The organism is Streptomyces sp. L-9-10, from assembly GCF_004151105.1.
Lineage (GTDB): Bacteria > Actinomycetota > Actinomycetes > Streptomycetales > Streptomycetaceae > Streptomyces.
This window is the reverse complement of the sequence record NZ_PHRF01000034.1, coordinates 1-57,028: the sequence shown is the minus strand read 5'-3', so window position 1 is coordinate 57,028 and position 57,028 is coordinate 1. Positions and strand designations below refer to the sequence as shown.

The window sequence follows — 57,028 nt, the reverse complement described above, 5'->3', positions numbered from 1 at the left end:
GGGCGTCCCGCTGTCATCTGAGGAGCGGACGCCGATGTCTCACCATCCGGTTACCCGCCGTCCGGAGCCCGCTAACCCGCCGCTCGCGGTACGCCGTACCGCCCCCGGCCGCCGCGCCCCCGGCCGCCGCGCCCCCGGCCGCCGCGCTCTCGGTCGATGCGCGGTCAGCCGGTGCGCGGTCAGCCGGTGAGGGAGATGTCCGTCCCGGCGCCGGAGAAGTGCAGACCGTCCTCGGCCGCCGTCACCTGGTCGAGCTTGACGGTCGACGGCAGTCCGTCGATCTTGAGGTCGTAATCGACCACGTCACGCACCTGCTCGTCCATGCCGGGCACGGGCAGCTCGGGAAGGGACGCGGCCTTCAGCCGGACCGTGTCACCGCCGTCCAGCGTCACCGTGCTGTACGCCGTGACGCTCCGGGTGCCCAGCAGGGCCTTGACAGTGTCCGGGATCTCGATGCCCGCGCCCGCCAGCACGTCCGTCAGCGACCCCGAGAGCTTGACCTGCCCCTTCGCCGCCCGCTCGGCCCCGGCATAGCCGACGGTCGCGCCCTTCGGCGCCGACTTGGCGAGGTCCGCGTACGAGATGCGCGCCGAGCCGGTGGCCTGCCCTGCCACGGCCGACGAGAAACTGCTGTCGATCTTGACGTCCTTCAGCTCCGCCTTGACCCGGGTCACCCGGACCGCGTGGCCGTCGGCCGTGGCGTTGACACCGTCGAGGCTGATCTCGACCTCGTCGAGCGAGGTGCCGAGGACCTGGGTCAGGAACGGGAAGCCCTTGATCGAGACATCGGGCTGAGAGCTCAGCCCCGCGCTCGATCTGACGCGGTCCGCGACCTCGCTCTCGGCGAAGTACACCGCCGCCCGGTCCGCGGCGACGAACAGCCCGCCGAAGATCACGACGAATATCAGCAGTATTCGCAGTGCGCGCATGGTTCGGTGACCCCCACCTTGATCGGTTCTGCCCCCTGACGACCGTGAGCGTAACGCCAGTCGGATGGGCCGCTTGTCGGACTGATCGACGTCCGGCGCGGCCGTACAGTTCCCCGCCGTGCCCCGCCCGGCCGTGCGTCACGCGCCACTCGGGCCCCGTCGGGCCCAGGCGGTCAGGCCCCTGAGCGGCCGGGCCCAGGGGCGGGCCGGGCTCAGGCCAGCACGCGGCCCAGCAGGTAGACGGCGGGGGCGGCGGCCGTGAGCGGCAGCGCCACTCCTGCGGTCATGTGCACGAAACGGGACGGGTAGTCGTAGCTCGCCGCGCGCAGCCCGACCAGCGCGCAGACCCCCGCGCCGAGCCCCAGCAGCGCGCCCTGGCTGCCCAGGTCCGTCATCCCGCCCGCCACGATCCCGGCGCCCGCGCCGGCCAGCAGGGCCACCACGACGGAGACGAACCCCGGCAGCGGAAGGGCGCGGGCCACGGTGGCCGCGGCGACCGCGACCCCGCCGACGGCCACCGCGTCCGGCGCGGCCGCCAGGTGGCCGGTGGCGAGGATGGCGAGCGCGGCCGAGGCGACGGTGGCCATCAGGCCCGTCATCCGCTCGTCGGCGCTCGCGCGGCTGCGCAGTTGCAGGACGACGACCAGCAGCACCCACACACCGAGCGTGCCGATGATCGCGGCGGGGGCGTTCTCCCTGCCCGCCACGAGCAGGACGACATCGGAGGTGAGCCCGCCGAGGAAGGCGAGCGCGATGCCCTGCCTGGCCGGCCACATCCCGTTCAGCCGGAACCAGCCGGCCGCCGTGACGGCCTGGAGCAGGACGAGCGGGACGAGCAGCGCGTACGGCCCGATCGCCGCGCCGCCGGCCAGCAGCAGGCCTAGCAGGGCGGTCAGCCCGGCGGGCTGGATGCCCGGCGGGATGATCGGCGAGCGGCCCTCGGCACGGGCGCGCTGGGCGTCGGTGATGCGGGCGTTGCCCATGGTGGTCGGCGCGCTGTAGCCGTCGGCGGAACCGGGAGGCGTGGCCCCGGGAGCGGTGGCGAAGGGACCCTGAGGGGGCGCGTACGGCGCCGAGGCGGGCGATGGAACCCCCGATGGCACGCCCGACGACGCCTCCGACGGCATCTCCGGAGGCAGCGGATAGGCGCCCTGCGGCGGCAGATACGCCGTGTCGGCGGCGGCAGCGGCCTGCTGAGGCTGCTGCTGGTGCTGCTGGTACCCGGGGGCCTGGCCCTGCTGCGAGGGGTGGTACTGGCCCGGTGGCCGGACGTGCGGCTGCTGGCCCTGCGGCTGGACGTGCGGCTGGTACTGGGTGTCCCAGGTCTGGCCCTGCCACGTCTGCGTGGGCGGCTCCTCATGGGCCTGCGGCCGGTACTGGGGCTCGGCCCAGCCCTGCGAGGCGTTCGGGTCCTGGTACGCCCCGTTCGCGCCGTAGGACGGCTGCTGCGGGCGGCCGTACTGGTCGTACTGGACCTGGTCACGGCTCTGGTCCCCGTACGATCCCTGGCCCTGGCCCCGGTCCTGCCCCTGGCCCCGGTCCCCGTACCCACCCTGGCCGTACCGATACTGCTGATCGTCGTCGCTCATGTGCTGCGGTTCACCCTCCTGCGAACGGCGGGAGCACCTCGACCGTGCCGCCCTCGGCAAGCCGTACGGTCTCATGCCCGCGGGTCCCCACGGGGTCACCGTCGACGATGAAGGAACACCTCTGGAGTACGCGGACCAGCTCGCCCGGGTGCCTCACCCGCGCGGCCGCGAGCGCGTCCGCCAGGTTGTCCGCCGCGTACGGCTCCTCCGCGGTGCCCGCCGCGGCCTTGGCCGCGGCCCAGTAGCGGATCGTGCCCGATGCCATGGCGGCGCTCCTCTCGTCGGCTCCCATGATGGCCGACGGCCCTCGCGGGTCCGTCAGCCACTCCCCGAGACGGGCCAGCAGCGCGTCGTCGGCGGCGTTCTCCGCGTGGCCCATGCCCGGCTCCAGCCATAGCTCGGCGGCGCCCGGTGCCGCGGCCCCGGCCAGCGCGCGGGGGTGGTCCAGCGGGAAGTACGGGTCACGGTCGCCGTGGACGACGAGCAGCGGCACCGGCGCGATCAGCGGGACGGACTCGACCGGGGAGAGCGGCACCGGGTCCCACTCCCGGTCATGGATACGTGTATGCAATCCGTAGCGGCCCACCAGCCGCCCCAGGGGCCGCGTCACCACCCAGTGCAGGCGCCGCATCGGGGCCGTACCCCGGTAGTACCAGCGCGCGGGGGCACTCACGGCGGCCACGGCGTCGGTCCGCGCACCTGTGCGCCCCCTGTGCGACGCGGCATGGCGCAGCACCACGGAGCCGCCCATGGAGAAACCGACGGTCGCGACACGCGAATGGCCCAGCGCACGGGCCCATTCCACGGCCGCCGCCAGATCGAGGATCTCGCGGTCGCCGACCGTCGAGCGCCCGCCCGAGCGGCCGTGCCCGCGGAACGAGAAGGTGACGACGGCCGCACGCTGCGCGAACACCCGCGCCGCCCGCCGTACGGCCGGCCTGTCGACCGATCCGGTGAACCCGTGTGCGAGCACGATCGCGGTCCCGCCGTCCGCCCGGAAATCCTGTCCGAAACCCGCCGTACACGGCTCGTACACCGCCTCGATGGGGACCCCGTCCACGGTCCTGAGGACCGTGCGCCGGGTGCTCCGGGCACCCGGGGAATCTGGTGATCTGCGGGATTGACCCTCTGTCGCCGAGCACATGTGGGTTATTCTGCTGCGAAGAGGATCCGGGCAATGTAGCCCCCGGGTCCTTTTGTGTTTCCCGTCCGTTGTTACAGACAGATGACGCAGACGGAAGACACGGACATCACGGCCGCGGCCTCAGGGCGAGGGATCCGCGACCGGCACCACGTAGGACAAGCAGTGCCGCATACGTCCTCGCAGGGACCGAGGAGGAACCGACGTAATGGGCAAGCGAACCGTGTACGACAACAGTCCGGCCGAGGCAGGTGGGCGGCGATGAGTTCTCTGCTGCTTCTGACCAACGCACTCCAGCCCTCGACGGAGGTGCTGCCGGCTCTTGGACTGCTGCTCCACAACGTGCGGGTGGCTCCCGCCGAAGGGCCCGCTCTCGTCGACACCCCTGGTGCCGATGTCATTCTGATCGACGGCCGGCGCGACCTTCCGCAGGTGCGGTCGCTCTGCCAGCTGCTCCGGTCCACCGGACCGGGCTGCCCGCTGATCCTCGTCGTGACGGAGGGCGGCCTCGCCGCCGTCACCGCGGACTGGGGCATCGACGACGTACTGCTCGACACGGCGGGTCCCGCCGAGGTCGAGGCGCGGCTGCGGCTCGCGATGGGCCGGCAGCAGATCTCGACCGACGACTCCCCGATGGAGATCCGCAACGGCGACCTGTCGGTCGACGAGGCGACGTACAGCGCGAAGCTGAAGGGACGGGTCCTGGACCTGACCTTCAAGGAGTTCGAGCTGCTCAAGTACCTCGCGCAACACCCCGGCCGGGTCTTCACCCGGGCCCAGCTGCTCCAGGAGGTCTGGGGCTACGACTACTTCGGCGGTACGCGGACGGTCGACGTCCACGTACGGCGGCTGCGCGCGAAGCTCGGCCCCGAGCACGAGTCGCTGATCGGGACCGTACGGAACGTCGGCTATCGCTTCGTCACCCCGGAGAAGGGCGAGCGCGGTTCGGACAAGGCCGACCGGCCGAACGCCTCCGAGGAGACGACCCGGGCGAACGCCGCCGCGGACGCTTCCCGCAACGGTTCGCACCCCGAGCCGCGGCACGAGAAGGCCGAGGCACCCCGGGACGACGACAGGGCCGCCGAACTGGACGCCACACAAGAAAGTGCCGTGCGACCTGCCAAGCGGTAGGTCACCACGCGTAGACTCCGCGCGTGGCCAAGGTGACGCGGGACGATGTGGCACGACTGGCGGGTACGTCCACCGCCGTCGTCAGCTATGTCATCAACAACGGACCGAGGCCGGTCGCCCCGGCCACGCGCGAGCGGGTGGTCGCCGCGATCAAGGAGCTGGGCTACCGGCCCGACCGGGTCGCCCAGGCGATGGCCTCGCGGCGTACCGACCTCATAGGGGTCGTCGTGCCGGACGCGAGACAGCCCTTCTTCGCGGAGATGGCGCACGCGGTCGAACAGGCCGCGGCCGAGCGCGGGAAAATGGTGCTCGTCGGCAACTCCGACTACCGCAACGAGCGGGAGGTCCACTATCTGCGGGCCTTCCTGGGCATGCGGGTGTCGGGGCTGATCCTGGTCAGCCAGGGCCCGAGCGAGCGCGCGGCGGCCGAGATAGAGGCCTGGGACGCCCGGGTCGTGCTGCTGCACGAGCGGCCCGAGGGCATCGACGACGTGGCGGTCGTCACGGATGACATCGGCGGCGCGCAGCTCGCCACCCGTCATCTGCTGGAGCACGGCCATCCGTACGTGGCCTGCCTCGGCGGGGTCGAGTCCACCCCGGTCGTCGGCGACCCGGTGACCGACCACGTCGAGGGCTGGCGGCGGGCGATGCTGGAGGCGGGGCGGCCGGTGGAGGGACGCCTCTTCCGGGCCCTCTACAACCGGTACGACGCGTACAACGTCGCGCTGGAGCTGCTGTCGGGCCCGGACCGGCCGCCGGCGATCTTCTGCTCCACCGACGACCAGGCGATCGGTGTCCTGCGGGCCGCCCGCGAGCTGCGGATCGATGTCCCCGGCGAGCTGGCGGTGGCGGGCTTCGACGACGTCAAGGAAGCCGGACTCACGGACCCGCCGCTGACGACGATCTCCTCGGACCGGCCCGCGATGGCACGGGCCGCGGTGGATCTCGTACTGGACGACGGGCTGCGGGTGGCGGGGTCGCGGCGGGAACGGGTGAAGCAGTTCCCGTCGGCACTGATCGTGCGCCGCTCCTGCGGCTGCGCGTAAGCGGTCGGCGCCGGGCCGTCGGCCCGGATGTGACGCCTGCGCATGAACGCGTGGGGGCCGCCTCAAGTGTCGTCATCCGATCCTCATCTCGTAACGCAGCCGCTGCCTGTGCGCGGGCATGGTCATCTTGTCGAGCTGGATGGGCCGGTCCTCCCCGTCGAGAGTGACCCGGGTGAGGCACAGCACCGGCTCGCCCGGCTCGACGCGCAGGGCTTCGCGCTCTTCCTCCGCGGGCATCCGGGCGGTCACGTCCTCCCGGACGCGTACACCGACGTACCCCAGCTCGGCGAGGAGAGCGACGGCTCCGCCGCGGATCTTCGCTGTCCCGGCGAGACGCGTGCCGCGTGCGACGGAAGCGGGGTAGTACGTGTCGGTCAGCTCGCAGGGCAGGTCCTCCAGGAACATCATCCGCCTCCGCACAACGACCAGCTCCCCTACGGCGACGCCGAGCAATCCGGCCACCTCGTCCGACGCCTCCACCTCGCCCGCACCGACGATCCGCTGACCACCCGGCCGCCCCCGCGCCGCCAACTCCGCGCCCCACGCCTCGGTTTGCCCCTTACCGGGTGGTGTCAGATACGGCATCGAGGTGCTGACCCATTCGCCGGCGCTCATGACGTCCTCCTGTGCTGCTGACACGACTCCGACCTTGCTGCTCCACACGGTAGGTGAGCACTCGCCACTGAGGCGGAAGCTCTGGTCCGTGAGGGCTGACCGGTCACCGGCCCACCCCGTCCCGGCTCGCCTGGCGCGCGGTCTTTATATGGGGCATACGCGCTTTTGTTGCCCTTCTCAGAACGTCCTCAGCTCGTTCTCATCTACGGCGCGGACAGTCGCTGCCATGACCGACAACTACCGCGGCAGCGGCGACACAGACAGCACGCAGCAGCACCCCACCCAGGGGTTTCCGGGGCAGGGGTACCAGGGGCAGGGGTTCCAGGGCTCGGCGTACCCGCCGCCGCCCTCGTACGGTCCCACCGTTCCCGTCGACGGCACCGCTGCCGCCACCGCCACGCCTCACCGGCGCGCCAGGCGGCCGGTGGCGCTGCTCGCCGCGGTGGCGATCGCCGCGGCGGTCGTCGGCGGCGGTACGGCGGCCCTGGTCGGGAACTACACCGGCGGGGGCACGGACAGCGTCGGCACCACGGTCAGCGGGACGACCGTCTCGCAGAGCAGCGCGGGTACAGTGGCCGGCGTCGCCCAGGCCGTGTCCCCCGCCATCGTGGAGATCAACGCGACCTCCACGAGCGGTGAGGCCACCGGCTCGGGCGTGATCATCACGTCCGACGGCGAGATCGTCACGAACAACCATGTGATCGCCGGCGCCACCTCGATAAAGGTCCAGCTCAGCACGGGGAAGACCTATACCGCCCAGGTCGTGGGCACCGACGCGGACAAGGACCTCGCGCTGATCAAGCTGGAGGGCGCGAGCGGCCTCAAGACGGCCACGCTCGGCAACTCCGACCAGGTGAAGGTCGGCGACCAGGTCGTGGCGATCGGCTCGCCCGAGGGTCTGACCGGCACCGTCACCAGCGGCATCATCTCGGCGCTCAACCGCGATGTGACCGTGGCCAAGGACCAGGACCAGGGTCAGCAGCAGCAACCGCAGCGGGGCGGGGGCAACTGGCCGTTCGAGTTCGGCGGGCAGCAGTTCAACGGGGACACCGGCTCCTCGAAGACCACGTACAAGGCGCTCCAGACGGACGCCTCGCTCAACCCGGGCAACTCGGGCGGCGCGCTGATCAATATGAACGGTGAGATCATCGGGATCAACTCCGCGATGTACGCGCCGAGTTCGGCCTCGGCGACCGGCGGTTCCGATGCCGGGAGCGTGGGGCTGGGCTTCGCCATCCCGGTCAACACCGTCAAGTCGGACCTCTCGGCACTGCGCTCCGGCGGCACGGACTGATCCCCGGGGACGTGGCGCGAGCCACCGTGAGGGAGGCGTGCGACGCTGAGAGCACGGGTCGCACGCCCCGTCGTGCGACCGTTGACCGTGACCGTGCCCGACTCCATGCCCGACGATGCCCGGCCGTCCCGCCGAGCCGACTGATGAGGTAGCAGCGACATGAGTCCCGCCGAAGGCGATCCCCAGCGGATCCTGATCGTCGACGACGAGCCCGCCGTACGCGAGGCCCTCCAGCGGAGCCTCGCCTTCGACGGATACGGGACCGAGGTCGCCGTCGACGGCATCGACGCGCTCGGCAAGGCCGCCGCCTACGATCCGGATCTGATCGTCCTCGACATCCAGATGCCGCGGATGGACGGTCTGACGGCGGCCCGCAGGCTCCGGGCAAGCGGTTCGAAGGTGCCGATCCTGATGCTGACGGCCCGCGACACGGTCGGCGACCGGGTCACGGGGCTGGACGCGGGCGCCGACGACTACCTGGTCAAACCCTTCGAGCTGGACGAACTGTTCGCCCGGATCCGCGCCCTGCTGCGGCGCAGCTCGTACGCGGCGACCACGGCCGGCGACGTGCCCGACGACGATGTGCTGGCCTTCGCGGATCTGCGGATGGACCTGACGACACGCGAAGTGATGCGCGGGAACCGGCGGGTGGAGCTGACCCGTACCGAGTTCACGCTGCTGGAGATGTTCCTCGCGCACCCGAGGCAGGTGCTGACCCGGGAGCAGATCCTCAAGGCGGTGTGGGGCTTCGACTTCGAGCCGAGCTCCAACTCCCTGGACGTGTATGTGATGTATCTGCGCCGGAAGACGGAGAGCGGCGGCGAACCCCGGCTGGTCCACACGGTGCGTGGCGTGGGGTACGCGCTGCGCGCCGACGGCGGAAGCGGCGCGGGCAGCACGGGCGGCGGGGCGGTTCCGGGCGGCGGGGCGCTTCCCGGCTCCGGCACGGGCACAGGCGCCGGGACGGGTACCGGCACCGGGACAGGCGGCCCGGCGTGACCGGTCCGACGGGCCCGCTCCACCGGCTCCGTACGCTGCCCCTCCGCTCCCGGCTCGCGCTGCTGGTCGCCACGGCGGTCGCGGTGGCGGTCGCGGTCGCGGCGGTGGCCTGCTGGCTGCTCACGCGCACGCAGTTGGAGAGCGATCTGGACAACTCGCTCAGGAACACCAGTGCCGGAGAGCCCTCGGTACGGGACGCGCTCAACAACTGCGGCGCCCCGACGCGTCCTGGGAACGGGACCGGCTTCGCCTACGTCCAGGTGGTCCTGAGCGACGGCAGCCGCTGTGTGGCCTCGTTCTCCGAGCCGGTGAAGGTCCAGCCGCAGGACGTGGGGGTCGCCACCGGCACCCTGCGCGAGTCGCTCCACAACAGCGTCACGGACAGCGGTGCCAAGGTGCGGGTCTTCACCAAGGCCACCCCCTACCGGACCGGCGCCCAGGTGGCCCAGGTGGCCGTCTCCGTGTCCCGCCCCCTCGCCGAGATCGACGCCTCCCTGAACCGGCTCGCCCTGCTGCTCACCGCCGTCGCCGGCGTCGGCGTGCTCGGGGCGGGCGCGGCCGGGCTCTGGGTCGCCAGGTCCGGACTGCGGCCCGTCGACGGGCTGACCCGGGCCGTCGAGCATGTGGCGCGGACCGAGGATCTCGCCGTCCGTATCCCCGTCGAGGGCGAGGACGAGATCGCCCGGCTGTCCCGCTCCTTCAACTCGATGACCGCCGCCCTGGCGTCCTCCCGGGACCGGCAGTCCCAGCTGATCGCCGACGCCGGGCACGAGCTGCGGACCCCGCTCACCTCGCTCCGTACGAACATCGAACTGCTCGCACGCAGTGAGGAGACGGGCCGGGCGATCCCGCCCGACGACCGCAAGGCGCTCATGGCCTCCGTCAAGGCGCAGATGACCGAGCTGGCCGCGCTCATCGGTGATCTCCAGGAGCTGTCGCGTCCGGACGCCGCGGATCCGGGGCCCCTCCAGGTCGTCGCGTTGCACCACGTCGTGGAGAGCGCGCTGGACCGGGCACGGCTGCGCGGGCCCGACCTGACCATCGGCGCGGAGCTGAACCCCTGGTACGTACGGGCCGAGCCGGCCGCCCTCGAACGGGCGCTGGTCAACGTCCTCGACAACGCGGTGAAGTTCAGCCCGGCGGGCGGTTCGGTGGAGGTGTCGCTGACCGCGGGCGGCGAGCTGACCGTACGGGACCACGGCCCGGGTATCCCGGCCGACGAACTGCCGCATGTCTTCGAACGGTTCTGGCGCTCACCGTCCGCCCGCGCGCTGCCGGGCTCGGGGCTGGGTCTTTCGATCGTGGCGCGTACGCTCCAGCAGACGGGCGGCGAGATCGTGCTGCGCCAGGCGGCGGGGGGCGGGACGGCGGCGGTGATCCGTATCCCGGGGGCGCCGACGCCACCGCCGGAGACCACCGGAACCGGCAGCCGAGATTTCTGAGCAGCCGGTTCCGGTAGGTGCGTCGCGTCGTCCCGCGTCAGCGCCGGCCGTCAGCCGTTGTGCCGGATGAGCGACTCGACCAGTCCCGGCCGGGTGGCGGGGAAGTCCAGCGGCACGATCCCGAGCCCGCGCCAGCCGCTCGCCTCGCCTCCGTCGAGGAAGGTGTGGACCTGCGGGTTCAGCCGGTCGGAGTTCCAGCGGGGCGGCAGCAGGGCCGCCGTGCTGACGTAGTTGATGTACATCTTCCCGGGCTGCTGGGCCGCCTTGCGGAAGTGCGCCTCGATCTTGGGGTACTTGGCGCCGGGCTCCGCCTGGTAGTCGTCCTGGATGTCGAAGAGCCCGGAGTCCCCGTACCGCACACCGGGCAGTCCCCCGTTGTCCGCGAGCAGGACGACCCGCCCGCGCGCCTCGCCGAGGGTCGGGAGGTTGCCGTCGAGCCGGAAGAGGGAGCGCCAGCCCTTGCCGTCGAGATAGGTGTCGAAGATCCGCCGGAACTCCGCGTCGCTCTCGCCGGAGTACTCCTGCTTGACGCGCATCAGGACGGTCTCGGAGGGGTTGGCCCGGAGGAAGTCCCGGCACGCGTTCAGCACATCGTCGAAGTTCAGGTTCTGGTAGAACGCGGCGTGGTGGATGGTGAACGCGTTCTCGAACGCCCGGCAGCGGACATCGAGGAAGCGGACGCCGCTGTTCAACTGCTCGGCGATGCTGGTGTTCTGGCAGGCCACGTAAAGACCGCCGACGCGCGCGCCGGCGTTGTGCGTGCCGGGGATGGTCAGCCGCTGGACGGGGGTGGAGTCGGCGAAGCCGCCCATCCAGTCGTACGTGGCGAACGCGCGCCGCGGCGCGGCCACGGCCGGAGCCGCGCCGATCAGGGCAGCGGCGGACACAGCGAACGCGCCGGTCAGAAAGCCCCGGCGCGTGCCTATGGACGTGTTTACGGACGTGCTCATACGAGGGTGCCTCCGTCAGGCGTGGGGGGTCAGCCCTCGGATTATGACCGGTACACGACAGGCAAGGAACAGTGCGTGAGCGAACGCTAAGGTTGATCATCATTTGATCGGTGATCGCGGGAGGGGCGTCGATATCCGTGGAAGAGTTACCGGCCGGGGCGGGCGGCGGAGGATCCCGGATGCGGGAGGGCGTCGTGACGGCCGGCACGGGCCTACGGGTCTACCCGGAGCCCGCGGACGTGTTCGTCGCCGACCAGGTCGGGCTGGCCCGGCATCTGCACCCCCTGATCTCGATCGATCTCGCGCAGGTCGACCCGGCCTGGCACGGGTGGATCCATCTGGTCAGCCCGCTGGAACCGGCCGAGGGCTATCTCGGCGACCACACCCGGGACTTCCACTCCGCGCTCCAGACGCCCAACTGGCTCGGGTTCGCACTGGAGGACGACCGGTACCGGCTGCTCGGCGACGTACGGTACTTCGCGCGGGCGACCACCCCCGAGGAGGTGCCGGAGCCCTGGCCGGGATTCCGCGCCGCGCTCGACGAGCACTGCGAGCTCCAGGAGCGCAGCTACCGGACGCACCGGGACGCGTTCCGGCGCGAGGGCCGGCTGTTCATGCGTGACGACGACGGGGCACCGCTGTACGGGGCGACCGACGGGGTGGCGCTGCTCGACCAGCTCGGCGGCCACGCCGACCAGGGCAACTGGGCGGATCCCGACCTGTTCCGGCTCGCATTCGACGAGGACCGCGCGTGGCCGGTGAGCCAGGCCGGAAACCCGTTCCGGTTCGTGGCGGCGGTGCCGGGCTGGCACTACCGGCGCAGCGGCGCCGACTGGATCCTGCTGTTCTTCGAGCCTGTCGACCGGCTGGCTCTGCTGACGTTCGACTGGAGCTGAGGGAGCGGCCCTCCGTCAGCGCTTTCGTCAGTCCTCGAAGTCGACCGAACTGCCGACATGAGCCCAGCGCTTGTCCTCGGCGCTGGTCCGCTCCAGCTCGGCGGTGCCGTTCCCGGCCTATGGGCCGGTGAGTGGTCTGCGCGGCAGTGCAATGGGGCGGCCCGGCCCCGGCTCGGCGACTGACCCCCGTGGACGGCCAGGACTCATGCCCCGCTGGTGGGGGTGTGTGGGTGGTGGGGTGGGCGTGACGGGGGAGGCGGTGAGTGGGCCTCTGAGAGACCGTGATGTGCCGTGGAGACAGGTCGAGTGGACACAGGACGCATCACCGGTCCGAGGACCCTCCCAAAGGCCCGCCAAACTGGGACATAGATGCAGGTCGCGGCTCCCGTCCGCCTCGGGCGACAGGGCCACCCAGCAACGGACCCTCACCAGCGGGGCATGAGCCCCACTACCCACCCACACCAGCCCGCCGAGCCGGTGCCGGGCCACCCCACTCCACTCCCGCGCCCCCACCCACCGAGCGGCGGTCGGCAACGGACCGGCCCCACCCACGGATCCCCTCCGGGGACCCCTCCCCCGGGGCCCCCCTCAAAGCTGCACTTGCGGTGGAGGGTTGGGTGTCAGGGGTGGAGCGAAGCGGAATCGGCGCAGCCGACGCGACGGAGGAGCGCCCTTGACGCCCGGCCCGGAGCCGCGAAACTCAAAGATCAGGGGCGGCCCCCACCCGCCATCACACCCCCCGGATGAGCCCGACTACCCCCCGGCCCACACCCGCACCCGCACGCCAGAGGGCGGTGAGCCTGTCGCCCACCGCCCTCCGGACGGGTACGTCCGCTGACGTGCCCCCCGTACCTTCCGTACCCCCGTGCCCTGCCCGTACCGCTACTTCAGGATCGTGATCCTGTCCGCCGCCGGCGGGGCCAGCGGCGCCTGCGCCGTGGAGTTCGCCGCCAGGTAGGCGTTGAAGAGGTCCAGGTCCGACGGGCCGACCAGCTTGTTCTTGCCCTCGCCCAGGGCCGGGAAGCCGTCGCCGCCGCCTGCGAGGAACTCGTTCATCGCGACGCGGTACGTCTTCGCCGGGTCGATCGCCGTGCCGTCCAGCTTCACCGAGTCCGTGACGACCCGGGCCGCGCCCGTCTTCGTCATGTCCAGGGTGTAGGTGAAGCCCTTCGAGACCTGAAGGATCTTCGGGGACGCCTCGTTCACTCCGCTGACCTGCTGCTGGAGCGCCGTGATCAGCTGGGCACCCGTCAGGTCCACCGCGTTCATCATGTTGGTGAACGGCTGGACCGTGAACGCCTCGCCGTAGGTCACCACGCCGTCGCCCTCACTGCCCGAGGCCTTGTGGACCAGGTCCGACCTGATCCCGCCCGGGTTCATGAAGGCGATCTGCGCGCCGCCCTTGTCCGCCGGTGCCATGCCCGTGAGCTGCGCGTCCGCGATCACGTCGCCGAGCGGCGACTCCGGGCTCGTCGCGCCGCGGCCGTTGATGTCCGCGGAGATGAAGCCCTGCGGGGCGTTGGCGATCGGCGCGGCCAGCTTGTTCCAGCGCCCGATCAGCGACGTCATGTCCGCCGCCTTCGGCTGCTCACGGCTGACGATGTGGTTCGCCGACTCCACGCTCGTACGCACGATGTCGTTGGTGCGACGGTCGTAGGTGAGCGTGGTGTCCGTGTAGAGCTTGCCGAACGACGAGGCCGACGTGACCAGTCGCGGGTTCCCGGACGGGTCCGGGATCGTGCAGACGTACGCCTGGTGCGTGTGGCCGCTCACCAGCGCGTCGACCTTGGGCGTGATGCCCTTGGCGATCTCGGCGATCGGACCCGAGATGCCGTCACCGGCCCCCGGGCTGTCGCAGTCGTAGTTGTACGCGGTGGACGCGGGCGAACCGCCCTCGTGGATCAGCGCGACGATCGACTTGACGCCCTGCCGCTCCAGTTCCTTGGCGTACTTGTTGACCGTCTCTATCTCGTCGTGGAACTTGAGTCCCTTGACGCCCTCGGCGGTCACGATGTTCGGCGTGCCCTCCAGGGTCACCCCGATGAAGCCGATCTTGACGCCGTTCTTCTTCCAGACCGTGTACGGCTTGAGGATCGGCTTGCCGGTCTTCTCCGACGTCACATTGGCCGCGAGGTACGGGAAGTCGGCTCCCTTGAACTTCTTCCCCTTCTCGTAGCAGCCCTCGGTCGGGTGGCAGCCGCCGTTCTGAAGGCGGGCCAGCTCGACGGCGCCCTCGTCGAACTCGTGGTTGCCGACGGTCGTGACATCGAGGTCGATCTTGTTGAGCGCCTCGATGGTGGGCTCGTCGTGGAAGAGGCCGGACAGCAGCGGGCTCGCGCCCACCATGTCGCCGCCGGCCGCGGTGACGGAGTACGGGTTGCCCTTGCGGGCGTTGCGCAGCGAGGTCGCGAGGTACTCGATACCACCGGCCGGGATCGCCTTGGTCGTACCGTCGGCCTGCTTCTCGGTGACGGTCCCGGCGGAGCCCGCGGGCGCCTCCAGGTTGCCGTGCAGGTCGTTGAAGGAAAGCAGCTGTACGTCAACGGTGCTCGGCTTGTGCGAGCCGTGGCCGTGCCCCTTGCCGTGACCGGGCTCGGTGGCGGTGGCGGTGGCGGTCGGCATCGCGGCGAAGAGGGCGCCGACGGTGGCCAGACCTGCGGCAGCGGCGAGCACCCGCCGTGCCGCGCGGTTCTTCTGCGGTGTCGCTGACATCGATCCCCTTGGTGAATTCAGCGTGCGAGGTGAGAGGTGAAGCGTGAGGGGGGTGAAAGGCGCGGAGTGTAACGAAGCCCGCGAGCCGCAGCCTAGAGTCAACGCGCGTAGCACGACAGGGGGTACCGGGTTACGAGCTGGTTGCCGTTGCGGGTGCGGCAGCTGTCGCGACCCGGACCATACGCCGTCCTCGCCCGGACCATACGCCCCGTACCGCCCGGACCGTACGCCGTCCTCGCCCGGACCGTACGCCGTCTCCGCCGGGACCGCACGCCGGACCGCCCGGACCATACGCCCTCCCGCCGCGCCCCCGCCGTACCCTCGACCCATGACTGACGCAGTAGCCCGCGAGCCCGGCCGGCAGATCCAGACCCTCGACGCGCTCACCCCCGGGCAAGCCGAAGACGTACTCGCCCTGCTGGCGGAGGCCGCCGCCTCGGACGAGGTGCAGGCCGTCTCCGAGCAGGGCCGGCTCCAGTTGCGCGGCGGCCACCGGGAGGGCGTACGGCACTTCCTGCTGACCGTCGACGGTGAACTCGTCGGGTACGGACAGCTGGAGGACACCGATCCCATCGAGGCCCCGGCCGCCGAGCTGGTCGTACGCCCCGGGTGCCGGGGCCGGGGCCACGGGCGGGCGCTGGGTACGGCCCTGCTGGGCGCGTCCGGGAAGCGGCTGCGGGTGTGGGCGCACGGCGGCAGGTCGGCCGCGCGGCATCTGGCCCAGGTGCTCGGGCTGACCCTGTTCCGTGAACTGCGCCAGCTGCGCAGGCCGCTGGTCCCGCCCGCGATCCCGGAGCCGGTGCTGCCCGCCGGGGTCACCGTCCGTACGTTCGTCCCCGGCCAGGACGACGCGGCGTGGCTCGCGGTCAACGCCGCCGCCTTCGCCCACCACCCCGAGCAGGGCGCGCTGACCCAGCGGGACCTGGACGACCGTTTCGCCCAGCCGTGGTTCGACCCGAAGGGCTTCTTCCTGGCCGAGCGCGACGGCGAACTGGTCGGTTTCCACTGGACCAAGGTGCACGCCGGGGAGCAGCTCGGTGAGGTGTACGTCCTCGGCATCAGGCCCGACGCGCAGGGCGGCGGCCTCGGCAAGGCGCTCACCGCGATCGGGCTGCGGTATCTGGCGGCGCAGGGGCTGCCGACCGCGATGCTCTACGTGGACGCGGACAACACGGCGGCGGTGACGGTGTACGAGCGGCTCGGCTTCAGCACGCACGAGGTCGACCTGATGTACCGCACGGAGTCCTGAACCGACGGACAAGCGCAGTCGGGGGCGGCGTACTTGACGCCGCCCCTCACTTACGCCACCATTTCACTACTTCCCTAGTGAAAGGGTGGTTGCGGGTGATCGAATACCGCATCGACCGGCGCAGCGGGGTGGCCACCTACCTCCAGATCGTCCAGCAGACCAAACAGGCCCTGCGCCTCGGCCTGCTGGAGCCCGGCGACAAGCTGCCCACGGCGCGCGAGGTGGTGGCGGCCACCGCCATCAACCCCAACACCGTCCTCAAGGCGTACCGCGAGCTGGAACGCGAGGGGCTGGCCGAAGGGCGGCGCGGCCTCGGCACGTTCGTACGGGGCACCCTCGGCCGGGGCTCCGCCGACAGCGCGCTGCGGGCCGAGCTGGCCGCCTGGGCGGACCGCGCCCGCGCCGGAGGACTCGACAAGGACGACGTGACCGCGCTCTTCACCTCCGTGGTCGAAGAGCGCTTCGAGGAACGCCCCAAGCGCGCCAAAGGCACCAAGAGCACCAAAAGCACCGACGACATCACACGCACTGAGCGCATCAAGGGGGACCACGCATGACTGTGGCGGCGATCGAGGCGACCGGCCTCGGCAAACGCTTCGCGGGGGTGGGACGACGCGAGCACTGGGCGCTGCGCGGCTGCTCCTTCCGTATACCCGCCGGGCGCGTCTGCGCCCTCGTCGGCCCCAACGGCGCCGGCAAATCGACGCTGCTCGCCCACGCGGCCGGGCTCCTCGCTCCCACCGAGGGGATCCTGCGTGTCCTGGGCGCGGCACCGGCCGACGCCCGCGCGCACCTCGCGTACGTCGCCCAGGACAAGCCGCTGTATCCGCAGCTGACGGTCGGTGAGACGCTGCGCATGGGCCGCGAGCTGAACCCGGGGCGCTGGGACGCGGCGGCGGCCGAGCGGATCATCGAAGGCGGCGGCCAGGGCAGCGCGCTCGACCACGGCCGGCGGGTCCGTTCGCTCTCCGGCGGCCAGCGCACCCGCGTCGCGCTCGCCCTCGCGCTCGGCAAACGCCCCGAACTGCTGCTCCTGGACGAGCCGATGGCGGATCTCGACCCGCTGGCCCGCCATCAGCTCATGGGCGCCCTGATGGCGGGCGCGGAGGAACACGGCACCACCGTCGTGATCTCCTCGCACATCCTCACGGAACTGGCCGACGCCTGCGACTACCTGCTGCTCGTGGACGGCGGCCGGGTACGGCTCGGGGGCGAGGTGGAGGACATCCTCACCGCGCACCTGCTGGTGAGCGGAGCGGCGCGGGATCTGGACGACCTGGCGCCGCACACGGTCGTCGAGTCCCGTACGGCGGGGCGCGGACGTACGGCGCTGATCCGGCCGGACGGACCGCTGGACGGTACCTGGCAGACCGCCGAACCCTCCCTGGAGGAACTGCTGTTGGCGCATCTGCGCTCCCCGGGCGCGCCCACCCTGCTCACCCCGAGCGCCGAGCCGCCCCACGGCAACGGCGACGGAAACGGCGAGCGCGGCCGTACGGCGGTGGCGGCATGAGCGCACCGACCCTGCGCGGCCCGGTCTGGGTCGCCGTACGCCAGCACCGGCGCGTGCTGTGGGCGGGGACCGCACTCCTCGTACTGACCGCCGCGATCCTGCTCTACCAGCGGTACCTCGCGACGAGCGCGGTGAGCGACTTCGCCGGAACGGGCTGTTCCATCCAGGTCACCACGGCCGGCTGCGGGGACACGGTCCGGGGCTTCCTCGACGCCCAGTACGCGTTCCACCAGTGGCTCAGCAACACGGGCGCCCTGCTGTTCGCACTCCCCCTGGTTGTCGGCGCCTTCGTAGCGGGTCCGGTGATCGGCAGGGAGCTGGAGTCCGGAACGTACAAGCTCGCCTGGACCCAGTCCGTCTCCCCCGCCCGCTGGCTCGCGGCGAAGCTCACGGCTCCCGTGGTGTGGACGGTCGCCGGCGGTACGGCGCTGGTGATCCTCTACCGCGCGTCCAGGTTCCAGGGGCCCGAGGGCGTGTACTCCGTCTACTGGTACGACAGGCTCGGCTTCGCCGGGCTCGGCCCGCTGCCCGTCGCGTACGGCCTCCTCGGCATCGCGCTCGGCGCGCTCGCCGGGCTGCTGGTGCGCCGTACGGTCCTGGCGATGTCGGCCACCGCGCTGGCCCTGGGAGGGGCCATGCTCGCCATGATCACGTGGCTGCGCCCGAATCTGTGGCCCATGGAGACCACCACGGGCGACGGGCGCCTCCCCGACCTGGCCTGGACGCTCCAGGACGGCGTCATCCTGGCCTCGGGCGAGCGGATGACCCGGGAGGAGTGCATGGCGACGGGCTGGTCGTCGTCCCCGTGCCTGAACCTCCGCGAAGGGGGCACGCACTTCACCGACTACCACCCCGCCTCCCATTTCTGGCCCCTCCAGCTCATGGAGACCGGGATCGTCCTGGCCGTGGCCGCCGTGGTCGTCTTCGCGGCCTTCCGGGTGCTGCGCCACAGCCACGCCTGACGCGCCGGAGGGACGGAACCGGGGGCCGGACGGTACGGAACCGGGGCCGGACGGTACGGAACCGGAGCCGGACGTACCGGTCCCGGATCGGCCGCCGGTCCGGCCCCCACCCGGGGCCACCGGCTCACCCACGGCTACGGTGGGGCTCCCCGGAGGTGGCACATCGCCCCCGGGGAGCCCCGCCCCGCTTCCCTTCACGTCATGTCGCCGTTACCGGCCATTCAGACGCTCTTGCGAGTCTCTGTGAATGCAGCCCGCTGTGCCCCCCACGCCTAACGGCAGGACCAACGGCAGGATCCACCTCGCCCCCGCTCTCTCCGACGCGCCCGTCGTGCCTTCCGCGCGGAACAATAGGGACATGAACCAGCAGCCCGCCGAGGTACCGGTCCAGCATCCCCAGCCGTCCGTCGGATTCATAGCCGCCCACCGGCCCCACACCGTGGCCGCCACCAGCTCCGACCTCGAACCCGATCTCGACGCCGACCTGGACGCGTACGAGGAGGAGAGCGGCCCGGACGGCACCGATCTGCCGCAGGGCAGGTTCCTCGACCGCGAGCGCAGCTGGCTCGCCTTCAACGAACGGGTCCTGGAGCTGGCGGAGGACCCCACCACGCCGCTCCTCGAACGGGCTAATTTCCTCGCCATCTTCGCGTCCAACCTGGACGAGTTCTTCATGGTCAGGGTGGCCGGGCTGAAGCGTCGCATCGCGACCGGTGTCGCCACCCGCTCCGCGTCCGGCCTCCAGCCGCGCGAGGTGCTGGATCTGATCTGGACCCGCTCGCGCGAGCTCATGGCCCGGCACGCCGCCTGCTACCAGCAGGACGTCGCCCCGGCCCTGGCCGACGAGGGCATCCACATCATCCGCTGGCCCGAGCTGACCGAGAAGGAGCAGGCGCGCCTCTTCACGCTCTTCCGCCAGCAGATCTTCCCGGTCCTCACGCCCCTCGCCGTGGACCCGGCGCACCCCTTCCCGTACATCTCCGGCCTCTCGCTCAACCTGGCCGTGACCGTACGCAACCCGGTGAGCGGCCACCGTCACTTCGCGCGGGTCAAGGTGCCGCCGCTGCTCTCCCGCTTCCTGGAGGCGTCGCCCTCGCGGTACGTACCGCTGGAGGACGTGATCGCCGCCCACCTCGAAGAGCTGTTCCCCGGGATGGAGGTGCTGGCGCACCACATGTTCCGGGTCACGCGCAACGAGGACCTGGAGGTGGAGGAGGACGACGCCGAGAACCTCCTCAAGGCGCTGGAGAAGGAGCTCATGCGGCGCCGCTTCGGCCCGCCCGTCCGGCTGGAGGTCGAGGAGGACATCGCGCCCGAGGTCCTGGACCGGCTGGTGCGCGAGCTGAAGGTGACCGACGCGGAGGTCTATCCGCTGCCGGGGCCGCTGGACCTCACCGCGCTCTTCGGGATCTCGTCGCTCGACCGGCCCGAGCTGAAGTTCCCGAAGTTCATCGCGGGCACGAACCGCCAGCTCGCCGAGGTGGAGTCCGCGTCCGCGCCCGACATCTTCGCGGCGCTGCGCAACCGCGATGTGCTGCTGCACCACCCGTACGACTCGTTCTCGACCTCCGTCCAGGCGTTCCTGGAGCAGGCCGCGGCCGACCCGGACGTACTGGCCATCAAGCAGACGCTGTACCGGACGTCCGGCGACTCCCCGATCGTGGACGCGCTGATAGACGCCGCGGAGTCGGGCAAGCAGGTCCTCGTCCTCGTCGAGATCAAGGCCCGCTTCGACGAGCAGGCCAACATCAAGTGGGCGCGCAAGCTGGAAGAGGCCGGCTGCCACGTCGTCTACGGCCTGGTCGGGCTGAAGACGCACTGCAAGCTCTCGCTGGTGGTACGGCAGGAGGGCGAGTCCCTGCGCCGCTACAGCCATGTCGGCACCGGCAACTACCACCCGAAGACGGCCCGGCTGTACGAGGACCTCGGCCTGCTCACCGCTGACCCGCAGGTCGGCGCGGATCTGTCCGACCTGTTCAACCGGCTGTCCGGCTACTCGCGCCGGGAGACCTACCGGCGGCTGCTGGTCGCCCCGAAGTCCCTGCGCGACGGGCTCGTCTCCCGGATCAACAAGGAAGTCGCGCACCACCAGGCCGGCCGTCCCGCCTCGGTCCGTATCAAGGTCAACTCGATGGTCGACGAAGCGGTCATCGACGCCTGTTACCGGGCCTCGCAGGCCGGGGTGCCGGTGGACATCTGGGTCCGCGGGATCTGCGCCGTACGCCCCGGGGTCGCCGGGCTCTCCGAGAACATACGGGTCCGCTCGATCCTGGGCCGCTTCCTGGAGCACTCCCGGATCTTCGCCTTCGGCAACGGCGGGGAACCCGAGGTCTGGATGGGCAGCGCCGACATGATGCACCGCAATCTCGACCGGCGTATCGAAGCCCTGGTCCGGATCACCGACCCGGCCCACCGCGCCTCGATAACCCGCCTGATGGAGACCGGGATGTCCGACACCACGTCCTCCTGGCACCTCGGCCCGGACGGCAACTGGACCCGGCACTCGACGGACGCCGAGGGCCAGCCGCTACGGAACATCCAGGAAATGCTCATAGACGCCCGGAGGCGCCGGCGTGCAGCACCATGAAGTGGACACCGACCGGCTTACCTCGACAGGCCCCGGCGGGCTGACCGCGGGCGAGGTCCTGGCCGGCTATCTGCACTCCCACGCCGCCGACTTCCTGCGCGGCCTGCGGCTGTACGGGGAGAGCGGCGCGGACACGGCGGCGGCCGAGTCGGCCGCCCTGGCACTGCGCGGCGCGGCCCGCCGGATCGGGGGCGGCCTGCATACGTTCCGGCCGCTGCTCGACCCCGGCTGGGCCGACCAGCTCCGTACGGAACTGGGCTGGCTGTCCGGCACGCTGGCCCAGGAGCACGCCTGTACGGCCCGGCTGCACCGGCTGGTGGGGGCGCTGGCCAGGCTCTCGGGCGCGGCGCCCGTGCCCGTCGCCGTACCGGCCACGGCGCTCGGTTCCGTACCCGGCGCGCGTGCGGGGGCGGAGCCCGGCGGGCCGCAGCCCGGGACGCTCACCGTCGGCGCGTCCCGCGCGGGCGCGCTGCTGGAGCGGCAGCTGACCCTCGCCCGGACCCGCGCGCACTCGGCCGCGCTCCAGGCGCTCGGCTCGTCCCGCTTCCACGCGGTGGCGGACGCGGTGGCCGTGCTGGCCTCGGAAGTACCGCTGGCACCGCTCGCGAGCGCCCCGGCCGTCGAGGTGCTCGCCGGTCCCGGCGAGGCCACCGAGCGGCAGCTGCTGGACGCCGTCGCCGCGCTGCCGCTGGCGCGGGCCGCCCACCCGTACAACGCGGAGGCGCTGGTCCACGGCCTGGCGACGTCCTCGGAGGGCGAGGCGCAGGACGCGCCCTGGCATCACGTACGGCAGCTGCTGCGGCTGCACCGGTATGCCCAGGAGGTGTGGTGCCCCGGCGGCGCCCCCGACCCGGTGCTGCTGGGCGCGGGCCAGGCGCTGGACCGGCACCGCGACGCGGCCGAGGCGGCGGCAGCGGCGGCCAACGCGGCCCGCACCCCGCGGATCGCGCCGACGACGGCGTACGCCCTGGGCGTGCTGCACGCGGACCAGCGCCACGAGGTGGAGGCGGCGCGGTTCGCCTTCCAGCAGGTGTGGCAGAAGGCGGCGGTGGCACGGTGACCGCGACGCCGGGCGCGGGGCCGGAGTGGCCCGGGGTGCCGGATGGACACGCGGGGTCCGAGGAGCGCGGACAGGGCATCGTCCGCGCGGGCGGGTGCGTGCTCTGGCGCCGCTCGCCGTACGGGGGCGGCGGCACGGAGATCTGCCTGGTGCACCGGCCCAAGTACGACGACTGGTCCCACCCCAAGGGCAAACTCAAGCGCGCGGAGGACCCGTTGGCCGGGGCCCTGCGCGAGGTCCTGGAGGAGACGGGCCACCACTGTGTGCCGGGGACCCGGCTCGGTACCGTGCGCTATCTGGCACAGGGCCGCCCCAAGGAGGTCACGTACTGGGCGGCCGAGGCGACGGACGGCACGTTCGTCCCGAACGACGAGGTCGACCGCATAGTGTGGCTGGCCCCGCCGGCGGCCCGCGACCGGCTGACGCAGCCCCGCGACCGACTGCTGGTGGACGCACTCCTGAACGCGCCGCCCGGGACGTAGCGCCTGTCGGCAGAAAGCGGGCTGGGTCACGGGCCCAGGCGTCGGGGTCCCGCGGATCACGTCGTGTACTCCAGCTCAGTCACCGCGGCCTGCCGTACGAGCAGGGCGAGTTCGGCCACGTCCAAGGCCGCGAGGTACCGCACGAGCGCGTCGCGCGTCTCGTGCACGCGCTCGGCCAGCGCCACACCGCTGCGCCACACCCGCCAGGATTCGTTGAACTCCCTCATCGGCGCCTCCACCGGCGGGCGCCACAGTTGCCACCGCTTGACGCCCGCTGCCTGCACGATCACCGCCATCTGCTGATCCCAGTGGTGGCGAAGCCCCTGATTACCCGGCGGCGTCAGGAAGGCATGGACGTAATTCGAATATCCCGTTTCTTCCTGGATGGCCCGCGAGACCCTCGCCATGAAGGGAATGACCCTCTGGAGGTTGCCGAGCCGGAGGGTATATCCGTTGCGATAGAGCTTTCGGAGCTTGTCCGGATCGGTGCGGCCGTCGGTCATGAAAGCGTCGCGGTTGAGGGACGGGCCGGGGGCCTTCACCACCGCGATTTCGCTCGCCGGTACACATCCGGTGGCGATGTAGTCGTTGAGGAATGCCGAGGTGACAGTGCGGTCGAGCTCCGTGGTGTCGCGCTGGTACACACGTGGCTCGTCCGGCCAAGAGGTCAAGAGGTCGGCTACGCCGGTCTCCGGGAGCAGAAGGCTGAGCGACATGGCGTCCTTTCCCACCCGCTGAGCGGTCAGAGGGGCGGCATCGGGCACGGGATCTCGGGGAGGAAGCGATGGGGGCAGCACACGACTGAGAACGACACCAGATTCGAGGACTTGGTGTAGTGGACCCAGACGGCATCACTGCCTCGTTCGAGTGCGACCTCGGCATAGTCGACCTTCGTGTCCAAGTCGATGTACGCCTGCTTGCCGCCCTCACGCTCCACGGGCAGGTTGGCTCCGTAGGTCTTCTTCAGCCAGTCCACGGCGTCGGCGAGATCCGTCCATGCACGGTCCGCCGACGTCTGGCTCCGGCGCATCAGCCAGTGACCGGTCTGCATCGGCGGCATCGTGGAGGCGAGGAACGCACGGGTCTGCTCGTCGTTGGGGTGTGCCCCTGGGCGGCGTAGTCCCTCCTGCCCGTAGGCGTCCCTGCCGCCGGTCCAGGGGCCGTACCCATGCCAGTGTCCTGACCAGCTCATCCGTGCCTTTCTTGGGTGTCTCGGGCCGCATGCGGTGCGGCTGGAGAAGGAAGCCGAATCAGAGGATGAGGCCGTGCTTCCTGACCCACCCGATGGCGAAGTCATTGAGCTCCTTCTCGGTGAAGCGGAGCTCGCGACCGGCGCCCTCGGGCTTGCTGTCGTGGAGGACGTACGAAGGCGTCGCGCCCGGGATCGCACCGACTTCGACACACGACTCGTGCTCGCCACCCAGGTTGCCTCCGCAGAAGTTCTCGAACTCTGCTCCTTCGGTAGGGAGGCAGTAGATGGCGTTGAGCGGTTCGGTCTCGGCTTTTGCCACAGTTGCCACAGTGATCACCTCGCGCTGCGTAACGCTTACTGACGTGAGGTAGAGCATCGGCCTATGGCTCTACGAGCCTCAATGAACTTCTACGGACTTGCGCGGATTCACCCGAGCGCGTCGATTGCGGCAGTGATCAACTTGCGGGCGTTCGCTCCGTAGACCGCGATGCTGGAGAGCTCTTTGAACGTACGTACATACTCGGCGACTTCACGCGGCTGCGTCACCGTCAGATTCGCCGACACCAGTTCCACCGATGCCCGTACGTCGTCGAAGAGGGAAAAGGACTCGGCCGGCCACGCATTACCCCGCTCGGTCCCCATGGGGATGACACCGAGACTCACGGATGGTTGGGATGCCACCGCGATGAGATGGCCGAGTTGGCCGCTCATGATGCGGGCGTCGCCGATCACTGTGCGGAGAACCCACTCCTCCACGAGCATGGCGAATCCCTGATGGCCTGAGCGAAGGACGCGTTGACGTTCCATTCGCACCGCGACAGCGGCGTCAACGTCATCCGGAGCATCCCGCAGGGCAACCACCGTGTTGAGTACGGCACGGGTGTAGTCGGGAGTTTGCAGGAGACCGGGAATGACCCAAGACTGGTAGAAGCGGAAGCGCCGGGTTCTCTCGAAGAGCGGCAGCACAGACTGCTGCACCTGCCGGAGGCCGCCCCTCTCCAGGCGCCTCCACTCGACGTACATGCCCTCGATGCCACGGACCGTGGCGATGAGGTCAGCGGTCTGGTCCTCCGCGTCGCACAGCCTTGTCCAGACGCGGATGTCGGCGTCGGAGGGCGGTGTCCTGCCGTTCTCGATGCGCGAGGTCTTGGACTCGTGCCACCCGGCCGCCGCCGCCAAAGCCCGTGCCGTCATGCCGGAGTCCTTCCGGATCTCACGCAGGCGCGATCCGAGGGCTTCCTTGGCTTGCTGGACGCTCGATGACGGCGACGACGGGGCCACAGGAGAAGTGTGCCTGTTTCACTCGTAGCTCAGGTTGCACTCGCAGCTCAGGACGGCCTGTACTCCTCGTGCGGCACCGCCCGTTCCCAGACCGCCTCGAAGGCCGCCGAACAGAGCTGTGCAACGCCAGGATCGGCCGTGCGCTCCTCGTCCCCCTCTGGGGAGAGTTCCCCTTCTCCGGTGAAATGGAGAAACACGACCAGACTGTCGTCAAACAGCCAGAAGTCATTGCCGGGGAGGGCCAGATCCGAAGCCCGGCGGCGGGGAAGCCAACGAACCTGCTCGCCGCCGGCGGCGTTACCGGCCGTCATGTGGTGCTCGAACCGGATGTAGTCACTGATCGGCTCGGAGACGATCCGAGCCCGGCGAACCGCTACGCCGCGGCTCGTAATCTCACGCATCAACCCCAGCCAAGGGCGGCGATCCGGATCACTGTCGGCAGGGATAGTGCGCCTGTCCTGCTGCCAGGCGATAAATCGCGGATCCGACCTCATGTAGCCGTCCCGCATCTCCAGGTGCACCGCCGACCGATTGGCGAGCCGGAACAGCTCGTCAAACGTCGGTTCCATCGCCACTGCGGACCTCCGTGAAGGGCTTCACCATCTAGGCCATGATGACGTCAACGCACCGGCCCCTGGTGGACGGTGGGCCCACCGGGGCCTTCTACGTGTCGGTCTATGTGACGTCGGGGCAGTCTTCGACTCCGCACACTGGCAGGCCGAGGCGGACGCCTCTGCTCTGCGTGATGACCAACACGTCCCCCAACGCGTCCGCCAACCGGGCTGTCAGACAGTCGACTTCCAGGGCCCCCGGCCCGGATTCCGCGAGCTCGTCCAGCGCCTGTTCGTGCAGCCTGAATGCCTGGGCGAGCTGAACGGCTTCGATCCGGTCGGCGAGCCTGGACACAGGGCCGGTGCCGGTGCCGTCCGTCGAGAGCTAGCAGGGCCGACCGTCTTCGTCGGTCCAGGGGAGCAGCCGCAGCGGGCGTCCGTCGATGTTCACCGGATCACCTCCGGGCCGTACGCGCTCGCACGATGCCAGCGGCGCGGCTTCGTCAACAGGGCGGGCAGCAAGACGAGTGCATGAGCAAGGGAACTGATCACGTCTTCAACTTCCTTTCGCATAGCGGCTCATGTCGACCCGACCTGACGGGCACGCGATCAAAGTTCACTTCGCGTCTCAGGAGGGTCACCATGCGTGACACAATGAGCATGATGCCGAGAAAGGTTTCTAGGCAAGTGGGTCAGTCAAGTTTCTAAATAATGTGAGGAATCGGCACATGCAAGACTCCGCTACCTGTGTAAAGTCCAGCCCGAGAGAGGCGGTGACCAACGCATGGCAGATGCCCGTCCAAACCTGATGCGTCGTCGACTCGGCTTGGCGCTACGTACGTTGCGACAGCGATCCGGCCTCAACCTGCCGGACGCGGTGAAGCTGCTGGGGCTCTCCGGTCCCTCCGCGCTGAGCAAGATCGAGAACGGCAAGCAGCGAGTCCCCGCAACCTCGTTGGACAAATACTTTCAGGCATACGAGGTACGGGACGAGCAGCGGATACAGGAGATCCGGCAGTTGGCCGCGCAGGCTTCGTCGTCACGACGTACCAATCTGTTCGACCAGTACCGCGATGCCGTCCGCGACCCCTTCGCCGACTACCTCGAACTCGAAGAACTCGCCGTGCACACGGACTGCTACGCGGCCCAGCTGATTCCGGGACTGTTGCAGACACCGGAGTACGCGTACGCGGTAGTTGAAGGCAGCGGCAAGTGGGGAACCGCGCGCGAGGTGCGCACATTCGTGGAACTGCGCATGAAGCGCCAGCAGGCGCTCCGACGTGAGCGTCCTCTGTCCATGTGGTGCGTACTGGACGAAGCCGCGCTACGCCGGGCCATGGGAGGGGCACAGGTGCTCGCGGGCCAGCTGCGTCACCTACTCGACGTTTCTGAGGCACTTCCCGGCGTGGATGTGCAGGTGCTCCCGTTCAGCGTCGGCGTCCACGCGGGTATCGACGGAACGTTCACCTTGTTCCGGTTCGACGCGGGCGACCCGCTGGTCGTGCTGGAGCCACTGACGAGTTCCCTCTACTTGGAGGAAGATGAACACGTGGGACGCTACGACGTCGCGCTCAACCACCTGCGTGCGCGGGCGTTGGACATTCCGGCGTCACGCGAGTTCATCAAGGGCCTCATCAAGGAGGAAGCTTGAGTAGCAAGGCTGACCCGAAAGCCGTCCGCTGGGTCAAGAGCAGCTTCAGCTCAGGCGGCGACAATTGCGTCGAGGTGGCCGTCACGAACGCCACCACCGGCATCCGCGACTCCAAGATCCCGCACGGTCCCCGGATCGCCGTCACCACCACTGCGTTCACCACGTTCCTCAGTGGCGTCAAGGCCGATCGGCCGAGTCGTACCGCCTGAGCCAGAAACCCCAAGAACCACGAAGAGGGCTCGCCCCGGATCGCCTCCCCAGTGCCACCAGCAGCGGAGTGGGCCCATCCCACACGTCATTGCGTGGAAAGCATCCGGGCCGCTCGCGTGATGATGCGGTGGGCTTCAGCGTCATAGACCGCGGATTCGTTCAGCGTGTCCCACACCCTGAGGTACGTGGCGAGGCCGACGTTGTCGTCCACCCACAATTCCATGCCAGTCCTCGGTAATAACAAGCCGGTCATCGAAGATCCAGAATCCGTTTGCGGCCGGGATCTTGAGCGAGGCGCTGAAAGGAACGATACCGAGTTCCACTGTGTCCATACCCATGACGCCGGCCAGCCTGTCCAACTGCGTTGCGAGTACGGGGGGCGGACAGACCAAGGCGTGCAGGGCGGCCTCCCACATGATGACGCGTAGCTTTCTGCCCGACCGGTACAGCCATTCCTGACGCTTCGTCCTGGACCGGACCGCAGCCTCGGTGTCCGGCGTGGTCCCGTGGAGTTCCGCGTACAGGGTGAATATGTGGTGCGCATAGTCGGGGGTCTGCAGCATGCCTGCGACAACGGACTCTTCCCAAACGCGGATGGTATGGGACCGGTCAACCTGCGTGTTCCACGTATCTTGCACAGGCCGGTGCCCGTTGGCGAGCTGCCGCCGCCACGACCGGATGTGAGACTCGAAACCCCGGAGCCGTGACGCGAGTTCGTCGTATGCGTCGGGGTGCCCGGTCGCTTCCGCCCATGCTCGCAGGTCCTCGGGGGTTGCGGTCTGCCGTCCGTGCTCCAACTTGCTGATCTTCGAGTTCGGCCAGCCGAGAAGCGCCGCCAATTGCGAACCGGTGAGCCGACCGTCGGGTCCCGAGAGACGGAGTTCACGGAGCCGTACTCCAAGGGCGACCCGCGCTTGCTGGTAGTCCGTACTCACCGGTTCATGCTCACTGTTCTGCCGCAGCCACCTGCACCGCGAACTCGTCGTAACGGATGGCGTGATGCAAGGCTGCGTCACGCGTCTGGGCGTAGCGGTTGACCTCAACCGGATCCGTGATCGCTTCAACGCTGAGGAGGTTGTCCACGTCGTCGAAGTGAAGCAGTGCGATCATCCGTGAATCGAAGATCCAGAAGTCTTCGGCGGGCAGCCGCAGCCGGTCGGCGTCCGCACGCCACAGGTTGCGCATCTCCTCACCTGTGGCCGCGTTGCGCCGCGCGTTGTCGAGAAGGTACAACTGCCCGGTAGTCGGCGGGTTGTCCACGATGCGGACCCTGCCGACGCGCTTTCCTTGTGATGTCTGATGACGCATGTTCGTGCACCACTCGTCATCGAGATCCCACTGCACGGTGCCCGTCTCCACGAACTCTCGGTAGGTCTCGTCTTCTCGGTCGGAGGCATAGCCGCGCCGCGTTTCGAGCCGCCACGCCGAATGTTCGAACGTCTCGAAGAGCCGGTCGAATTCTTCCAAGCTGATCATCTGGGGCACGCGGCCGATCTCCTTGGGACCGAAGTGTACGAGCAGTTCTCGCGGCACGACGATCGCGGACTCCCCGGCCGTGAAGTGCTGGAGCTGGGCGGTTTCTTCGGGGTCCGTGAGTGGTTTGCCCTGGACGATCCACTCGCCTGAATCGATGTCCTCATGCAGTGCGGGACAGCCGCCGTTCTTGCTGTCCGTGCCGTTGAAGCGCAGCCGTCGAGCCATGGTCGAGTCCTTCCGCTGGGGCCGAGCCACCAGCATCACTGAACCTGTGGGCTCACGAGACAGGATGCAGCCAACCATGCGAGAAAAAACAAGAAAATGTGGCCTTGATTGAGAAAACTCAAGAAATATCCGTGGTGATCGCAACGTTGCGTCTCTAACGTCCTTCCCGAGCCCAACCGGGCCGGGACCGACGAGAGGAAGGGGACGCGGCATGACCGCGGCCACCGGAACCGAAAGCACCACGTCTGCCACGCACCTCACCACCGCCCGCCCTTGGGGGGCCGGCCGCCTCGCTCCGTATCCGATCACTGTTCGCCGCCCGCACGCCACAGTCATCATCGATCCCGCCACGCAGGTCGGCGTATTTCGCGACCGGTCCGGCCGGGTGGTCGAGATGGGCAAGCACGGCACCAGTTCCGGCACCGAGACCTCCACGACCACCAATTCGGACTCGCAGAACGATCAGGGCCACGACCAGGACAGCCAGCAGGACTGATGTCGGCGACCCATGAGAGGCCGGTGCTGGTGGCCACCGAGGCGGATGACGTCACCGCCGACATGGTGATCACCGAACTCAACCGGCGAAATGTGCCGGTGGTCAGATTCAACCCCGCCGACATCGGCGCGAGCCTGACTGTCTCGGCCCGGTTCGGTATCCGCCCGGCCCCGGTGGCCGGGCGGATACGTACCCTGTCGAGAACCGTCGGCCTGGCCCAATTGCGGGCGGTGTACTGGCGCCGTCCCGCCTGGCCCACCTTCCAGCACTTGACCGGCGACGATGCGCGGTTCGCTGCCGCGCAGGTCCGTTACGGACTCGGGGGCACCCTTTACGCCCTTGACGGTCCGCTGTGGGTCAACCATCCGCTCCGCAACTCGGCCGCCGATTACAAGCCCGCTCAACTTGCCCTCGCCCAACGGCTCGGCCTCACCGTGCCGCCGACGCTCGTGACCAACGATCCGGGTGAGGCGCGCGAATTCATCACCGCCCACGGACAGGTGATCTACAAAACGCTGCGGTGGACCCCGTACGACCGCGACGGAGTCCCGGTGACGGGGTGGGCGGACCCGGTCTCCGCCGCCGAGATCGATGACAGCGTGAGCGTGACGCCACACCTGTTCCAGGCCCGCGTGGACAAGGTCGCCGACGTGCGGGTGCTGGTGATCGGCCGGCGAACCTTCACCGTACGGATCGACTCCTGTTTGCTCGACTGGCGCAGGGACTACGCCGCCCACACCTACACCGTGGTCGAGCTGCCCGACCACGTGAACAAGGCGCTCCTCGCCTGCCTGGACCACTTCGGCCTGGCGTCCGGGAGCTTTGACCTCGCCGTGGACCGGGAGGGTGACTACTGGTGGCTGGAGCTGAACCCCAACGGCCAATGGGCGTGGCTGGAGCAGAGGACCGGACTGGAGATGTCCGCAGCATTCGCTGACCTGCTCACACGAGGAGAATCCCCATGACCGACACGGCGCCCGACCGGCGTGCCCTCGCCGACCGGCCGGAGAAAGCCGGTGTCCTCACCACTCCCCAGTGGCGAGCCGCGGTGGAAGCCGTACCGCGCGAGCTGTTCCTGAACCCCGGGGTGTTCCTGCCCATGGACGGCGGCCGGTGGCGGCCGGTCAGGGCAGTTGGAGCCAACCCAGCCGAGTGGGGGCGGATCGCCTACAGCGACCAGTCCCTGACCACTCAGCTCGACGGATACCTGACCGCCGATCAAGCCGGTGACCTCGTGACGGGCGTGCCCACGTCGTCGTCCACCACTCCGGTCACCGTCGTCGGCATGATCGAGAACCTGGACGTGGAAGAAGGGCACCAGGTGTTGGAAATCGGCACGGGCACCGGTTACTCCTCGGCTCTGATGTGCCACCGCCTCGGCGAAGACAACGTGACGACGGTCGAGGTGGACCCGGCGGTGGCGGCCCGTGCGGATGCCGCGCTGGAAACGGCCGGGTTCTCGACGTGGACCGTGACCGGGGACGGGCTCCTTGGGCACCCGCACCGCGCCCCGTATCACCGGGTGATCGCCGCCTGTGCCGTCCGCCGTATCCCCCACACCTGGATTCGGCAGACCAGGCCGGGCGGCATCATCCTGGCCACCGTCGGCTCCTGGCCCTTCGGCACCGGCCTTGCGAAGGTCACCGTGGGCGAGGACGGTACTGCCGAAGGGCGGATCACCGATCGCTCCTCATTCATGCAGGCGCGATCTCAGGCCGCGGTACCGGTGTCCGGGGACCTGTCCGCCCGCACAGCCTACGCCGACAGCGAGCGGGCGACGAAGGTACCGCCCGTGGTGCTGGAGGAGTGGATGCCCGCCTTTCTCGCCCAGCTCGCCGCACCCGGCGTGCAGTTCGTCCGCGCCGCGACGAGCGACGGTACCCAACTCCTGTACGTCTTTGACCCGGAGCGGGAGTCATTCGCCGAATTCACCGCTGACGGCGATGGCTGGACCGTCCGCCAGGGTGGCCCCGTGGCCCTGTGGGACGACATCGAACGGGCTCTCACCGCGTGGCAGGACGCGGGAAGCCCCGATATCACCGCCGTACGGCTTCGCATCACCGCCGACTCCCACACGTACTGGATCGATGACGACCCGGCACTGCGTTGGCAACACCGCCTCGCCCGACCGCCGGCACAATCCCGAGCCTCCTGAGCGAAGTCAAAGGGCGCTGCAGTGCCCGATGCCCTCCGACGACGCGGGAGGCCCCGTCGGCCGCTGCCCTCCCCGGATAGCCACCGCCGATCCTGGGGAAGCACAGTGGACGACGAGCCACTGAAGGACTGGGCGGAGCGCCATGACGCGAAGACTGGCAAGCTCCGCGCCGCGCCCGTCACCGGCGAGGGCAGTCTGAGGGGCTCTCACGTGAGCCCGGACGCGCCGCGAGTCATCGAGAGGTGGAACGGCAGCTCCTGGGAGTTCCACGCCATCGTGCCGAACCTCGCAGAGGCGAAGCGCCTGCTCTGTCCAGAGGCGTCCGCGCCGGAGCCGAGCCCTGCCCCCAACACCTTGGGGCCGGGCACCGGCAAGCACCGCAAGCCACAAGCGCCACGCTCGGACCGGCACTGACCGTCAGGGCTGCCGGGCTCGTCCGCTCTCTCCCCTCGTGTCGGACGGCCATGGCTCCTCCGCCTCCGGGATGAGCCACCGCAGCACCGCCTGAGCCCCGCGACCGGCTACTGGTGGACGCGCTCCTGAACGCGTCGCACGCGACGTAGCGGTCCGTACGCACGTGCCATAGCGGCCCGCACGCGACGTAGCGGCCGTACGCCGCACAGCGGGCCGTACCCGACGTAGCGCGCCGTACGCGGCACGGCCCCGGTCACCATGTGGCGCTTTCGTGATCGCGAGTACGCCCTCCGTACACCCAGTCGGGTGTACGGCACGCGCGCCGGAACCACACCGCCCCGCGAGGTTCACCTTCCGTTCACCCGCCCCCGTCGGCGGCTTCACCTGATCTGCCTAATTTCGGCCTTACACGGTGACGGTCATAGCGCCGCACCAGCCACCCCGACGCACGCCGCCGTACAAAGGCTCAGACCGGCGGCTCCTGGAAGGAAACACCCGAAGTGAAGCTTCAGCGCAAGAACGGGCTGCGCGCCACCGCGCTCGGTGCCCTCGCCGTCTCCGGCGCCCTGGTTCTCACGGCGTGCGGTTCGGACGACAACGCCCCCGAGGGCACGGCGACGAAGTCCTCGGCCGCCACGAGCGCGGTGTGCAAGGACGCCAAGGGCCAGCTGCTCGCGTCCGGTTCCAGCGCGCAGAAGAACGCCATGGACCTCTGGATCAAGAACTACATGGCCACCTGCACCGGCGTGGAGGTCAACTACAAGTCCTCGTCGTCCGGCGAGGGCATCGTCGCCTTCAACCAGGGCACGGTCGGCTTCGCCGGCTCCGACTCGGCGCTGAAGCCCGAAGAGGTCGCCGACTCGAAGAAGATCTGCACCGGCGGCCAGGGCATCAACCTGCCGATGGTCGGCGGACCCATCGCGATCGGTTACCACCTGGAGGGTGTGGACAGCCTCGTCCTCGACGCCCCCACGCTCGCCAAGATCTTCGACAGCAAGATCAAGAGCTGGGACGACGCGGCGATCAAGGCGCTCAACCCCGACGCCAAGCTCCCCAAGAAGCCGATCCAGGCCTTCCACCGCTCCGAGGACTCCGGCACCACGCAGAACCTCGGCAAGTACCTGGGCGCCACGGCCTCGTCCGACTGGAAGTACGAGGCCGAGAAGAAGTGGCCCGCCCCCGGCGGCCAGGCGGCTTCCGGTTCCTCCGGTGTCGCCACCCAGGTGAAGCAGGTCGACGGCTCGATCGGTTACTTCGAGCTCTCCTACGCCACCTCGCAGCAGATCTCGACGGTCAAGATCGACACGGGCGCCAGCGCCCCGGTCGAGGCGACCTCCGAGAACGCCTCCAAGGCCATCGCCGCCGCCAAGATCAAGGGCACCGGCAAGGACCTGGCCCTGGACCTCGACTACACCACCAAGGCCGACGGTGCCTACCCGATCGTCCTGGTGACGTACGAGATCGCCTGCGACAAGGGCAACAAGCCCGAGACCCTGGCCACGGTCAAGTCCTTCCTGACCTACACGGCCGGCGCCGACGGTCAGGCGCTGCTCTCCGAGGCCGGCTACGCGCCGATCCCCGCCGAGATCAACGCCAAGGTCCGCGAGACGGTCGACTCCCTCTCGTAACCACAGAGCGACAGGTGACGGCCGCCGGTCCACGGGATCTCTCCGGACCGGCGGCCGCCACCTCATCCGGTGCACCGCCGCCAGGGGAGCCAGCCCTCCCCCACACAGACCGGAAAGACCATGGCTTCCACCACATCGATAGACACCCCACCACCGCCGCAGCCCCCACGTACCGACCCGCCGTCGGCGGCCACCTCCACCGGGCGTGCGGGCGACAAGATCTTCTCGGGCCTCTCCAGGGGCTCGGGCATTCTGCTGCTCGTCATCATGGCGTCGATCGCGGGGTTCCTCGCCTACCGCGCCACCATCGCCATCTCCAAGGACGAGGGCAACTTCCTCACCACGTTCGACTGGAACCCCTCCGCGTCCCCGCCGGTCTTCGGCATCGCGGTCCTGCTCTTCGGCACGGTCGTCAGCTCGATCATCGCGATGGTCATCGCGGTTCCGATCGCTGTCGGCATCGCGCTGTTCATCTCGCACTACGCGCCCCGCAAGGTGGCCGCGCCCCTCGCCTACGTCGTGGACCTGCTGGCCGCCGTGCCGAGCATCATCTACGGCATCTGGGGCGCCCTCGTCCTGGTGCCGTATCTCGGCGGTCTGAACTCCTGGCTCGACCAGTACTTCGCCTGGACGTACATCTTCGACCAGACGCAGCCCGGCGTGGCCCGCAACATGCTCACCGTCGGCATCCTGCTGGCGATCATGATCCTGCCGATCGTGACCAGCGTCAGCCGTGAGGTCTTCCTCCAGGTCCCGCGCATGAACGAGGAGGCGGCGCTCGCCCTGGGCGCCACCCGCTGGGAGGTCATCCGGCTCTCGGTGCTGCCCTTCGGACGCTCCGGTGTCATCTCCGCGTCGATGCTGGGACTCGGCCGCGCGCTCGGCGAGACGATGGCCGTCGCCACGGTCCTCTCGCCGAACTACCTGATCTCGCTCCATCTGCTCGACCCGGGCGGCGGCACGTTCGCCCAGAACATCGCGGCGAAGTTCGACGAGGCCGATGAGTTCGGGCGCGACGCCCTGATCGCCTCCGGTCTGGTCCTCTTCGTCCTCACTCTGCTGGTGAACGGCGCGGCCCGTCTGATCATCGCGCGCCGCAAGGAGTACTCGGGGGCCAACGCATGAGCCGCGCAGCCGTTAAGGACACACCGACCCAGGTACCGCCCCCCGGCGGGCCGGGCAGCCTCAGCCAGCGCAGCCTCCCCCGCTGGGCACCGGCCGGCTTCGCCCTCCTCGGCGTCCTCGTCGGCGTGGGCGTCGGCGCCGCCGCCGGTCTCGACAGCAAGGTCCAGTGGGGCCTGATCGCGGTCATCGCCTTCGTCGTCATCTCGTACGTCGTCACGACCACCGTCGAGAACCAGCGCCAGGCCAGGGACCGGCTGGCCACCAGCATCGTCTGGGTCTGCTTCGTCCTCGCCGTCATCCCGCTGTTCTCTCTGCTCTGGACGACGATCAGCCGCGGCATCGAGATCCTCGACGGGTACTTCCTGTCGCACTCCATGGCCGGTGTGCCCAGCGCCGAGGTCGGCGGCGGTGTCTACCACGCGCTCCTCGGCACGCTGGAGCAGGTCGGCATCGCCACCGTCATCTCGGCGCCGATCGGGCTGCTGACCGCCGTGTACCTGGTCGAGTACGGCAAGGGCGCGCTGGCCAAGGCCGTCACGTTCTTCGTGGACGTCATGACCGGCATCCCGTCCATCGTCGCGGGTCTCTTCATCCTGTCGATCGTGCTCATGTTCAAGATCGAGCCGTCCGGCCTGCTCGGAGCGCTCGCGCTGGCGATCCTGATGATCCCGGTCGTGGTCCGCTCCACCGAGGAGATGCTCAAGCTCGTACCGAACGAGCTGCGCGAGGCATCGCTCGCCCTCGGCGTACCGAAGTGGCGCACGATCCTCAAGGTCGTCCTGCCGACCGCGATCGGCGGTATCACCACCGGTGTGATGCTCGCGATCGCGCGTATCGCCGGTGAGACCGCGCCGATCATCCTCCTCGTCTTCGGCAGCCAGCTGATCAACCCGAACCCCTTCGAGGGTGCGCAGTCCTCGCTGCCCTTCTACATCTACGAGCAGTACAAGGCCGGCGAGGTGGCCTCGATCGACCGTGCCTGGGCAGCGGCCCTGGTGCTGATCGCGTTCGTCATGATCCTCAACCTGGTGGCGCGCGGCATCGCCCGCTGGAAGGCCCCGAAGACCGGCCGCTGAGGCCTCGATATCCGGCTCCGCCGCGCGGGGCCACGAAAGAAGCAGTGATTGACATGGCCAAGCGAATCGACGTCAGCGGTCTGACCGCCTACTACGGCTCCCACCGGGCCATCGACGACATCTCGATGACCGTGGAGCCCCGCTCCGTGACGGCCTTCATCGGCCCGTCCGGCTGCGGCAAGTCCACCTTCCTGCGCACCCTCAACCGCATGCACGAGGTCACCCCCGGTGGCCGGGTCGAGGGCAAGGTCCTGCTGGACGACGAGAACCTGTACGGGCCGAACGTCGACCCGGTCGCGGTGCGCCGTACCGTCGGCATGGTCTTCCAGCGTCCGAACCCGTTCCCGACGATGTCGATCTTCGACAACGTCGCGGCGGGCCTGCGGCTGAACGGCACGGTCCGCAAGAGCGAGCTGGCCGAGGTCGTGGAGAAGTCCCTCAAGGGCGCCAACCTCTGGAACGAGGTCAAGGACCGCCTGAACAAGCCCGGTTCCGGCCTCTCCGGCGGCCAGCAGCAGCGTCTGTGCATCGCCCGCGCGATCGCGGTCGAGCCGGACGTGCTGCTGATGGACGAGCCCTGCTCCGCCCTCGACCCGATCTCGACCCTCGCCATCGAGGACCTGATCGGGGAGCTGAAGGAGCGCTTCACGATCGTCATCGTGACGCACAACATGCAGCAGGCGGCGCGCGTGTCGGACCGTACGGCGTTCTTCAACCTGGCCGCCGTCGGCCAGCCCGGCAAGCTCATCGAGATAGACGAGACCGAGCGGATCTTCGCCAATCCGTCCGTGCAGGCGACGGAGGACTACATCTCCGGACGCTTCGGATAGGCGGCAGCCGTCCTGCGGTGCTGCATGGCGGTGCCACCGCACGGCGAAGGGCCCGCCCCCTCTCCCAGGGGGGCGGGCCCACTTCTTTGTACGGCTTCTTTGTACGACTTCTTTGTACGGCTTCTCCGTACGGGCGGCTCAGCTGTGTACGGGCGACTCAGCCGAAGGCCAGGTTCACCAGCCAGAAGCTCACCGCCGCGACGAGTGCCGCAGCGGGCATCGTGATGAACCAGCCGAGAATGATGTTCTTGGCGACCCCCCAGCGGACCGCGTTGACCCGCTTCGTCGCCCCCGCGCCCATGATCGCCGAGGTGATGACATGCGTCGTGGAGATCGGCGCGTGGAACAGGAACGCCGAGCCGAACATGATGGACGCGCCCGTCGTCTCCGCCGCGAACCCCTGCGGCGGGTCCAGCTCGATGATCTTCCGGCCGAGCGTCCGCATGATGCGCCAGCCGCCCGCGTACGTGCCGAGGGACAGCATCAGCGCGCAGACGATCTTCACCCAGACCGGGATCGCGTCTCCGGAGTCCTCCACATCGGCGATGACCAGCGCCATCACCACAATGCCCATCGTCTTCTGGGCGTCCTGCAGACCGTGCCCGAGCGCCATACCCGCCGCCGAGACGGTCTGGGCTATCCGGAAACCGCGCTTGGCCTTGTGCGGGTTGGTCCTGCGGAACAGCCACATGATCGCGACCATCACCAGATATCCGACGACCAGGCCGACGACAGGGGAGACGAACATCGGGATGACGATCTTCTCCAGCACCCCGCCCCAGATGACATCGGTGCCGCCGGCCAGCGCCGCGCCCACCATGCCGCCGAACAGCGCGTGGGAGGACGAGGACGGAAGCCCGAAGTACCAGGTGACCAGGTTCCAGACGATCGCGCCGACCAGCGCGGCGAAGAGGATGCCCATCCCCCGCGATCCGTGCGGCGTGGCGATCAGGCCCTCGCTGACGGTCTTGGCGACCCCCTGGCCGAGGAACGCGCCCGCGAGGTTCATCACCGCGGCCATCGCCAGAGCCGCACGCGGGGTCAGTGCCCGGGTCGAGACCGAGGTGGCGATGGCGTTGGCGGAGTCGTGAAAGCCGTTGGTGTAGGTGAAACCGAGCGCGACGGCGACGGTCACGATCAGCGCGAAGGTGTCCACGTGGTTCAGGACTCCTTGACCGCGATGGTCTCCACCGTGTTCGCGACGTGCTCGAACGCGTCGGCGGCCTCTTCGAGCACGTCGACGATCTGCTTGAGCTTGAGCACCTCCATCGCGTCGTACTTGCCGTTGAAGAGGTGGGCAAGCAGCTTGCGGTGGATCTGGTCCGCCTGGTTCTCCAGCCGGTTGACCTCGATCCAGTACTCGGTGAGGTTGTTCATCGTCCGCAGGTGCGGCATCGCCTCGGCGGTCAGCTCGGCGGCGCGGGCGAGCACCTCGATCTGCTGCTCGACACCCTTGGGAAGCTCTTCGATGTTGTAGAGGACGACGAGATCGACGGCCTCCTCCATGAAGTCCATGATGTCGTCGAGCTGGGACGCGAGGCTGTAGATGTCCTCACGGTCGAACGGCGTGATGAAGGAGGAGTTGAGCTGATGGAAGATCGCGTGAGTGGCGTCGTCGCCCGCGTGCTCCGCTGCCCTCATCCGCTCCGCGATCTCGGCCCGGGCGGAGGAATCCGCCCCGAGGAGTTCCATCAGGAGCTTGGAGCCCGTGACGATGTTGTCCGCGGACGCGGCGAACATGTCATAGAAGCTCGTCTCCCTGGGGGTCAGACGAAATCGCACGTGGGGTCCTCGGGTTACATGGGATTCGGTCAGGGGTGATGCTAGGCGCAACATCCGGCCACGGCTAACCGGCAAGTTCCCAGTGTCACCCATGGTGGCAAGGCGAAAAGCACAGGCCCCTGCCCCCGGCCCCAGAGACGGGTAACATATACCCAGGTAGGGTATACACCCCTTTTCGGACAGCACCATCACAGCACCATCACCATCCACCGGCATCCATCGGTATCAGCTGACAGCACAACGGGAGGACGCGATGACGACCACTGAGGCGGCCGGCGTGACGGGCACCGCCGCCGCCGTCACCACCGACGCCGTCACCACCGACGCCGTCACCACCGATCACGACCGCGGGGTGCACGGCTACCACAAGCAGAAGGACGAACACCTCAAGCGGCTGCGCAGGATCGAGGGCCAGATCCGCGGCCTCCAGCGGCTGGTCGACGAGGACGTCTACTGCATCGACATACTGACCCAGGTCTCCGCCTCGACGAAGGCGCTCCAGTCCTTCGCGCTCCAGCTCCTCGAAGAGCACCTGCGCCACTGCGTGGCCGACGCCGCGGTCAAGGGCGGCGAGGAGATCGACGCGAAGGTGGAGGAGGCGACCAAAGCGATCGCCCGGCTGCTCCGTACCTGACGTGCCTGTGACGCACCCGACACGTCAGAGGGACGTGACATACATGACGTCCGCGACGCCGACCGCCCCATGACCACCGGGGCGGCCCCGGCGGTCACTCCCCGCAGGAGTCTCTTCGCCGGGGCCCCCGGGACGTCCCCGGATGGCGAGGGGCGGCGGGCCGTTCCGCCCTCACGTTCAGCACCTCGTCGATACGGTCCGGGCTGAGCCGTTCCCCGTCCGCGGCCGACGCCGCGATCATCAACTCCCCGCACCACTCGATCTCGGCGAGGGCCACGTGGTCCTGGACGTTCGGCGTGCGCAACAGAGCCACGTGCATTCACCTCTTCCTGCCGGTGTCGACTTCCTAGCGTAGGGAGCGTGATACACACCGCGCATGGCACGTCTGGACCATTTCCGCCTTGGTCCTCTGTGGTTACGGCTTGATTTGATCTTGCCGATCGCGCCATGAAGCCTTCGCGTTCGGCACACCGCGCGCCGGGCGCCGGACCGCACACCGCACGCCGGGCGCCGCACGCCGCGACACCGCGGCCCGCGCTCCGCTCAGGACTTGATCTCCCCGGCGAAGATGTCGTCCTGCGGGGGCAGTGTGACGGCGACCGGCTCCCCGAACGCGTACAGCAGCGTCGTCGAGGCGACCGCGACCGTACGCCCCTGGTTGACATAGCTGAACCGGTGCCTGACCTTGCGCAGCCGCCCCGCGTCGTCCAGATACGCGTCGAACGGCACCGCGTCCTCGCCGAACCCCTTCGCCGCCGCGCCCAGCGCCCCGCGCGCGTACGGCGACGCGGCCTTCGCGGCCCGCCCGATGTCGGTGACACCCTTGTAGTGCCAGACACGGGTGCCGGCGAGATCCTGCTCGGCGACAAAGGTCACATTCCTGGCGGCACGCAGCAGTTCGGCCGCGGTGAGCGGATCCGTCGCCCCGCCGGTGACCAGATTCCCGTCCTCCAGCGTGGTCGAGTCGACCCTGACCCACTTGTCGGCGGGCACCCCGGCGCCGCGGTTCTTCATGTACAGCGCGCCGGGCGAGAGCAGTTCGGTGATCGGCCGGTGCTCGCTCGCGCCGGCGGGCTCCTTGGGCAGGACGACCCGGAGCCGCCCCATGCGCTCGCCGAAGTCGTAGCCGCCCTCGCCGCGGATGGTCACGCGCGTCCCGCCGGCGGCCATCTCCATGGACGTACTGGCCTTCGAACTGCCCGCCGCGAGCAGCGCGTCGGCCGCCCTCAGCACGGCCGCGGGATCACTGCCGGGCCGGTCGTCGGCCACGGCGCCACCGCTCCCGGAACAGCCGGCGGTCGCGGCCACGACCCCCGCCATGGTCACGACGGCGAACGCCACGCCCCTGCGTCTGTGCTGCTGCACCACCATCGCCTGCCAACCCCCAACGCCCGACCGCCGCTTGTCCGAAGCCCACCCGCTCCGGATAACGACGCCCGGCGTTCCTCGTCACGCCGGGCCCGGTCACGGGACGCCTACGCCCCGGTACCGTGGAGATGTGTGCGAGCAAGACACCTCTGATCCCCCCACCGCCGCCTCATCTCCCCCCTCGTCTCCCCCCTCATCCCGATCCCCCGCGGCCGGAACCTCTTCCCGTTCCGTCCCGGCACCGCACGAGACCACGACCGTCGAGCGCGGCTCGTTCTGCACGGCACGTTGCACCTGCGGCTGGTCGGGCCATGCCCGCAGATCACGCGACCTCGCCCGTACCGACGCCGCGGCCCACGCGACGGCCCAGCCACCGGCCCGGACACCGACCCGGACGACGAAGAGCTGAGGCGGATGGAACGGCGCTCCCTGCTCACCGCCGCGGCCGGTGTCCTGGTCACCGCGGCCACGGCGACCGCGTGCACCGGCGACGGCGCCACGGACGGCAAGCACGGCGCGGGCGGCCGTACGGCCGGCGCGCCCGCCCCGAGCCCCGCGAGAACACCCCCCGCCGGCGCCCCGAGCTGGGACGCGCTGGCGCAGGGGCTCGACGGGGATCTCGTACGGCCGGACGACGCCGCGTACGAGACCGCCCGGCAGCTCTACAACACCCGCTTCGACACCCTGAGACCCGCGGCCGTCGCCTATGTCCGGGGCGAGGACGACATCGAGGAGTGCCTCGCCTTCGCCAGGACGCACGGCACGCCCGTCTCCATCCGCGGCGGCGGCCACTCGTACGCGGGCTGGTCCAGCGGCAACGGCCGGCTCGTCATCGACGTGACGCGGCTCGACTCGCTGCGGGGCGCGGCCACGGACGGCACGGTCGGAGCCGGAGCCCGGCTCGCCGACGTCTACCGGGCCCTCGCGGACGCGGGCCGTACGATCCCCGCCGGTTCCTGCCCCACCGTCGGCATCGCCGGGCTCACCCTCGGCGGCGGACACGGCGTCGCCGCCCGCGCCTACGGCCTCACCTGCGACAGCCTCGCCTCGGCGACCCTCATCACGGCCGACGGCAAGCGGCTGACCGCCGACTCCGAGCAGCACACGGACCTGTTCTGGGCGCTGCGCGGCGCGGGCAACGGCAACTTCGGGGTCGTCACCGAGCTGCGCTTCCGTACGCATCCGGCGCCCCCGGCCGTCGCCGCCTCCGCGAGCTGGCCGTGGTCCAAGGCCGACGCGCTGCTCGGCGCCTGGCAGGAGTGGGGCCCCGACCAGCCGGACGAGATCTGGTCCTCGCTCCATCTCAACGCCGGTCCGGGCGGCGTCGACCCGACCCTGTCCCTCTCCGCCTTCTCCCTCGGCGGCGAGGACGAGCTGAAGGACGCGCTCGACCGGCTCGCCGACGGACCGGGCGGCCCCGGCCCCGCACGTTTCATCTCCGTGCGGCAGCGCGACTACGAGGAGGCGATGCTGATCTACGCAGGCTGTTCCGGCCTCGCCGAGGAGCAGTGCCGACTGCCCGGTACGACGCCCGGCCGCAGCGAACAGGGCGCGCTCCGGCGCGAGACCTACTCCGCCGCCTCCGACTTCTACCTCCGCCCGCTCTCCCCCGCCGGCCGGCGCGCCCTCATCTCCGCCTCCGAGACCTTCACCCGGCTCCCGGCCTCCGAGGGCGGCAGCGGCTCCCTCACCCTCACCGCGCTCGGCGGCGCGGTCAACCGGGTGGACCCGCTCGCGACGGCCTTCGTCCACCGGGATGCGCGGGTGCTGGCGCAGTACGTCGCGGGGTGGGAGCCGGGCACCTCGGGATCGGCCCAGCGCGCGTGGCTGAAGGACACTCATGGATCGATGCGCCGGCACGCCTCGGGCGCGGCGTACCAGAACTACACCGACCCGACGCTGCCCGACTGGCGCACGTCGTACTACGGCGCGGCGGCGGACCGGCTGGCCCGGCTGAAGACGCGGTACGACCCCGACCGCCTCTTCGATTTCCCGCAGGCGCTGTGAGCCTTGGGGCCTTGGTCCTCGAAGCCCTTGGCCCCCGAAGCCCTGCTTCCCTGCCGCCTTTCGTAGCCCGTACGGCTCACCGAGGTGGCCGTGAGGGCCAGTTGGCGATGGCCTGTATCTAGCAGGCGGGGGGCCGGCAAGCGGGGGGCTCATCCCGACTCGCAAGGGCGTACCCATGCACGGACCCATGCACGGACACGGATCCCGGATAGCCGCGCTCGCCGCGGCCACCGTTCTCCTTCTCGCGCTCGGCGGCGGCGCCGCCACAGCTGTGGACAGGCCCACCGAACCGGGTCAGCTGACCCTCATCAACACCGCCGTCGGCCGGGTGATCGCGGACAAACTCGGCAATCCGCTCTACATGCGGACGGCCGACGAACCGGACAACCCGGATTGCACGGGCGAGTGCGCCGACGTCTGGCCGGCCGCGACCGGCTATCCGACGAAGGGGCGGGGTGTCACCAACGACACCGCGCAGACCGTGCTGAACGCGGAGAACAGCGATCAGCCACAGGTCATCTACAACACGCACCCGCTCTACTACTACTCGAACGACAAGCCGCACCTGCCACGCGGGCAGCACGTGGACGGCTTCACGCTCGTCTCCCCGAACGGCAGCGCGATGGTGCTGCCGCTGAGCGCGGGCCCGGACCCGGACCCGACGGTGTCGGGGACGACGTCGTCCACGTCCAGGGCGAAGCCCCCGGCGACGCCGACGCGGACCAGGGCGGCCGCCGTCCCCACACGTGCCCCCACCAGGGCACCCGCCAGGACTCCCACGAAAGCGCCCACCAGGGCAGCGCCGAGGACACCCACGAAGGCGCCCACCAGGGCAGCGCCAAGGCCGGCGACAAAAGCGCCCACGCGGGCAGCCACGAAGGCGCCGGCGGCACCGGCGACCAGGGTGCCCACCCCCGCCGCCCGCGTGACCCCGGCTCGTACGGCCGCCCCCGCGGTCCCCCGTACGACCACCGGCACGTCCACCGCCCCCTCGGTCGGGGGGCTGACGATCACCCCGTCCGGCGCGGCGCGCGGAGGCGCGGACCACATGACCGCCGCCAACCCGTCGGGCAGCTACGGCGCGGCCGAACTCACCCTCGCCATCGGTGCCACCGCCGCGGCCTCCGCGGGCACGATCCTCGTGGTGCGCCGGTTCCAGCGCCGTTCGACGGGAGGACAGCACTGACCGGCACGGCGGGTCGGGCGGGCATCTCCAGCAGTGACGGCGGGACCGGGCGGTCGGCCGGGCCGACCGGACCGACCGGACCGGTCAAGCGGCCGGCCAGGACGATCAAGGTCCTCTTCGCCATAGCGGCCCTGTGCGCGACGGCCGCCGTACTGCTGCATGTGTTCCCGCTCCGGCCCGCGCCACGGACAGCGGCCCTTCGCGAACCACGGACCGTCCAGGTCACGGACCCGCCGTCCGCCCCCGTACGACTGCGCATCCCGGCACTGGGTGTGCGCGCGGAGGTCCTGCCGCTGGCGCTCGACGACGAGGGCACGCTGGACGCACCGGGGTTCCGGAACGCGATGAAGGTCGGCTGGTTCGCCCTGGGGCCACGCCCGGGCGAACGCGGCCCTGCGGTCCTGATCGGCCACCGGGACGCCCCGGCGAACCCCGGGACCGTCCCGGTCCGCAACGGACGCGACGACATCAAGAACGCCGTCTTCGCCAAGCTGGGCCGGCTGCGCCCCGGCGACGCGATCGAGACGGAGCTGGGCGACGGGCGGCGGCTGACGTTCCGGGTGACGGCTGTCGATACGTACCGTACGAAACGATTCCCCACGGAACGGGTCTACGGCCCGGTGCCGACCCCGGAGCTACGGCTGATCACCTGCGGGGGAGTCATCGACGCCCAAGGCCACTGGGACTCGAATGTGGTGGTCAGCGCGGTCGCGGACTTCTAGGGAGCGCGGCGGACGTCCCGCCTGGTGGGACGTGACCGGCTCAGGCCGCGAGATTGTTGTCGTCGGGGCGCGGCTCGGGGATACCGAGCGGCCGCGTCCCGCCGACAGCACCGGCGCCCGCGGCGGCGGCGAGATCCGCCTCGCGGGCGGCCCGCGCCCGTACGAACCACCCGACGCGCGGCGACCGGGAGATCGCCGACACCAGCGGGGTGAGCAGGGCGAGAGCGAGCGGGGTGAGCAGCAGGGCGACCGCCGTACCGAGGGCGAAGCCGCCGATGACATCGGTCGGGTAATGGACGCCCATGTAGACGCGGGAGAAGCCCGCGAGGAGGGCCAGGCCGATCGCGGCGAACCCGAGCTTGCGGTGGGCGATGAAGACACCGACGGCGATCGCCATCGCCATCGTGGAGTGGTCGCTGACGAACGAGTAGTCCGTCTTCCCCGCCACCAGGACCTCCAGGCCCTTGTGGTCCAGGAACGGTCTCGGCCGTTCGACGAAGCCCCGGATCGGGATATTGATCAGCAGCGCGATCCCGGCGGCGAGCGGCGCCCAGACCAGCCCGGCGACGGCCGTGACCGAATCCTCCGCGGAACCGCGCCTGCGCACGCTCCACCAGCCCCAGAGCCCGATGAGCACGAGCCCGAACATGATCCCGTACTCACCGACGAACTCCATCACGCGGTCGAACCATGTCGGGGCGTCCTTGGCGAGTCCGTTGATGTCGTAGAGCAGGCTGACGTCGGGGTTCGACCCATCCAGTACGAGTCCAGCCATCTGCTGCGGCCCCTTGCCTACTTGTCGCCCTGCCGCGCCACACCTTCGTGGGCGACGCCTCTACCAACCCCCGTGGTCAGTACGGAACATGCTGCGTGATCAGTACCGCAGCTGTCGTCCAGGGAACGGCCTACGCGCCGCGTACGTTCCTCTCTCCACCGAACGATCACCATGACGTTATCGAAGAGTGACACATAGTCGCAGCTCAGGGCGGCTGCCGGACGGAGAGTTCCGGCCACGGGCGGCTGTCGGAGCCGCCGGTACTCCGGCCCTCCGGAGTCGGCCGGCCCTCCGGAGTCAGGCGGCCGGGCGGCTCGGGGGCAGGTTGGTGGGCAGCGATTTCGCGCCGTCCTCGGTGACGCGGGTGGCCCCGAAGTAATCGGGGGTGTCGATCTTGTCGAACCGGATGACGGCCCCGGTATACGGCGCGTTGATCATGTAGCCGCCACCCACGTACAACCCCACATGCCGGATCGCCCGCGAGTTGGTGAGATCGTCCGAGAAGAAGACGAGATCACCGGGGAGCAGTTCGTCCCGCGAGGGATGCTCGCCGGCGTTGTACTGATCATTGGCCACCCGCGGCAGCTCGATCCCCACGGTCCGGTACGCGGCCTGCGTCAGCCCGGAACAGTCGAACCGGCCGCCCTGCTCGGGGGTCCCGTTCCCGCCCCAGAGGTAGGGCGTTCCCAGCTTCTGCTGAGCGAAGTAGATGGCCGTGGCGGCCTGCTTCGAGGGCTCGACCCGCCCGATGGGCCTGGCGAAGCTCTTCTCCAGAGTGCGGATGATCTTGACGTAGTTCTGCGTCTCCCGGTACGGCGGCACGCCCCCGTACTTGATGACGGCGTACGCCCCGGCGTTGTACGCCGCGAGCATGTTGCTGGTCCTGTCCCCGGGCACGTCCTTGACGTATCCGGCCAATTCGCAGTCGTACGAGGCGGCCGAGGGAATCGCGTCACGCGGATCCCAGATGTCCCGCGTCCCGTCCTTGTTCCCGTCGATCCCATGGGCCTCCCAGGTACCGGGGATGAACTGCCCGATGCCCTTGGCGTTGGCGGGACTCTGGGCGCTGGGATTCCAGCCGCTCTCCTGGTACAACTGCGCGGCGAGCAGCGCGGGGTTGATGGCGGGACAGAGATTGCCCCACTGCTGGACAAGCGGCTGATAGGCGGCGGGCACGGCCCCCTTCGCCAACCCCACGGCCCGCCCGCCCCCGCCCACACCCCCGGCAAGACCGGCGGCGGCGGAGTAGGTCCCGACGACGAGCAGAGCGACAAAACTCAACCCCAGCCCCCCGACAGCGGCCACGAGGAGCCATGTCTTACGCACCGTCACACACCCTCCGCGTCAGGGCCACTGTCGTCGGCCAGTGTAGGCGCGGAGGGGACGGATCAGGAGGCGGACGACGAGGACGTCGGAAGAGGGGCGCTGGATGACCAGAATTCGCCGTGGACGTCGGGGCACGAGGGGGTGCGTACGGCGCGGACGCTCCGCGGCCAAGTGCGTCCAAGGGCACCCGGCGGCCCGCCGGACAGCGCGGCGGCGGCGCCCAGTTCACTCGTACGGTGGGCGAGGAGCGGGAGCCGGACCGAGTCCGGACTCAGCGGTTCGAGGCGTTCCGAACGTGCCATGAACCACAAAGGTGTAACAACGACAGTCATTGCCCGGAGTCACGCTCCGTGATACACAGAGTAACCATACGCGTTCTCGCATACCCGATCCGTGACTGATCGGGGCACCATCGTCGGTCATATGTGCGGGGATCGGGTAAAGAGAGCCGCCAAGCGGCTTACGAGGGCGGTTCCATCAGCGAAGATAGAGCGTGACCCGTGCCATGGGGCTCGGGCGTGAACGACCCAACAGGGGCGGTGAGTTACATGTACCTGGCGGCCGAAAAGGGCGACATCACCACCATCATCGGTGGCATCGCCCCGAACTGGGGCCCTTTCGGGACACTTGGGAACGAGGCCCGGATCATGATCGAGGTCGTGATGGCGGTGGCCATCCTGCTCTGCCTCGGCATCGCGATCTGGGGTGCGGCCAAGCAGCGGATCGGAGCGACAGCGCTACGGGACACGTTCAGCGCTGAGCAGGGCAAGGGCCTGATCGTCGCCGGGCTCACCGGCGTCTTCATCATCGGCTCGCTGGGCACACTCTTCACGATCGTGTACGGGATGGCCGTCTGACCCGCGTCCACCTCGCCCCGTCCCTCCATCCGCCCTCTCCTCTCCGTTTCCCCCCTTCTCTCCCGTCCCGCCGGTCCGCACCGGGCGTGCCCGGGTTCACCCTCAACACCACCCGTCCGTCGCACCCACCGGCTGAGGTTGCGTCTCCCTGATGTCGAGTCACCACACCGCGCCCGCGCGGGAACCAGCACGGCTACCGTCGTACTACGCGGACACCGCGGGCACCGCGGAACCGCTCACGTCTGAGGGGGCGTACGCGGCATGAGCTTCGGCGACGAGCACGGCTACGGCGGCGATCCGGGCCGCACGTCGGGCCGTACGGACGACGGCTTCGGCGGGACGGGCCAGACCCGTACCCGCCTGCCCGACGGCAGAAGCGGCGACATGTACGGCGGCCCGCGCCGCCCGGCACGCGGCTCGCGCTCGCTCATCACCGTGGTGGGTGTCGTGGTCCTGCTCATCGCCGCTATCGCGTTCGCGAACCGCGGCGGCGGAGGTGGTGCTGCCTCCGACGGCGGCAAGGGCGGTACGGCCGGCCCCGGCGCCGACCCGACGGCGGCGACGGGGGTCGAGCCGGTGACGGGGAAGAACGGGGAGATCCCCTCGGGGTTCGCGCGGAACGAGCAGGGGGCGGCGAGCGCGGCGGCGAACTACGCGGTGGCGCTCGGTTCCGACGGCATGTTCCGGCAGGACAGCCGGCACGGCATCGTCGACACGGTCTACACCCCTGAGGCGGCGGACAAGCTCAAAGGTCCGCAAGACGCCGCGTACTCACCGGCGTTCCTGCGGAAGCTGGGGCTGGACGCGGACGGCAATCCGCCCGAGGGCAGCACGTTCGTCACCCGCACGGTCCCTGTCGGTACCAAGGTGGAGAGTCTCTCGGGAGACACGGCCAAGGCGTCGGTCTGGTACATGGGCCTGATCGGGATGTCCGGTCCGGACTCGACGAACCCCGTGCGGACGACCTGGAAGACCTGGACCTTCGACCTGCGGTGGCTGAGCAACGAGTGGAAGGTCACCGCCGACTCGCAGAAGGACGGCCCGGCCCCCGTCCCCGGCGATGTCGCGGCCTCCACGGCGGACGAGATCAGCAAGGCTGTCGAGCAGTTCGGAGGCTTCACCTATGCCAGGTAGCTCTCGGCGCCGCGCGCGGTCGCTCATCACCGTACTGGCGGGCGCGCAAGCCGCGCTCTTCCTGTTCGCGTCACGGGCGGTGGCCGCGCCGAGTCCGTCGCCCACCCCGAGTCCCTCGTCGAGCGGGGACTGCAGCCTTCTCTCCGGCCAGGTCCAGGAGCTCTGCGAGAACGGCGAGACCGGAGACTCCAGTTCCCTCGTACCCAGCGCCCCCGACACCCTCGACCCCCTCTCCTCCCTCGCCCGCGGCTGCGCCGACGCCGCCGCCTGGATCATCGGGAAACTCAGCGACGCCGTCAAAGAGACGGCCAACGTCGACTTCACCAACGCGTCCTTCCTCCGCCAGTACGCCGTCGTCTTCGCCGCGTCCACCGTCCTCACCCTCGTCCTCTGGCTGCTCGCCGTCGCCAAGCGCGCCATCCGCGGTGTGCCCCTCTCCACCGCGATGTCCGAGGCCATCGGATTCCTCTGGCTGACGGTCCTGGCCTCCGCGTTCACCCCTCTCATCCTCTTCACGATCGTCTCCGCGACCGACGGCGTCACCCAGGTCGTCTCCAGTTCCACCGGCGGCCAGACCGACGTCTTCTTCGGCGGCTTCGCCGACGCCCTCAAGAAGGGCGACGACATCGGCGGCGGACCGATCATGCTGATCGTCGTCTCGCTCGTGTCGATCCTCGCCGCCGGTGTGCTCTGGCTGGAGCTGGTGATCAGGGCCGCGCTCCTGTACGTGGGGGCGCTCCTCGGCACCGTCGTCTACGCCGGGCTCGTCGACAAGAACATGTGGGGGCATGTCCGCCGCTGGGCCGGGATCATGATCGCCGTCATCATGGTCAAGCCCGTCATCGTGATCGTCCTCGGCCTCGCGGGGGCGCTCTCCGCCGACAGCGGGCCCGACGCGGTCTCCGCCGTCGTATCCGGTCTCGCCATCATCCTGCTGGCGATCTTCGCCTCCGCGATGATCTACCGCTTCGTGCCCGGCTTCGGCGACGAGATCGCCTCCTCCCGTTCCAACCGGAAGCAGGCCACGGACGGCTCGCAGGCCGCCGCCCTCATCAGCTCCCCCGCCGCTCTCGTCTCCCAGGGCATCAAGACCCACAGCAGCCGCAGCCACCAGCAGGGCGACGGAAGCGGCGGAGGCGGCGGAGGCGGCCGTCCCTCCAGCGGTATCTCCGGCGGTGTCGCCGCACACAGTTCGCGCGGCTCCTCGTCCGGCGGCGGCGGTGGCGGCGGGGCCGTCCCGTCCCCCGCGCCCCCGCCCCGCGGCGGCGGTGGCCCGACCAGCGGCACCCCGCACGGCTCACGCGGCACCGGTAACGGCAACAACAGCACAGGAGGTAGAGGGCGTTGACGACCCAGTCACCACCGATCGCGCCCCGTCGCACGTATCTCATCGGCCGCGCCAGGCCGAACGCGATCGTCGGCAAGAACCGCGAGACCGGCGAGATCGCCCTGATCATCGCCGGGGCCTTCGTCGGCATGATGTGCGGGCTGCTGGTCCCCGTCCTGTCGCTGCGGATCGTGACACTGACGGGGTTCCCGCTCCTCGCGCTCGCCGCCGTGTATGTGCCGTACAAGCACCGCACGTTCTACAAGTGGTTCGAGATCAACCGCAGCTACAAGCGCAGCCTGCGCCGCGGTACGGCCTACCGCTCCGCCGCCATGGAGGCCGGTACGAGCCTCGACGGCCGCGAGGTCGAGGTCGGCCCGCCCCCCGGCATCGGCCGTATCAACTGGCTGGCGGCGCCCTTCGGCCCGGACGAGATCGCCGTCCTGCTGCACGCCGACCGCCGTACCGTCACCGCCGCCATCGAGATCGAAGGCCCCGGCGTCGGGCTGCGCGACAGCGAGGACCAGGAGGCCCTCGTCGACCGCTTCGGCACGCTCCTCAAGCATGTCGCCAACGGCGACGGCTTCGTCACCCGCCTCCAGATGCTCGCCCGTACGCTGCCCGCCGACCCCGACGCGCACGAGAAGGACGTGGCCCAGCGCGGCGACTCCTCCTCCCCCGGCTGGCTCCGGGACTCGTACGACCAGCTCCAGTCGATGGTCTCCACCTCCAGCGAGCAGCACCGCGCGTATCTCGTCGCGTGCATGCACTACACCCGCGAACTGGCCGCCGAGGGCCAGGCCATGGCCCGCGCCGCCCGCCAGGCCGCCGGTACGAAGAAGCTCGACCGGGACGCGGGCCTCGCCGTCGTCATGGCCCGTGAACTGACCGACATCTGCGCCCGGCTCGCCGAGGCGGACATCCGCGTACGCCAGCCGCTCGGCCAGGGCCGGCTGTCCTCCCTCGTGCACTCCATGTACGACCCCGACCACCCCATCGACCACATCCAGGCCATGACGAAACGAAACGCCTGGCCGGCCGAGCTGGACGCGATGGAACCGACGTACCTCCAGGCCAAAACGCGCGAGTCGTCCACCCGCGCGCCCTGGTGCCACTCCACCGCCTGGGTCAAGGAGTGGCCGATGACGCCGGTCGGCGTGAACTTCCTGGCCCCGCTGCTCGTCCACACCCCCGATGTGATCCGTACGGTCTCGGTCACCATGGACCTCGAACCGACCGAGATCGCCATCGAGCGGATGCTGACGGAGAAGACGAACGACGACGCTGAGGCGAGCCGCGCCGCGAAAATGAACCGCACCGTCGACCCGCGCGACATCGCCGCGCACGGCCGGCTGGACCAGCGGGGTGAAGATCTCGCCAGCGGCGCGGCGGGGGTCAACCTCGTCGGGTACATCACAGTGTCGTCCAGGTCGCCCGAGGCCCTGGCCAGGGACAAGCGGACGATCAGGGCGTCGGCCGGCAAGTCGTATCTGAAACTGGAGTGGTGCGACCGCGAGCACCACCGCGCCTTTGTGAACACCCTGCCGTTCGCGACCGGCATCCGCCGTTAGCCCGGCTCATCGCCGACAACCGATACCGCCGATAGCCGACGAGCCGAAAGGGGCCTGTGGTGCGCGATCCGCTGTCCGTCCTCACGGATGCCTTCACCAGCTTCCTCTTCGGGAAGGTGGAGACGACCCGGCTGCCCGTCCGTACGTCAACGGGCCAGGCCCAGGCCGTCTATCTGCCCACCGCCGCCCCCGGCCTCGGTGACTCGGGCGTGATCATCGGCCGCGAGGTCTACAGCGGCAAGGGATACATCTACGACCCCTTCCAGCTGTACGGGCAGCAGCTCCCCGCCCCGCACTGGCTCGTCCTCGGCGAGTCCGGCAACGGCAAGTCGGCGCTGGAGAAGACGTACGTCCTGCGCCAACTGCGCTTCCGCGACCGCCAGGTCGTCGTCCTGGACGCCCAGGGCGAGGACGGCGCGGGCGAGTGGAACCTCATCGCCCAGGAGCTGGGTATAACCCCCATCCGGCTCGACGCGATGGCGGCCCTTGACGACGGCATCCGGCTCAACCCCCTCGACCCGGCGATCACCACGACCGGACAGCTCGCTCTGCTCCGCACGATCATCGAAGTCGCCATGGGACACGGCCTGGACGAGCGCTCCGGCTTCGCGCTCAAGGTCGCGCACGCCTATGTGAACGAGACGATCACCAACCGCCAGCCCGTGCTGATGGACATCGTCGAGCAACTGCGCCACCCCGAGCCCGAGTCGGCCGAGGCCATGAATGTCGACCTGGACGACGTACGGGCCTGGGGCCTGGACGTCGCGCTGGTCCTCGACCGGCTGGTCGACGGCGACCTGCGGGGCATGTTCGACGGACCGACGACCGTCGGGATCGATCTGGACGCCCCGCTGATCGTCTTCGACCTCTCGCACATCGACCGCAACTCGATCGCGATGCCGATCCTGATGGCGATCGTGGGCGTCTGGCTGGAGCACACCTGGATCCGCCCCGACCGCAGGAAGCGCATCTTCCTGGTCGAGGAGGCCTGGCACATCATCAACTCCCCGTTCGTCGCCCAGCTCTTCCAGCGGCTGCTGAAGTTCGGCCGACGGCTCGGTCTGTCGTTCGTGGCGGTGGTCCACCATCTCTCCGACGTGGTCGACGGAGCGGCGGCCCGGGAGGCCGCGGCCATCCTCAAGATGGCGTCCACCCGGACGATCTACGCCCAGAAGGCGGACGAGGCGAGAGCCACGGGCCGGGTGCTGGGCCTGCCCCGGTGGGCGGTGGAGATCATTCCGACCCTCACACCCGGTATCGCGGTCTGGGACGTCAACGGCAACGTCCAGGTCGTCAAGCATCTGGTGACGGAAGCGGAACGGCCCCTCGTCTTCACCGACCGGGCCATGACCGAGAACTCCCAGGCATCGGACGCCGCCGACGCCCTGGAACTGGAAGGCAGACTGCCGGACGACATGCGGGCCGCGGAGTGGGAGGCGGAACAGCGGGCGGCGCTCCTGGAGAGGCAACGGCGGTTGAACGAGTCCTCCGAGTCGACGGTGGCATGACCATGCCGCGCCACCACGACGGCCAGGGCCACCACGACGGTCGGCACTACCAGGGCGGTCAGCACCACCAGGGCGGCGCCCGGGGCGGGATCCCCGATGGACTGCTGGTGGGCCTGCTCGGCTTCCTGCTCGGGCTGGCGCTGCTGACCTGGACGGCGACCGGACTCGCGGGTCTGTTCACCCACGGCGCCTGGCCGCGGGGGGTGACCTTCACGCGTACGCCGCTGGCGATACGTCAACTCGCCCAGGCGCCGCACGACATCGCGGGCGCCTGGCCGGACACCCCGCCCGCCGAATTGTCCGGGTACGGCCTGTTCTGGGGCCTGCTGATCAGTCAGATGATGGTCCTGGTCGTGCTCACGGTGTTCGTGCTGGGCGTGACGGCCCGCTACCGCATGGTACGAGCGCGCCGCCGGGCGGCCGTACCGACGCAGGCGCCGAGCCAGGCATCCGGCCAGGCACCGACGCTGAGCAAGGAGCCGTACCTGCCGGACGTCGCGACGACAGCCGCGCCCGCTGCTCCCCAGCCGTCGCCGGCACATGTACCGGCTCCGGCACCGACGCCGACTGCCGCCGGCGCGGCGCCTGCCCCCGTAGAAACCGCTGTGACCACCCCCGCGCCCACAGCCGCGCCCCTCACCCCGCCCGCTCCCGCACACGCCGCTGCCGTACCCGCCCCCCGCGTGCGATACGGCGCCCCTCCCACCCGCCGTCCCGCGGCCGTCCAGGCCGTCCTGGAGGCCGAGGGCCCCGCCCTCGTCATCACCTCCGACCCGGCCGTGTGGTCCGCGACCAAGGACGCGCGGGCCAAGCTCGGCCCCGTCCTCGTCTACGACCCCGGCCATCTCTGCGACACCCCGGCCCGGCTCCACTGGTCCCCCACCGCGGGATGCGACGACGCCACCACCGCCGGCGCCCGCGCCACCGCGCTGCTCTCCCCCGTACGCCCGCACGCCCTGCTCGACGCCGCCATGGCCGACACGGCGGAGACGCTGCTGCGCTGCTGGCTGCACGCCGCCGCGGTGGAGTCGCGGCCGTTCAAGCAGGTGCACCGCTGGGCGCAGGGCGGGAACGCCCACGAGGCCGTACGGATCCTCCGTACCCACCCCAAGGCCGCCTCCGGTCTCGCGGGTCTGCTGGAGTCCGCGCTCACCGCGCATCCCGAACGCCGCGAGGTCTCCCAGCAGTTGACGGCCCGTGCGCTGTCGTCCCTCTCCTCGATCCATATCCGCGACTCCTGCACACCGAACCGAACCGATTCCCTCGCGCTGGATTCTTTTGTGAACGAGGGGGGCACTCTGTATGTGGTGGGCGAGCCGATCGAAGATCCGCGCTCCCGCCCGGGTGCGATGCCTCTGCTCACCGCACTCGCCTCGAACGTGGTCGAGCACGGCCGCCGCATGGCCGCACGGTCATCTGACGGTCGGCTCGACCCACCAATGACCTGCGTCCTGGACGATGTCGCCGCCGTGGCCCCGCTCCCCCAGCTTCCGGAGCTGCTCTCCACCGGCCATGACCGCGGGCTGCCGACTCTGGCCCTGCTCCGGTCGCGACAGCAGGGCCTGGACCGCTGGCCGCACTACGAACTGCCGGTTCCCGGCAGCGCCGACAGCGTCTGAGGCACGGAAAGCCGCGTACAGGCCCCGCGCCGCCCGCACAGGCCCCCGCACACGTGCTCAGGAAGGCCCGCACACGCTCAGGAGGGCCCGTACAGCTTCAGGAAAGCCCACACCCCGCTCGCCACGAACTTCTCCACCTCGGCCGCGCTCAGCCGGACCGCGCCGAAGAGCGACTCCAGCGTGATGCCGCCGACGAGCAGGCTCAGATGCCGTGCCGCGGCCTCGGCGTCGTCGATGTCGAACACCCCCTGACCGGCGAGCACGCGCAGCCGCTCCGCGAGATCGGTACGTACCGCCCGCGGCCCGACGCGCTGCCACTCCTCGATCACATCGGCCGGCATCCGCGGCCCCTCGGTGATGATCTGCCGTACGAGCGCGAAGTGTTCGGGGTGCTTGGCGTTCTGGCCGACCCAGTCGCGTCCGAGGGCCAGCAGGTCCGCCTCGACGTCGGTGGTCCTCCCGAAGTGCCGGAAGTGCCGCTCGAAGAGGTCGGTGGAGTCGGCCGTCACGGAAGCGGCGCTCTCCAGGAAGACCGCACGGAAAAGTTCTTCCTTGTCGGTGAAGTGGTTGTAGATGGTGCGCGTGGAGACACCCGCCTCGGCGGCGATCGCGTCGACGCTGGCCCGCGTGTACCCCTCGCACCCGAAGACCGTACGCGCGCCGCGCTCGATGGCCTGCCGCTTCTCCAACAGCCCCTTGCGCGGCGGCTTTCGCACCACCGGCCCCCGAGCCGCCCCTACCGCCTGTTCCCGTTCCTGCTTCCGCTCTCGCTCCCCGCTCGCCATGGTGGGTGCGCCCTTCTCAGAAGTTACAACGGTCATTGCAAATGTTTGCCATACACGTTGTACTTTACCTTGACGCTGCCTCGCGTCGATCGCACAGCACCCTTGAGGAGCGACGCCATGTCCACCCTGTCCGCCCGGCCGACCGACCCGATACGGCTCGTCGTCATCATCGGCAGCACCCGTGAAGGCCGTCTCGGCCCCACCGTCGGCCACTGGTTCACCACCCTGGCCGCCGGCCATGGCAGCACGGAGATCGACCTCATCGACCTCGCCGACACCGAACTCCCCGCCGTCCACCCCGACTGGGGTACGGAGCCCACCCCGGCCCTGACCGAACTGTCGGCCCGGCTGGGCGCGGCCGACGCGTTCGTCGTCGTGACACCCGAGTACAACCACAGCTTCCCGGCGGTCCTGAAGCACTTCATCGACCTCCACCGCGAGGAGTGGCAGGCCAAGCCGGTCGGCTTCGTCTCGTACGGGGGCGTGGGCGGCGGGCTGCGCAGCGTCGAACAACTGCGGCTTGTCTTCGCCGAGCTGCACAGCACGACCGTGCGCGAGACCGTCAGCTTCCACAAGGTCACGAGTGATGTCTTCGCCCCCGACGGCACCGCCCACGACCCGGAGGGCGCTGCCGGAGCCGCCAAGGCGATGCTCGACCAACTCGACTGGTGGGCACGCGCGCTGCGGACGGCGCGGGCGGAGCACCCGTACAGCGCCTGACGACGCGCCCGCCCTTCCAGGAGAAGTCCCGGAAGGAATCCCAGGAGTAGTCCAGGAGGAGCCTCAGGGGCAGTCGATCGCCAGCTCCAGTTCCCTCCCGGGAGTCACCGAAGGGCTGCCCTCCAACGGCAGGGAAATGCCGGTCGCCACGAATCCCAGCTTGCGGTAGGCAGCCTGCGCCCGCGGATTGCCCTCGTGGACATGGAGCCGCACTCGCGCGAGCCACGGTTCCTCCAGCGACCACGCCCAGTCGAGCGCGGCATCGATCAGCGCCCCGAGCAGTCCGGTACCGCGCCGCTCGGGGCGTACGAACACCCCGACGAGATGCCCCTGCGCCCGCTCGGACGTGGCGCCCAGGAAGACCGTGGCGCCGGCCTCCTCGACCAGCAGTGTCACCGTGCCCGACCATGCCCCGTCCGGCGCCTCCGCGATGAACTGCACCGACCTGCCCCCATGACCGGGTGCGGACCCGGACGCCCGCGCCTGCCAGAAGGAATCGGGCTGCGCGAGGGCTCCTTCGTACGTCTCCAGGAAGGCCACCGGCGCGGCCGGGTCCTGGAGCGAAGCGAGACGGATGTCCTTGACCTTGGCCCATTCGTCGGGCCGTACGGCGCGAATCACATGGTTCATGCACCGATCCTCCGCGCCACGCGCCCTCTCGCGCAACGAGATATCACCCGTAGAACTCCATGAAACCCCTTAGAACGCAGGAATGCCCCGCACCAAAGGTGCGGGGCATTCCCATCAAAAATTGTTCGGCGGCGTCCTACTCTCCCACAGGGTCCCCCCTGCAGTACCAT

The 57,028-nt window shown here is 69.9% G+C and carries 54 protein-coding genes and 3 pseudogenes; 35 read left to right on the top strand and 22 right to left on the bottom strand.

The features are described 5' to 3' along the window. Nucleotides 1-179: 179 nt before the first annotated feature. The 4 genes and pseudogenes from CU044_RS09115 to CU044_RS09105 all read right to left on the bottom strand — a co-directional run. Nucleotides 180-929, bottom strand: a complete 750-nt coding sequence (locus CU044_RS09115) for a DUF2993 domain-containing protein (RefSeq protein ID WP_193563914.1) — start codon at nt 927-929, stop codon at nt 180-182. A gap of 212 nt (nt 930-1,141) precedes the next feature. Further along, a complete protein-coding gene (locus CU044_RS09110) occupies nt 1,142-2,518 on the bottom strand; it encodes a hypothetical protein (RefSeq protein WP_129767971.1) in 1,377 nt (458 codons plus the stop codon). Nucleotides 2,519-2,528: 10 nt separating this feature from the next. After that, nucleotides 2,529-2,783 (bottom strand): MoaD/ThiS family protein, encoded by a 255-nt coding sequence (locus CU044_RS39445; protein WP_165840681.1) that lies wholly within the window; start codon nt 2,781-2,783, stop codon nt 2,529-2,531. 51 nt (nt 2,784-2,834) lie between these two features. After that, nucleotides 2,835-3,662: pseudogene (locus tag CU044_RS09105) on the bottom strand (alpha/beta fold hydrolase); the annotation flags it as partial. A gap of 258 nt (nt 3,663-3,920) precedes the next feature. On the opposite strand from CU044_RS09105, the gene CU044_RS09100 reads away from it, so the two are divergent. Further along, nucleotides 3,921-4,790: a response regulator transcription factor gene (locus CU044_RS09100; protein WP_240045452.1), complete on the top strand. Its 870-nt coding sequence runs from the start codon at nt 3,921-3,923 to the stop codon at nt 4,788-4,790. A gap of 23 nt (nt 4,791-4,813) precedes the next feature. After that, entirely contained in the window at nt 4,814-5,836 is a 1,023-nt protein-coding gene (locus CU044_RS09095) for a LacI family DNA-binding transcriptional regulator (RefSeq protein WP_129767970.1), read from the top strand. Between the two features lie 72 nt (nt 5,837-5,908). On the opposite strand, the gene CU044_RS09090 is transcribed toward CU044_RS09095, so the two are convergent. Continuing rightward, on the bottom strand, nt 5,909-6,451 hold the full coding sequence (locus CU044_RS09090) for a UTRA domain-containing protein (RefSeq protein WP_129767969.1): 543 nt from the start codon (nt 6,449-6,451) through the stop codon (nt 5,909-5,911). A 226-nt stretch (nt 6,452-6,677) separates the two neighbouring features. On the opposite strand from CU044_RS09090, the gene CU044_RS09085 reads away from it, so the two are divergent. From CU044_RS09085 to CU044_RS09075, 3 genes and pseudogenes are all read left to right on the top strand, one after another. Next, nucleotides 6,678-7,745 carry a trypsin-like peptidase domain-containing protein gene (locus tag CU044_RS09085; protein ID WP_129767968.1) on the top strand — a complete coding sequence of 356 codons (1,068 nt, stop codon included), beginning with the start codon at nt 6,678-6,680 and terminating at the stop codon, nt 7,743-7,745. A 159-nt stretch (nt 7,746-7,904) separates the two neighbouring features. After that, a pseudogene (locus tag CU044_RS09080) lies at nt 7,905-8,633 on the top strand (response regulator transcription factor); the annotation flags it as partial. A 107-nt stretch (nt 8,634-8,740) separates the two neighbouring features. Beyond that, nucleotides 8,741-10,186, top strand: coding sequence for a HAMP domain-containing sensor histidine kinase (locus CU044_RS09075; RefSeq protein ID WP_129767967.1), 1,446 nt, complete (start codon nt 8,741-8,743; stop codon nt 10,184-10,186). 50 nt (nt 10,187-10,236) lie between these two features. Here CU044_RS09075 and CU044_RS09070 read toward each other — a convergent pair whose 3' ends face one another. Further along, on the bottom strand, nt 10,237-11,136 hold the full coding sequence (locus CU044_RS09070; RefSeq protein ID WP_129767966.1) for a phosphatidylinositol-specific phospholipase C: 900 nt from the start codon (nt 11,134-11,136) through the stop codon (nt 10,237-10,239). Between the two features lie 179 nt (nt 11,137-11,315). Between CU044_RS09070 and CU044_RS09065 the strand changes: the two genes are divergently transcribed. Continuing rightward, nucleotides 11,316-12,032, top strand: a complete 717-nt coding sequence (locus CU044_RS09065) for a hypothetical protein (protein ID WP_129767965.1) — start codon at nt 11,316-11,318, stop codon at nt 12,030-12,032. Between the two features lie 882 nt (nt 12,033-12,914). Here the strand turns inward: CU044_RS09065 and CU044_RS09060 are convergent. Further along, entirely contained in the window at nt 12,915-14,744 is a 1,830-nt protein-coding gene (locus CU044_RS09060) for a bifunctional metallophosphatase/5'-nucleotidase (protein WP_129767964.1), read from the bottom strand. 328 nt (nt 14,745-15,072) lie between these two features. Between CU044_RS09060 and mshD the strand changes: the two genes are divergently transcribed. The 7 genes from mshD (at nt 15,073) to CU044_RS09025 (ending at nt 22,597) form a co-directional block, all read left to right on the top strand. Next, nucleotides 15,073-15,993, top strand: a complete 921-nt coding sequence (gene mshD / locus CU044_RS09055) for a mycothiol synthase (RefSeq protein WP_129767963.1) — start codon at nt 15,073-15,075, stop codon at nt 15,991-15,993. Nucleotides 15,994-16,088: 95 nt separating this feature from the next. Beyond that, nucleotides 16,089-16,550 (top strand): GntR family transcriptional regulator, encoded by a 462-nt coding sequence (locus tag CU044_RS09050; RefSeq protein WP_129767962.1) that lies wholly within the window; start codon nt 16,089-16,091, stop codon nt 16,548-16,550. After that, entirely contained in the window at nt 16,547-17,506 is a 960-nt protein-coding gene (locus CU044_RS09045) for an ABC transporter ATP-binding protein (protein ID WP_129767961.1), read from the top strand. The genes CU044_RS09050 and CU044_RS09045 overlap by 4 nt, the downstream gene beginning before the upstream one ends. Next, a complete protein-coding gene (locus CU044_RS09040) occupies nt 17,503-18,468 on the top strand; it encodes an ABC transporter permease (protein WP_240045451.1) in 966 nt (321 codons plus the stop codon). Before CU044_RS09045 ends, CU044_RS09040 begins: the two co-directional genes overlap by 4 nt. A gap of 358 nt (nt 18,469-18,826) precedes the next feature. Continuing rightward, complete coding sequence (locus CU044_RS09035; protein WP_129767960.1) at nt 18,827-21,055, top strand: RNA degradosome polyphosphate kinase; 2,229 nt, start codon at nt 18,827-18,829, stop codon at nt 21,053-21,055. 1 nt (nt 21,056) lies between these two features. Next, complete coding sequence (locus CU044_RS09030) at nt 21,057-22,115, top strand: CHAD domain-containing protein (protein WP_129768009.1); 1,059 nt, start codon at nt 21,057-21,059, stop codon at nt 22,113-22,115. A gap of 35 nt (nt 22,116-22,150) precedes the next feature. Further along, nucleotides 22,151-22,597, top strand: a complete 447-nt coding sequence (locus tag CU044_RS09025) for an NUDIX hydrolase (protein ID WP_129768008.1) — start codon at nt 22,151-22,153, stop codon at nt 22,595-22,597. Nucleotides 22,598-22,653: 56 nt separating this feature from the next. Here the strand turns inward: CU044_RS09025 and CU044_RS09020 are convergent, their stop codons facing one another. From CU044_RS09020 to CU044_RS09000, 5 genes are all read right to left on the bottom strand, one after another. Then, nucleotides 22,654-23,241, bottom strand: a complete 588-nt coding sequence (locus CU044_RS09020) for a cupin domain-containing protein (protein ID WP_129768007.1) — start codon at nt 23,239-23,241, stop codon at nt 22,654-22,656. A gap of 98 nt (nt 23,242-23,339) precedes the next feature. Then, nucleotides 23,340-23,789 (bottom strand): hypothetical protein, encoded by a 450-nt coding sequence (locus tag CU044_RS09015; RefSeq protein ID WP_129767959.1) that lies wholly within the window; start codon nt 23,787-23,789, stop codon nt 23,340-23,342. Between the two features lie 58 nt (nt 23,790-23,847). Next, nucleotides 23,848-24,117 (bottom strand): DUF397 domain-containing protein, encoded by a 270-nt coding sequence (locus CU044_RS09010; protein WP_345790126.1) that lies wholly within the window; start codon nt 24,115-24,117, stop codon nt 23,848-23,850. Between the two features lie 98 nt (nt 24,118-24,215). Further along, nucleotides 24,216-25,070 (bottom strand): helix-turn-helix transcriptional regulator, encoded by an 855-nt coding sequence (locus tag CU044_RS09005; protein WP_240045450.1) that lies wholly within the window; start codon nt 25,068-25,070, stop codon nt 24,216-24,218. 47 nt (nt 25,071-25,117) lie between these two features. Further along, nucleotides 25,118-25,645 carry a DUF6879 family protein gene (locus tag CU044_RS09000; RefSeq protein WP_129767957.1) on the bottom strand — a complete coding sequence of 176 codons (528 nt, stop codon included), beginning with the start codon at nt 25,643-25,645 and terminating at the stop codon, nt 25,118-25,120. Nucleotides 25,646-26,405: 760 nt separating this feature from the next. Between CU044_RS09000 and CU044_RS08990 the strand changes: the two genes are divergently transcribed. Both CU044_RS08990 and CU044_RS08985 read left to right on the top strand, forming a co-directional pair. Further along, the gene (locus CU044_RS08990; protein ID WP_129767956.1) at nt 26,406-27,272 is read left to right on the top strand and encodes a helix-turn-helix transcriptional regulator; all 867 of its coding nucleotides are present in this window, start codon (nt 26,406-26,408) and stop codon (nt 27,270-27,272) included. Continuing rightward, nucleotides 27,269-27,481: a DUF397 domain-containing protein gene (locus CU044_RS08985; protein WP_129767955.1), complete on the top strand. Its 213-nt coding sequence runs from the start codon at nt 27,269-27,271 to the stop codon at nt 27,479-27,481. Before CU044_RS08990 ends, CU044_RS08985 begins: the two co-directional genes overlap by 4 nt. A gap of 86 nt (nt 27,482-27,567) precedes the next feature. On the opposite strand, the pseudogene CU044_RS08980 reads toward CU044_RS08985, so the two are convergent. Beyond that, nucleotides 27,568-28,417 (bottom strand): annotated as a pseudogene (locus CU044_RS08980) (helix-turn-helix transcriptional regulator). Between the two features lie 10 nt (nt 28,418-28,427). After that, complete coding sequence (locus CU044_RS08975; protein WP_129767954.1) at nt 28,428-29,183, bottom strand: DUF6879 family protein; 756 nt, start codon at nt 29,181-29,183, stop codon at nt 28,428-28,430. A gap of 211 nt (nt 29,184-29,394) precedes the next feature. Here CU044_RS08975 and tgmA point away from each other — a divergent pair, with 211 nt between their 5' ends. The 8 genes from tgmA (at nt 29,395) to pstB (ending at nt 36,907) form a co-directional block, all read left to right on the top strand. Then, entirely contained in the window at nt 29,395-29,679 is a 285-nt protein-coding gene (gene tgmA / locus CU044_RS08970; protein WP_129767953.1) for a putative ATP-grasp-modified RiPP, read from the top strand. Next, nucleotides 29,679-30,644, top strand: a complete 966-nt coding sequence (gene tgmB / locus CU044_RS08965) for an ATP-grasp ribosomal peptide maturase (protein ID WP_129767952.1) — start codon at nt 29,679-29,681, stop codon at nt 30,642-30,644. Before tgmA ends, tgmB begins: the two co-directional genes overlap by 1 nt. After that, the gene (gene tgmC / locus CU044_RS08960) at nt 30,641-31,834 is read left to right on the top strand and encodes an ATP-grasp peptide maturase system methyltransferase (RefSeq protein ID WP_129767951.1); all 1,194 of its coding nucleotides are present in this window, start codon (nt 30,641-30,643) and stop codon (nt 31,832-31,834) included. The genes tgmB and tgmC overlap by 4 nt, the downstream gene beginning before the upstream one ends. A gap of 105 nt (nt 31,835-31,939) precedes the next feature. Next, a complete protein-coding gene (locus tag CU044_RS08955; RefSeq protein ID WP_129767950.1) occupies nt 31,940-32,248 on the top strand; it encodes a DUF6087 family protein in 309 nt (102 codons plus the stop codon). A gap of 500 nt (nt 32,249-32,748) precedes the next feature. Then, nucleotides 32,749-33,876, top strand: a complete 1,128-nt coding sequence (gene pstS / locus CU044_RS08950; protein WP_129767949.1) for a phosphate ABC transporter substrate-binding protein PstS — start codon at nt 32,749-32,751, stop codon at nt 33,874-33,876. A gap of 120 nt (nt 33,877-33,996) precedes the next feature. Further along, entirely contained in the window at nt 33,997-35,001 is a 1,005-nt protein-coding gene (pstC, locus tag CU044_RS08945; protein ID WP_129767948.1) for a phosphate ABC transporter permease subunit PstC, read from the top strand. Next, a complete protein-coding gene (gene pstA, locus CU044_RS08940; protein ID WP_129767947.1) occupies nt 34,998-36,077 on the top strand; it encodes a phosphate ABC transporter permease PstA in 1,080 nt (359 codons plus the stop codon). Before pstC ends, pstA begins: the two co-directional genes overlap by 4 nt. 53 nt (nt 36,078-36,130) lie before the next feature. Then, a complete protein-coding gene (pstB, locus tag CU044_RS08935; RefSeq protein ID WP_129767946.1) occupies nt 36,131-36,907 on the top strand; it encodes a phosphate ABC transporter ATP-binding protein PstB in 777 nt (258 codons plus the stop codon). A gap of 157 nt (nt 36,908-37,064) precedes the next feature. On the opposite strand, the gene CU044_RS08930 is transcribed toward pstB, so the two are convergent. Then, nucleotides 37,065-38,063 carry an inorganic phosphate transporter gene (locus tag CU044_RS08930; protein ID WP_129767945.1) on the bottom strand — a complete coding sequence of 333 codons (999 nt, stop codon included), beginning with the start codon at nt 38,061-38,063 and terminating at the stop codon, nt 37,065-37,067. Between the two features lie 5 nt (nt 38,064-38,068). Beyond that, on the bottom strand, nt 38,069-38,689 hold the full coding sequence (locus CU044_RS08925; RefSeq protein ID WP_129767944.1) for a DUF47 family protein: 621 nt from the start codon (nt 38,687-38,689) through the stop codon (nt 38,069-38,071). 253 nt (nt 38,690-38,942) lie between these two features. Between CU044_RS08925 and CU044_RS08920 the strand changes: the two genes are divergently transcribed. After that, the gene (locus CU044_RS08920; protein ID WP_129767943.1) at nt 38,943-39,323 is read left to right on the top strand and encodes a metal-sensitive transcriptional regulator; all 381 of its coding nucleotides are present in this window, start codon (nt 38,943-38,945) and stop codon (nt 39,321-39,323) included. Between the two features lie 94 nt (nt 39,324-39,417). On the opposite strand, the gene CU044_RS08915 is transcribed toward CU044_RS08920, so the two are convergent. Both CU044_RS08915 and CU044_RS08910 read right to left on the bottom strand, forming a co-directional pair. Beyond that, nucleotides 39,418-39,642 (bottom strand): hypothetical protein, encoded by a 225-nt coding sequence (locus CU044_RS08915; RefSeq protein ID WP_030353475.1) that lies wholly within the window; start codon nt 39,640-39,642, stop codon nt 39,418-39,420. Between the two features lie 224 nt (nt 39,643-39,866). Next, complete coding sequence (locus CU044_RS08910) at nt 39,867-40,694, bottom strand: hypothetical protein (protein ID WP_129767942.1); 828 nt, start codon at nt 40,692-40,694, stop codon at nt 39,867-39,869. 127 nt (nt 40,695-40,821) lie between these two features. Here CU044_RS08910 and CU044_RS39440 point away from each other — a divergent pair, with 127 nt between their 5' ends. From CU044_RS39440 to CU044_RS08890, 4 genes are all read left to right on the top strand, one after another. Continuing rightward, a complete protein-coding gene (locus tag CU044_RS39440; protein WP_129767941.1) occupies nt 40,822-41,100 on the top strand; it encodes a hypothetical protein in 279 nt (92 codons plus the stop codon). Between the two features lie 5 nt (nt 41,101-41,105). Beyond that, a complete protein-coding gene (locus CU044_RS08900) occupies nt 41,106-42,698 on the top strand; it encodes an FAD-binding oxidoreductase (protein ID WP_129767940.1) in 1,593 nt (530 codons plus the stop codon). A 187-nt stretch (nt 42,699-42,885) separates the two neighbouring features. Next, nucleotides 42,886-43,884 (top strand): hypothetical protein, encoded by a 999-nt coding sequence (locus CU044_RS08895; RefSeq protein ID WP_165371827.1) that lies wholly within the window; start codon nt 42,886-42,888, stop codon nt 43,882-43,884. A gap of 161 nt (nt 43,885-44,045) precedes the next feature. After that, nucleotides 44,046-44,606: a sortase gene (locus CU044_RS08890; RefSeq protein WP_165371826.1), complete on the top strand. Its 561-nt coding sequence runs from the start codon at nt 44,046-44,048 to the stop codon at nt 44,604-44,606. A 40-nt stretch (nt 44,607-44,646) separates the two neighbouring features. Here CU044_RS08890 and CU044_RS08885 read toward each other — a convergent pair whose 3' ends face one another. Then, complete coding sequence (locus CU044_RS08885; protein ID WP_129767938.1) at nt 44,647-45,381, bottom strand: phosphatase PAP2 family protein; 735 nt, start codon at nt 45,379-45,381, stop codon at nt 44,647-44,649. Between the two features lie 297 nt (nt 45,382-45,678). Continuing rightward, nucleotides 45,679-46,707 (bottom strand): bifunctional lytic transglycosylase/C40 family peptidase, encoded by a 1,029-nt coding sequence (locus CU044_RS08880; RefSeq protein WP_129767937.1) that lies wholly within the window; start codon nt 46,705-46,707, stop codon nt 45,679-45,681. Nucleotides 46,708-47,255: 548 nt separating this feature from the next. On the opposite strand from CU044_RS08880, the gene CU044_RS08875 reads away from it, so the two are divergent. The 6 genes from CU044_RS08875 to CU044_RS08850 all read left to right on the top strand — a co-directional run bounded on the left by CU044_RS08875 (nt 47,256) and on the right by CU044_RS08850 (nt 54,723). Next, a complete protein-coding gene (locus CU044_RS08875) occupies nt 47,256-47,564 on the top strand; it encodes a hypothetical protein (protein WP_030353484.1) in 309 nt (102 codons plus the stop codon). Between the two features lie 261 nt (nt 47,565-47,825). Then, nucleotides 47,826-48,698 (top strand): hypothetical protein, encoded by an 873-nt coding sequence (locus CU044_RS08870; protein ID WP_129767936.1) that lies wholly within the window; start codon nt 47,826-47,828, stop codon nt 48,696-48,698. Next, entirely contained in the window at nt 48,688-50,046 is a 1,359-nt protein-coding gene (locus CU044_RS08865; RefSeq protein ID WP_193563912.1) for a hypothetical protein, read from the top strand. The genes CU044_RS08870 and CU044_RS08865 overlap by 11 nt, the downstream gene beginning before the upstream one ends. Beyond that, nucleotides 50,043-51,596 (top strand): SCO6880 family protein, encoded by a 1,554-nt coding sequence (locus CU044_RS08860; RefSeq protein WP_129767935.1) that lies wholly within the window; start codon nt 50,043-50,045, stop codon nt 51,594-51,596. Before CU044_RS08865 ends, CU044_RS08860 begins: the two co-directional genes overlap by 4 nt. Nucleotides 51,597-51,655: 59 nt before the next feature. After that, entirely contained in the window at nt 51,656-53,104 is a 1,449-nt protein-coding gene (locus CU044_RS08855; protein ID WP_129767934.1) for an ATP-binding protein, read from the top strand. Then, a complete protein-coding gene (locus CU044_RS08850) occupies nt 53,101-54,723 on the top strand; it encodes a type IV secretory system conjugative DNA transfer family protein (RefSeq protein ID WP_240045449.1) in 1,623 nt (540 codons plus the stop codon). Before CU044_RS08855 ends, CU044_RS08850 begins: the two co-directional genes overlap by 4 nt. A 77-nt stretch (nt 54,724-54,800) precedes the next feature. On the opposite strand, the gene CU044_RS08845 is transcribed toward CU044_RS08850, so the two are convergent. Next, nucleotides 54,801-55,439 (bottom strand): TetR/AcrR family transcriptional regulator, encoded by a 639-nt coding sequence (locus tag CU044_RS08845; RefSeq protein ID WP_240045448.1) that lies wholly within the window; start codon nt 55,437-55,439, stop codon nt 54,801-54,803. Nucleotides 55,440-55,625: 186 nt separating this feature from the next. Between CU044_RS08845 and CU044_RS08840 the strand changes: the two genes are divergently transcribed. Then, complete coding sequence (locus CU044_RS08840; protein WP_129767933.1) at nt 55,626-56,228, top strand: NAD(P)H-dependent oxidoreductase; 603 nt, start codon at nt 55,626-55,628, stop codon at nt 56,226-56,228. 63 nt (nt 56,229-56,291) lie between these two features. Here CU044_RS08840 and CU044_RS08835 read toward each other — a convergent pair whose 3' ends face one another. After that, complete coding sequence (locus tag CU044_RS08835) at nt 56,292-56,858, bottom strand: GNAT family N-acetyltransferase (RefSeq protein WP_129767932.1); 567 nt, start codon at nt 56,856-56,858, stop codon at nt 56,292-56,294. Between the last annotated feature and the right edge of the window lie 170 nt (nt 56,859-57,028).

Excerpts from the sequence above, each read along its gene's own strand:
- CU044_RS08990 (WP_129767956.1), top strand. The coding sequence starts at position 26,406 with ATGGCAGATGCCCGTCCAAACCTGATGCGTCGTCGACTCGGCTTGGCG.
- CU044_RS08895 (WP_165371827.1), top strand. The coding sequence starts at position 42,886 with ATGCACGGACACGGATCCCGGATAGCCGCGCTCGCCGCGGCCACCGTT.
- CU044_RS08850 (WP_240045449.1), top strand. The coding sequence starts at position 53,101 with ATGACCATGCCGCGCCACCACGACGGCCAGGGCCACCACGACGGTCGG.
- CU044_RS08885 (WP_129767938.1), bottom strand. The coding sequence starts at position 45,381 with ATGGCTGGACTCGTACTGGATGGGTCGAACCCCGACGTCAGCCTGCTC.
- mshD (WP_129767963.1), top strand. The coding sequence starts at position 15,073 with ATGACTGACGCAGTAGCCCGCGAGCCCGGCCGGCAGATCCAGACCCTC.
- CU044_RS09060 (WP_129767964.1), bottom strand. The coding sequence starts at position 14,744 with ATGTCAGCGACACCGCAGAAGAACCGCGCGGCACGGCGGGTGCTCGCC.
- tgmB (WP_129767952.1), top strand. The coding sequence starts at position 29,679 with ATGTCGGCGACCCATGAGAGGCCGGTGCTGGTGGCCACCGAGGCGGAT.
- CU044_RS09070 (WP_129767966.1), bottom strand. The coding sequence starts at position 11,136 with ATGAGCACGTCCGTAAACACGTCCATAGGCACGCGCCGGGGCTTTCTG.
- CU044_RS08920 (WP_129767943.1), top strand. The coding sequence starts at position 38,943 with ATGACGACCACTGAGGCGGCCGGCGTGACGGGCACCGCCGCCGCCGTC.
- CU044_RS08915 (WP_030353475.1), bottom strand. The coding sequence starts at position 39,642 with ATGCACGTGGCTCTGTTGCGCACGCCGAACGTCCAGGACCACGTGGCC.
- CU044_RS09065 (WP_129767965.1), top strand. The coding sequence starts at position 11,316 with ATGCGGGAGGGCGTCGTGACGGCCGGCACGGGCCTACGGGTCTACCCG.
- CU044_RS09085 (WP_129767968.1), top strand. The coding sequence starts at position 6,678 with ATGACCGACAACTACCGCGGCAGCGGCGACACAGACAGCACGCAGCAG.
- CU044_RS08910 (WP_129767942.1), bottom strand. The coding sequence starts at position 40,694 with ATGGTGGTGCAGCAGCACAGACGCAGGGGCGTGGCGTTCGCCGTCGTG.
- CU044_RS08865 (WP_193563912.1), top strand. The coding sequence starts at position 48,688 with ATGCCAGGTAGCTCTCGGCGCCGCGCGCGGTCGCTCATCACCGTACTG.
- CU044_RS08975 (WP_129767954.1), bottom strand. The coding sequence starts at position 29,183 with ATGGCTCGACGGCTGCGCTTCAACGGCACGGACAGCAAGAACGGCGGC.
- CU044_RS08870 (WP_129767936.1), top strand. The coding sequence starts at position 47,826 with ATGAGCTTCGGCGACGAGCACGGCTACGGCGGCGATCCGGGCCGCACG.
- CU044_RS09110 (WP_129767971.1), bottom strand. The coding sequence starts at position 2,518 with ATGAGCGACGACGATCAGCAGTATCGGTACGGCCAGGGTGGGTACGGG.
- CU044_RS08840 (WP_129767933.1), top strand. The coding sequence starts at position 55,626 with ATGTCCACCCTGTCCGCCCGGCCGACCGACCCGATACGGCTCGTCGTC.
- CU044_RS09100 (WP_240045452.1), top strand. The coding sequence starts at position 3,921 with ATGAGTTCTCTGCTGCTTCTGACCAACGCACTCCAGCCCTCGACGGAG.
- CU044_RS09040 (WP_240045451.1), top strand. The coding sequence starts at position 17,503 with ATGAGCGCACCGACCCTGCGCGGCCCGGTCTGGGTCGCCGTACGCCAG.
- CU044_RS09035 (WP_129767960.1), top strand. The coding sequence starts at position 18,827 with ATGAACCAGCAGCCCGCCGAGGTACCGGTCCAGCATCCCCAGCCGTCC.
- pstA (WP_129767947.1), top strand. The coding sequence starts at position 34,998 with ATGAGCCGCGCAGCCGTTAAGGACACACCGACCCAGGTACCGCCCCCC.
- tgmA (WP_129767953.1), top strand. The coding sequence starts at position 29,395 with ATGACCGCGGCCACCGGAACCGAAAGCACCACGTCTGCCACGCACCTC.
- CU044_RS08875 (WP_030353484.1), top strand. The coding sequence starts at position 47,256 with ATGTACCTGGCGGCCGAAAAGGGCGACATCACCACCATCATCGGTGGC.
- CU044_RS39445 (WP_165840681.1), bottom strand. The coding sequence starts at position 2,783 with ATGGCATCGGGCACGATCCGCTACTGGGCCGCGGCCAAGGCCGCGGCG.
- pstB (WP_129767946.1), top strand. The coding sequence starts at position 36,131 with ATGGCCAAGCGAATCGACGTCAGCGGTCTGACCGCCTACTACGGCTCC.
- CU044_RS09115 (WP_193563914.1), bottom strand. The coding sequence starts at position 929 with ATGCGCGCACTGCGAATACTGCTGATATTCGTCGTGATCTTCGGCGGG.
- CU044_RS09015 (WP_129767959.1), bottom strand. The coding sequence starts at position 23,789 with ATGAGCTGGTCAGGACACTGGCATGGGTACGGCCCCTGGACCGGCGGC.
- CU044_RS09090 (WP_129767969.1), bottom strand. The coding sequence starts at position 6,451 with ATGAGCGCCGGCGAATGGGTCAGCACCTCGATGCCGTATCTGACACCA.
- CU044_RS09045 (WP_129767961.1), top strand. The coding sequence starts at position 16,547 with ATGACTGTGGCGGCGATCGAGGCGACCGGCCTCGGCAAACGCTTCGCG.
- CU044_RS08900 (WP_129767940.1), top strand. The coding sequence starts at position 41,106 with ATGGAACGGCGCTCCCTGCTCACCGCCGCGGCCGGTGTCCTGGTCACC.
- tgmC (WP_129767951.1), top strand. The coding sequence starts at position 30,641 with ATGACCGACACGGCGCCCGACCGGCGTGCCCTCGCCGACCGGCCGGAG.
- pstC (WP_129767948.1), top strand. The coding sequence starts at position 33,997 with ATGGCTTCCACCACATCGATAGACACCCCACCACCGCCGCAGCCCCCA.
- CU044_RS08835 (WP_129767932.1), bottom strand. The coding sequence starts at position 56,858 with ATGAACCATGTGATTCGCGCCGTACGGCCCGACGAATGGGCCAAGGTC.